Below are 55516 nucleotides of genomic sequence, written 5' to 3' on the forward strand. Positions count from 1 at the left end.
TCGACGCCATGCTGCGGGAACCGGGGCGGATGAAAGCACTGCGGGGCATGATGCAGTCGACACCGGCCGACGCCGGAGCACAACTGGGCAATGTGCGCTGCCCGGCCCTGATCATCGAAGGCTCGCTGGACCCGGACTGGGTGGACCCGAAGGCCGAGGGCGAGGCGATCGTGGCCGGGCTGCCGGCCGGTCTGGGCCGACTCGAGACGATCGCCGGCGCGGGCCACTACCCGCACGCGCAGTACCCCGACGAGGTGGTGAGGCTGATGCTGGCCTTCCTGCAAGCGCATGCCCGTGCCTAGGGTCGGCCTCGCCCCTGCCACGGTCGTCTCGGCCGGCGCGGCGCTCGCCGACGAGGTCGGCTACGACAGCCTGACCATGGGCCTGCTGGCCGGGCGGGTCGGTGTGAAGACACCGTCGCTCTACAAACACGTCGCCTCCCTGGAAGCCCTCCAGCAGGGCATCGCCAACCAGGCCAAACGCGAACTCGCCGACGCCATCGCCCGGTCGGCCGTCGGCAAGTCCGGCCCGGACGCAGTGCGGGCATGCGCCGACACCTGGCGCCGCTGGGTCCTCGACCACCCCGGCCGATACGCCGCCACCGCGCGGGCACCCACGGCCGACGACGACGAAGAGGACCGCCGCGTGGCCAATGACGGGTTGCAGGTCCTGTACGACGTCCTCGCCGGCTTCGACCTCGGCCACGCGCGCAAAGTCGACGCCGCCCGCGTCCTGCGATCGGCCCTGCACGGTTTCGCCACCCTCGAAAGCGCCGGCGGCTTCGGGCTGCCCCGTGACGTGGACCGCAGCTTCACCTTCCTCGTCGACACCCTGATCGCCGGCCTGCAGGCCAACCTTCCCACCACCGCGGAGGACCATCAGGAAGACCAGCCGGTCAGGCACGAAGTCTGACGCGCGATCTCATGGGAATCACATGCGCACCAGAAGGACTTCAGATGGCGTGCTGGAAGCCTGACCAGCATGAATACACGTTCTCAGCTCGCCGCCCGGCAGACGCTCTCCAAGGTTCCGGAGGCCACCGCGCTGTTCTGGGTCACCAAGTTGATCACCACCGGCTTCGGTGAGGCGGGCGGCGACTGGCTCTCCGGCGCCTTCCGCAGCAGCAGTGGCGGCCCCCCGGGCCCCGGTCGGGGCCCGGGGCAGATGTCCTTCTCCGCTGACCAGTTGATCCCGCTCGGCGTGTCCGCGGGGATCCTCGCGGTCATCCTCGTCGTCCAGTTCTCCCTCCGCCGGTACCTTCCGTGGGCCTACTGGCTCACCGTCGTCGCGGTCAGCGTCTTCGGCACCGTCGGGGCGGACGTACTGCATCAGGCCACCGGCTTGTCCACGGCAACGACCACGGCGCTGTTCACGGCGGTGCTCCTGGTCATTTTCGCGGCCTGGTACGGCATCGAGGGGACCCTGTCCATCCACAGCATCACCACCCGTCGCCGCGAAACTCTCTACTGGCTCGCCGTCATCTGCACCTTCACCCTCGGTACCGCCGCCGGTGACTGGGCGACCGACTCGCTCGGCATCGACAACCTCCAGGCCGGTTTCGCCTTCGCCGGCGTCATCCTGCTCTCCGGAGCGGTCTTCTGGGCGTTCCGCAGGCCGACGGTCGCGGTCGGCACGTTCTGGCTCGCCTACATCTTCACCCGCCCGGTCGGCGCGTCCTTCGCGGACTGGGCCCAGTACCGGGGGCTCGGATGGGGGAACGCGAACACCGCGCTTGTCTCCGGGGCGGCGATCGCGCTGCTCGTCACCTGGCAGGCCGTGCGGCACAGCCGGGCGTCCTACGGACCGTCCCGGGTGGCCGTCGCCCGACCCGGGGTACCGAGTCCGAGCGAGGAAGCCCCCAGTCACCCAGGTGACCCGGTAGGCCGGACAGTGACGGCCGGACGGCTGCTCGCGGACCTGTGGCGTCCCAAGGCTGATCCGCTCGGACCGGGCGGACTCCGGCCCGAGCACCTTACGGCGGAGCCTCTTCCCCCTCCGTGTCAGCGCCCCGGACCGCCGCGCCACCGACACCCGGCACCACCGCCGCACCGGCTGACCTCCGCCGACGGCACGTGCCGTCGGGACGTGCGTGACGCGCCCCTCGACTCCCAGTGGGAGGAGGAGTCGAGGAGACCGTCAGTGTGCCGGCCCGCCCAGCAGGGCCAGGGTCTCCCGCAGCCGCTCGCAGGCCCAGTCGTACTGCTCGGTGCCGGTGTGAGCCCTGAAGTCCGTCTCGATGACCTGGACCAGGGCGAGGTGCAGGTTGTACAGCCGCCGGCGGATCCGCTCGGCGCTGGTGCACGGCCGGTGGCCGTAACCGCGGGTGAAAGCCGTGGCGTCCCCGTAAGCGCTCGACTCCGTCCCGGCGAAGCCGAACTCCATCAGCGGATCACCGTAGAACGCCCGCTCGTGATCGATTATTGCCACGATCCGGCCGTCGCGCACCATGCAGTTGCCGGGCCACAGGTCCCACTCGACGAACCGGGGCTCGGTCACCTCGTCGAGCGAATCGGCATGGGCGGCCACGACGTCGCGGATCACGTCGTAGCCGTGCGGGACGACGACGCCGCAGCGCTCGCCGTCTCCCAGCAGTTCCCCGACCATCCGGAGGAAGGCCGCGCGCCACGTGCTGTCGCCCTGCCCGGACAGCGGGCCGAAGGCGGGGCCGGGGATGGTGTTGAGTTCGCGGGTGACCGCACCGAGCGCTTCGGCGTACGCGTCGCTCTCCGCCGTGGCCAGGCTGTCGCTGACGCTGTTGAGGTTGTCCGCGTCCACGTACGTCATGAAGAAGTAGTCGGCGTCGCACACCTCATGGGTCCGATCGGCGAAGTCGACCTCCGGAACGGGCACCTTCGTGTGCTCCCGGATCAGCCGCAACGCCTCCAGTTCGGTGGCCATGGCTCCTCGCTCGTAGGTCATGACCTCGACATCCGGCGGCGGCGCGATCTTGAGGGCGACCCGCGCGCCGGAGCGCAGCCGAATCCGGTAGACCACGTTGAACCAGCCGTCGCTCAGTTCGCTGACCCAGTCCTCGCCCGCCTCGCACACCTCGTCCGGGCCGTACGCGCGCGTGACCATGGTGCGAACCGCCTCGACGGACTGCCGGTTCTTGGTGATGCTCTCCACCGATCAACCCTCCGCCCAGTCCCTCGCCTTCTTCATCGAGGGAGGTCGATCCTGACGCAGTGGTCGTGCCGCCGGCGCCGCCGACCGGCGGAGGGCAAGGCCTGGGACCCGTCGTGGCCGGCGACTGGATCCGTGAGGAGCTCGGCATCCTCAACACGTGACCAGTTGCGACGCCGGCCGAAGGAACCCCCCTGCGCCCCGCCCTCCTGCCGCCCTGCGGCGGCGTCGCGTCAGCTCTGGGCGGTGTCGTCGCCCGCCTGCCCGGCGCCCTCAGCCGCACCCGTCTTCTCACGCATCTTGCGTACCAGCTCCGCCTTCTGGTCGGCGGCGCCCTGGCGGTCGAGGTTGCGGTGCGGGCCGTTGTTCTGCCGTTCGGCGCGGGACAGCTTCTTGCGCTTGCCGCCGCCCATGCCGATGGGGTTGTTGATGTTCTTGCTCACGGTCACGGGTTCTCCCGGTAATGGTGTGAAGTGATCTACGGATTATCGGTGGGGGACGGGCGGCGACGTCGAAGGACGACAGCAGGGGCCCATCACGCTCTCACTCGTAAATCGGCGCCCGGAAGAACATGACAAAGACGTTACCCGGTTCCGTACGCCCCGCACACCAACCTTTTCGGTTCCCCGGCGTCGGCCGGGCCTCCGGTGAGCGCCCGGCTTCGGTCAGCCGTTGCATGGACACGCCCGCCCGGGTGGGGTGTGACCACCGCATGCGCCTGGGGCTGCGCCGGGAACTGCGCTGGAACATCCCGCCCGGAAGGGGGGTCTGTGGAGCGTCAGGGGTTACGGGCGCTGTCCCGCAGGAAGTGGCCAGTCATGGTCAAGAAACTCGCTCTCGCGCTCACCCTGGCGCTGGCTGCCTGCATGCCGCTGGCCCCTTCGTCATCCGCCGCGGTACCTGCCGCCGCGGCCAACGCCCCCGCGTCGACCGGCAGTCGGGCGGTCTTCAGCTGCAACCCTGGATACTTCTGCATCTACAGCGACTGGAACGGCAGTGGGATCCGCTGCCAGTGGTCGCAGCGCAGCAAGGCGAACACCGTCGACGACTGTTCCTTCATCCAGCGGGGGCAGAACGTGCGCTCGGTCTGGAACGCGACCGGGCACCGCGTGCAGTACTACACCCAGACCAACTATCACGCGCGCGTGGGATCCACCCCCGCCCACGCGGGCGGCAACCTCCAGGGCAACTACCAGATCCGTTCCTTCAAGCCCCAGTAGAGCCCCAGTGGAGCCCCTGTAGGGGCGGCAGCCGGGGGGCCGGGGCCGGGCCTGACAGTCCCTCAAGAGACGTCCGGGCGATGTCCACGAACGACGTCGGGCAGCGCCCCTCTCCCCCGCGGCCGGCCGCTGATGTGTACCGGCGGGGGCGCGCTATGCCGCGCTGTACGGCGGCAGTCGTCGTGTGATCCGGTCGAACAGGTCCGTCAGCGGCTCGCCGATGTCCCGGCCGAACTCGGTCAGCCCGTAGGTGACCTGGGGCGGTGTCGTGGGCTCGACCTCCCGCCAGAGCAGGCCGTCCCGCACCAGCGTGCGCAGGGTCTGGGCGAGCATCTTCTCGCTGATGCCCTGGATGCTCTCGCGCAGCTCGTAGAAGCGAAGGGGGTTGCTCCGCAGGGAGATCAGTACCCAGATGCCCCACCTGCTGGTCACGTGGTCGACCATGTCGCGGGCGGGGCAGTCGGTGTGAAACACGTCATACCGCTTCTCCGCCTCGGCCTGTCCGGGCTGCGCGCTTCCTGCCATGTCATGAGCTTACCTGAGGGTATGTCCTTACCGAAAGTTAGCCCGGACTCCTAGCGTGAGGGCCACAGAGGACATCCGACAAGGAGCTGTTCATGATCGTGGTGACCGGGGCTACCGGAAATATCGGCCGACCGTTGACGCAGGCACTGGCCGAGGCGGGCCGGAAAGTGACGGCTGTGTCGCGGCACCCGGCGGCGGTGCCCGACGGCGTCCGCCACGTGGTGGCCGACCTGGCCGAGCCGGCCGGCCTCAAGCCCGTGCTGGCCGGGGCGGAGGCGCTGTTCCTGCTGCTCTCCGGCGACCTGCACGCCGCCGGCGCCAACCCTGCCGACATCATCGGCGAAGCCGCGGCCGGCGGGGTCCGCCGGGTCGTCCTGCTCTCCACGCTGGGCGTGGTGACCAGGCCCTCCGGTCGGACGCGGATCGCGATGCGCGCGCTGGAGGACGTGCTGCGGGGGTCCGGCCTGGAGTGGGCCGTCCTGCGGCCGGGCGGCTTCGCCTCCAACGCCCTGTGGTGGGCCGATTCCGTCCGCACGCGACGGGTCGTCGCCGCGCCCTTCGGCGACGTCGGGGTGCCGATCGTCGACCCGGCGGACATCGCCGAGGTCGCGGCAGCCTGCCTGCTGGAGGACCGGCACACCGGCGGCTGCTACGAGCTGACCGGCCCGGAGGTGATCACTCCGCGCCGGCAGGCGGAGGCCGTCGCCGCCGCGCTGGGCTCGCCGGTGAGGTTCCACGAGCTCACCCGCGAAGAGGCCAGGGCCGCCATGGCGCGGAGCATGCCGGCGGAGCTTGCCGACGACACGCTGGACATCCTCGGTTCCCCGAGCCCGGCCGAGCTGCGCGTCAGCCCGGACGTCCAGCGGGTCCTCGGCCGGGCGCCGCGCCCCTTCGCCGACTGGGCCGCCCGCAATGTCGCCGCGTTCCGCTGAGACCGGTCGACGCCGCCGGAACTGGCCGATGACCGACGCCGGGTGACGGCGCATCGGGTGCTGGACCGGGACCGTCGACGTTCCGGTCCGGCGCCGCCGCGACGACAGCCGTCAGCCGTCAGCCGTCAGCCGTCAGCCGTCAGCCGTCAGCCGTCAGCCGTCAGCCGTCAGCCGTCAGCGTGAACATGCCGGAGTTGCCGACCTGCTTCGCGACAGATCCGAGCGTCCCCCGGATACCTTCCCCCGGTACACCGATCGGTCAGGGCGAGCTACGACCCGGGGGACCCCATGGCAGTCCTGTTCAGCATCGTCCCCCTCCTCCTGATCGGCCTCGCGGTGTGCGGTGCCGTCGTCGTGCTGCGCCGTGCCCGCCAGGTCAGCAGCGCCTGGTCCAGCGGGATCACGGCCGAGGCACGGTGCATCAGGTCGTACACGACGACCAGCAGCAGCAGCAGCGGGGACAGCTCGGTGAGGACGACGCTGCACACCGTCTACGAGTTCACGACCCGGGACGGGCGCGTCATCCGGTTCGATGAGACGGACGGACCGTCGACCAGGGTCGAGGGCGACATCGTGACCGTGCACTACCTGCCGGAGCACCCCGAACGCGCCACCGCCAAGCTCCCGGCGCCAGGGAAGCTCGCCGCGAGCACGGGCTGCGCCCTGCTCTTCATCGGCGTGTTCATCGCCTTCGCCGTCTTCCTCATCGTCGTGGCGAACTCGGCCGGCTCGATGCACTGACACCCGCCCTCCACGCCTTCCGACGACCGGGCGCCCCTCGCACGTCCAAGGCTGCGGCCGGCCGGCGAGCACCCCGGCGAGCACCCCGGCGGGCGCACTTCACGGGCTCGTTAGGGTCGCAGGCATGACACCCCTTGCCGGCAGTGCCTTCGACTCGCTCCGTCTCGACGCCGTGTCCGACCAGGAGGCGTTGCGCCGGGCCTACGAACTCCCCGGCGTCGCGGCCGTACGCAAGCAGACGGCCGAACTCACCGAGCACACAAGGCGGTTGATCGGCTGCGCAGCGCTGGTCCTAGTCGCCAGCGCGGACGCCGAGGGCAACTGCGACGTCTCCCCGCGCGGCGGCCCCGCCGGGTTCGTCGCCGTCCTGGACGCACGGACGGTGGCGATACCGGACGCGACCGGCAACAAGCGGCTGGACACCCTGCAGAACGTCATCGCCACCGGACGGGCCGGGCTGCTGTTCATCGTCCCCGGGCGGACCACCACCCTGCGGGTGAACGGCCGGGCCGTCGTCTCCACCCGCCCGGAGCTGCTGTCGCAGCTGACCGCCGTGGGAAAGCCGCCGGCCAGTGCGCTGGTGGTGGGGATCGAGGAGGTCTACCCGCACTGCCCCAAGTCGCTGCTGCGCAGCGGGGCCTGGAAGCCGGAGCAGTGGCTGCCGGCGGACGCCCAGCCGACCTCGGCCGAGGTGACCCTGGCCCAACTGCGGATGCCGGAGCTGACGATCGCCGACATCGAGCAGGTGGAGGCGGACTCGCTGAAGTACCGCTACGAGTAAGGCACTTGACCTTGCATGCGGAGGCCCCTGGCGGCAGCCGGGGTTCTCCGCGGGGCCGGGCCGTCGTTCGGGCGTGGGCGCGGTGGTGGGCCGGGGCCGCGTGCGGGCCGGTGTCGTCGTGGCCGGTGTCCGGGCCGGCGTACCGGTCCCCTGTGCGGGAGCCCGGAACGGGGTCGTCTACCGGGGGGCGGCGGCCGGTGCCGCTTCGGCCGCGGAGGCGTCGCGCAGGCCGAGCCGCAGGTGCTCGACATGGAAGAGGGCCTGTTCCAACAGCTCGGCGACGTGGCTGTCGTAGAGGGCGTAGACGATGGAACGGCCCCGGCGTTCTCCGGTGACGAGTCCGAGGTTGCGCAGCAGGCGCAGCTGGTGGGAGCAGGCGGAGGCTTCCATGCCGACGGCTTCGGCGAGGTCACCGACCGCGCAGGGGCCTTCCTGGAGGCGGGCCAGGATGTACAGCCGCGAGGGGGTGGCCAGGGCCTGGAGGGTGGCGGCGACGTCGGTGGCCCCCGCCGCGTCCAGGCGCTCGCGGGGGGTGGCGTGGTGGTTGCCGTCGGCTCCGTGACCCATGGCGCTCATCCTACCGACCACACATGAAGACCTGTTCAGATGTTCCTGTATGGTGGACGGGTCGCCGCCTTCCGCCCCTGAAGGGTTGTTCCGTCATGCCTTCCGACCTGCTCCAGCGGCCCGAAGGGGCGGCTCCGGCCACCTCGGGTACGGCGCCGAAGCGGCGTACGCGGGTGTTCGCCCTGGCCGAAGCCCGCTGGGCCGCCACGGCGCTGGCGCTGTTCCTGGCCGCCCTGCCGCTCCAGCTGACCGGCGCGCCCGCCTGGTCGTGGGGGCCGCTGTACGCCGCCGCCTACGTCGCGGGCGGCTGGGAGCCGGCCCGGGCGGGGCTGAGAGCGCTGCGGGAGAAGATCCTGGATGTCGATCTGCTGATGATCGTGGCGGCGATCGGAGCGGCCTCGATCGGGCAGGTGATGGACGGCGCGCTGCTGATCGTCATCTTCGCCACCTCCGGCGCCCTGGAAGCCCTGGCGACCGCCCGCACCCAGGACGCGGTCCGCGGTCTGCTCGACCTCGCGCCGGCCACCGCGACCCGGGTGGCCGACGACGGAAGCGAGTCGACGGTCCCGACGCAGAGCCTGGCGGTCGGGGACACCATCCTGGTCCGCCCCGGTGAGCGGGTCGGCGCGGACGGCCGGGTGCTGGACGGGGCCGGCGAGGTGGACCAGGCCACCATCACCGGGGAGCCGCTGCCGGTCGCGAAGGGGACCGGGGACGAGGTGTTCGCCGGCACCCTCAACGGGACCGGTGCGCTGCGGGTCAAGGTCGAGCGGGACGCCTCGGACTCGGTGCTCGCCCGGATCGTGGCCATGGTCGAGGAGGCCTCCGGGACCAAGGCGCCCGCCCAACTGTTCATCGAGAAGGTCGAGCAGCGCTACAGCGTGGGGATGGTCGTCGCGACCCTGGCGGTCTTCGCAGTCCCCCTCGCGTTCGGCGCGGAGCTGACCGGCTCCCTGCTGCGGGCGATGACCTTCATGATCGTGGCGTCGCCGTGCGCGGTGGTCCTGGCGACGATGCCGCCGCTGCTGTCGGCCATCGCCAACGCCGGACGCCACGGCGTCCTGGTGAAGTCCGCCGTCGTCATGGAACGGCTCGGGCAGGTCGACGCGGTCGCCCTCGACAAGACCGGCACCCTCACCGAGGGCACCCCCCGCGTCACCGACACGCTCTGCCTGGACGGCTCCGCGGTGGACGAGGACGCCCTGCTGGCGCTCGCGGCCGCCGCCGAGCACCCCAGCGAACACCCCCTGGCCCGCGCCGTCGTCGACGCCGCCCGCACCCGGGGCCTGGCCATCGCCGGGACGCGGGACTTCACCTCCGCTCCCGGGGTCGGCGTCACGGCCGTCGTCGGCGGTCACCTGGTCGCGGTCGGCGCGCCCGGCCGCCTCCTCGACAGCTGCGACGGTGCCGGCCGCGCCCGCGCCGCCGAGGCAGCGGCCGGCCTGGAGGACGGCGGCCGTACGGCCGTCCTGGTCCTGCGGGACGGGTCCCCGGTCGGCGTGCTGGGCATCGCCGACCGGCTGCGCCCCGACGCCGCCGCGACCGTCGCCGCCCTGACCGCGCTGACCGGCAGCACGCCGATGCTGGTGACGGGCGACAACCCGCGCTCCGCCGCCCGCCTGGCCGCCGAGGCCGGCATCGCCGGCGACGAGGTCCACGCCGGCCTCCTGCCCCAGGACAAGGTCGACGCCGTACGGCGCCTGGCGGCCCGCGGGCGCAAGGTGCTGGTCATCGGCGACGGCGTCAACGACGCCCCCGCGCTGGCCGCCGCCCACACCGGCATCGCCATGGGCCGCGCGGGCTCCGACCTCGCCCTGGAGACCGCCGACGCCGTCATCGTCCGCGACGAACTCGCCACCGTCCCCGCGGTCGTGAGCCTGTCGCGGGCGGCCTGCCGCCTGGTGGTGCAGAACCTGGTGATCGCCGCGGCGTTCATCTCCGGCCTGGTCCTCTGGGACCTGGTGGGCCACCTGCCGCTGCCCCTCGGGGTGCTGGGTCACGAGGGATCGACCGTCATCGTCGGCCTCAACGGCCTCCGTCTGCTGCGCGACGCCGCCTGGGACCGCGCGGTGAAGGACGTGCGGTGAGCCGCCGCACCAGGGAGGCCGCCGGCCCGGCCGCGGACACGGGCGTGCCCCGGGCCCCGGTGGCGGCGCCGACGACGTCGTAGGGAATCCCGCCCGCTTGCGGAACGCCGACCGCTGATCCGTCTGGCGCTGGTGTTCTTCGGGCTGGATCACCGGCATTCCGATGCCTCCCGGATGCCGGGAAATTCCCGCCCGTGCCGCGCTGCGGGCGCCCGGGCGCGGCGCTGTCCGGTTCGGCCGCTTCTCCACGCTGCGGATGACTGCCCCTGCCGGTCCGATACCGACTGCACCAGCAACTTTTTCATCGTTTACGCCTGCAGTATTCCATTCGAGTTCAGCTCCGGATGGCCGATAGTTACCCTCTGGGCGATATGTTTTCCGGATATCTGAAAGAGCGTGACCAGGTGGAACAACAGGAGGCGTGAATGCCCAAGAAGGCCGCATCATCGTGTGCAGAACAAACCGGCAGCGATCGTCTGACTCGTAATAATGGTCCGCTGGGGACGGCGGTACCTCCCAAGCGGATCAAGCCTGCGGAATTGGATGACAATGGTGATATCCGGGTCAATCCTTTCTTTGTCCCCCTGGGGGATATTCCCAGGGAAGTCATCCTCGATGGAAAGCCTGGCGCGGTCTGGCATTTCTCAGCCGTCCTGCGTGAGGACGTGAATGAACCGGGCGTCTTGCGGTGGGGTGTCACGCTGGGCAGCGAGGAGCTTCTGACGGCCATGGGCCGGATGGATTTCCTCAAGGTACTGGGCGGGCTGCGGAAAGGCGCACTCAAGCAGCAGGAGGAGAACCCGGGTGAAGAAATAAAATATCCGACCCAGGAGGATCTGAAGAGGAATATAGACGGGCTGGGGCATCCGACGATCGCCGTGGATTTCAAAATCAACGGAACGACGAAATCAGGGGATGCCGCAGTAAGTGGCGAATTCCGCTACGATCGGAATCGGAACCTGGGGACAGCGAACGACAAGTCGGGCCGCTACATGAGCGAGAAGGCCAGGCCCGAAAAGAAGGACAGGGACCCCGAGAAGATTGCGGACTGGGGCAGGATGGTCGCGGAGAAGTTCGGCGAGCATCTGAGAGTCCCCGTTGTTTTCGAACAGATAAAGACGGTCGCGAATCCTATCGCAGGTCAGGCCATGCTTCTTCAGCCCCCACGGGCCGATCCCGCTCCCCCGGCGGCTCCCCGAGCCCAACCTGCTCAGGCGAGCTCGAGTAATAACGTGACGAGACGATCCCGTTGACCTTGACCTTGACCTGAATGGGTCAATTGAGGGATGCCGCGCTTTCTCGCGTCAAGCCCGCATCAGCCGCCAGGCCGGCCGGTGCAGGATGCCGCCGGCCGGGGCGGGGCGGCGGCCGGCGGGACGGAAGATTCGTTTCTGCTGTGCCTGTGTCGAGTTCACGCATCCAGGAGGGTCTCGGTGGGGCCGCAGGCGATGCCGTAGGAGATCTCCCCGGGCCGGCTGACGCTGCGGCGCCGCGAGGACCCGGCGCCGGCCGTCCTGGCCGTGCCACGGCCTCTCCGCCAGCGACGACGGACGACGGTGCCGTGCCGGGTGGTGGTCATGGCATCGGGGGCATCGGCCCGTTCCGGCTCGGAGCGCCGGCCCGTGCTGAAGCCGCGAACGGCATCCGCCGGCACCCGTCCGGACGGGATCCTGCCGGCGATGGCGGGCGGACCATCGCCTTCGCCCTGGCCGCCTTCGCGGCGAAGGCGACCGTGCCGTCGATGGCCGCCCGCGGGCGGCGTTCCCGGCCGTCCGTCCATGACGGGCCTCCCGCTCTCCGAGGTGTGCGACGACGTGGTGCGAGACCGTGGATCCGTGCCACCCGCTTCGGGGTGCCTGCGATGTGCGACGTGCGGATGTCGTCGGCGTACCGGTCGAGGGGCGGGGCGGGCACCCGGCCGCCGTGTTCCGCCCACTCAGCGCGGCCGCTCGTCAGGTCCTGGGTTGCCGAGCCGGTTCTCGCCGGCCGCGACGGGGGGGACCTGGCTCTGCGGTGCGGTGAGCAGGCCGTACACCACCAGCCGCAGGGCGGCCTGCAGTTCCTCGGTGACGTAGCCGGGCGCGGCGGAGGTCTGCTGGCACCAGCGGTAGAGGGTGCCGAGGTAGATGTCGCGCAGGATGTGACCCACCCGCTGCGCGTTGACGTCACCGGCCAGTTCCCCGCTGTCGTAGCCCTGGGAGACGATGCGGGTGAAGATGTCGGCGACGTAGGGTTCCTCGACCAGCGGCCGGCCGGCCTTGACCCAGGCCGTGAGCATGGGCGCCGTGAGGTCGCGTTCGTCTTCGTTGATCTCGCTCAGGACGTTCATACAGCGCCAGAGTTCGTCGAGGGAGGTGCCGGGTCGGACTGGGGTGCTGTTGCTCATGGACGACATGAGTTTCTCCCGGCGTCGTTCGCCCCACGCGCTGATGATGTCCTCTTTGCGCTGGAAGTAGTTGAAGAACGTACCGCGGGCGACGTCCGCCCGTTCCGCGATCTGGTCGATCGAGGTCCCGTCGTAGCCCTGTTCCCGGAACAGGGTGAGCGCCGAGGAGTAGAGGCGTTCTTTTACCTTCTGCTTGTTCCTCTCCCTACGGCCGAGCGAGCCGACCGCTTCTGCTGTCTGGGTGCTCATCGAAAGTCTCCTAGCTCTGTGGGCCGGCCGCACTCGATCACGCGCCGGCGGGGCGGCGCCGAGTGGCGGCGCCGGGAGTGGCGGCGCCGCGTCACATGGTGAACCACACCCGAAATTTTTATACCACAGTGCAAGAATGTGTTGAAGTCTCGTTCTCGCAGACAGGGGTGCGGACGGAGCCCCGACCGGGTGCCCCGTCCGCACAGGTTGCGTTCACCGCGCAGGCGCCTCGGGTCAGGTGTACTGCTCTCGCTGCATGAGCAGTTCGATCTTCTCTATGCTTTCGTCGCCGAGCAAGCGTCCCGCCGTGATGTCCCAGCCGCACTCGGTGCGCAGCTGCTGCCTGAGCTGGGCGGCCATCAGCGAGTCGAGCCCCAGGTCCCGCAGGGAGCGGCGCCGGTCGAGGTCGCCGACCGCCATGCCGAGCAGTGCGGCGGCCCGGGTGCTCAGTTCCTCGCCGGCGCGCGGGGACCGGCTCGCGGCCATCCCGGCGGTCACCTCACGGGGAGTGGGGATGACCGTGCGGGATGCGCGCGGGCGGAGCGGCTGGCGCTGAGGTGTGCGGATGGCTCCCGGCAGGCCGCGTACCGCGGAGGACAGCATCCAGCCCAGTCCCGTCAGGCGGGAGGTGAGGGCGGACGTTGCGGGGTCGGTCTGGGCGGGGGGGCCGGAAAGGCGGCGCAGGCGGATGCCGGTGAAGCGGGCGAGCTCCCGCCCGTCGGGGGCGAGCAGCAGGACGTGGGCGCGGGCGGTGCGGTTGTTGTGCGCCTGGAAGGAGCACACGGACCAGAACTCGTCGCTGGGCTCGTCCAGGAGGCGGACCCGGTCGAATCCGGTCGGCACGTAGGGGGCCGAGTGATCGCCGGCCGGCCATGCGGCGATGAGGGGCAGCAGCCCCGCCTCCCACGCGGCGGGCAGGGGTGCCTTGGGCAGCCGCAGGCGTGCCACCGCCCGGCCGTCCTCACGCCACAGCTGTTCCACCGCGCGGAAGGGTTCGCCTATCTCGATGCCCCGCCGCCTCGCGAGGTCCTCGAAGTCGGCCGCCGGGAGATACCGGCGGCACCGGGCCAGGGCGGCGTCGATGCTGCCCGCGCTCCGGGCGGCGGGATCGTCCTGCACCTGTGCGAGGTGTCCGGACGCGAACAGGACGCGGTCCGCCGGGCCGGGGCCGGTCATCTCCGCCCGCACCGGGCGGGTGCCGTCGGCGCGCGGCCGGGCGACCGTGACCTGGAGGTCGCTGTCGACCGCGCTCTCGGCGTCGACGGGTTCGTCGCCGAGCCGGACGTTCTCCAGGGCGAGGGCGCTGCCGGGGACCGCCTGCCGGCCGGCCTCCAGCATCAGGGCGAGGGGGACGACGGGCGGCACGGCGGCGAATCCGGCCACGCGTACGCCGCCGGCCCAGTCGGCGGCGCCCAGCTGGCCCAGGCTCGCGCCGAGTACGCGGGTGGCGGGGACCGCGGCGGGCAGGGGGGCCGTGTCCGTCCGGTACTGGGAGGTGTCCCAGGAGTAGGGGGGCAGGGCCACGGGCGGGGTCCGTGTGCCGTACCAGCGGGTGAAGTCGATCCGGCCGCCGGCGGCGAAGAAGCGGCCCGCGGAGCGGATCAGTTCGGTGTGCTCGTCCTGGCCGCGCCGTACGGACGCCACCACGGATCCCTCCAGTCCGTGGGTGAGCAGCGTCTCCTCGACGGCTGCGGACAGCACCGGGTGGGGGCTGATCTCGACGAAGACGCTCGGTTCGCGCTCGGCCACCGTACGGACGGTGTCGGCGAAGCGGACGGGCCGGCGGAGGTTGTCCATCCAGTAGGAGGCGGTGAGTTCGGGCCCGGCGAGGGGCCGGCCGGTGACCGTGGAGACCATGGCGCAGCTGGTGTCGGCCGGGGTGAGGCCGCTCAGGAGGTCGCCCAGGTCGGCGCGTAAGGGCTCCATGTCCGGGGAGTGGGAGGCGACGTCGACCTTGACCCGCCGGCACAGGACGTTCTGTGCGCGCAGCCGTTCCTCGAGGGCGGTCAGGGCGGTGCGGTCGCCGGCGACGACCGTGGTGGTCGGGGAGTTCTCGGCGGCGACGCAGATCTGGTCGGCGTAGGGGGCGATGGCCTGGCGGGTCGCGTCGGGGCCGAGTTCGACGACGAGCATGGCGCCGTGTCCTTCGCGGCGCCGCATGAGCCGGCTGCGGCGGCAGATGACGGCCGCGGCGTCGGCGGGGGACATGGCGTCGCTGATGCGGGCGGCGGCCACCTCCCCCATGCTGTGGCCGATCACGGCGTCGGGCCGCACTCCCTTCTCCTGCCAGGCGGCGGCCAGGGCGACCTGTATCGCCCACAACGCGGGCTGTACGACGTCCACTTCGGTGGGCAGCGCGTCGGCGTCCCGGGTGAGCAGGTCCAGTACGGACCATCCCGCCTCGCGGCGCACGGCCCGGTCGCAGATCTCCAGGGCCTCCTTGAAGGCGGGGGAAGAGGCGAGCAGGCCGCGGCCCATGCCGAGCCACTGCGAGCCCTGTCCGGGCAGGACGAAGACGGTCCGCCGGGGGGTGGCGGTGCCCGCGTCGCAGGTGCCTCCGTCGGGGTGGCTGCCGCCCTCGGCGAGGGTGCGCAGCACCGCGGCCAGCTCGTCGTGGGTGCTGCCGACGGCCCACAGGCGGTGCGGATGCGCGTCCCTGCGCAGGGCGGCCGTCGCGCAGGCATCGTCCAGGGGTATGTCCCGGCCGGCTCCGGCGGGCTCCAGCCAGGAGGCGAAGGAGGCGGCCCGGCGCAGCAGGGAGGCGCGGCTGCGGGCGCTCAGGACGAGGAGCCGCGGTCCGGGGAGGCCGGGCTCGGGGCGGGCGGGCCGCTCGGGCGCCGGGAGGTGTTCGGCGAGCACGACGTGGGCGTTGGTGCCGGTCAGTCCGAAGCTGCTCACGCCCACCAGTGCCCGGGGGCCCGCCTTCTTGAGCGGTGTGTTGGCGCGTACCACCTCGACGGGTATCCGCTTCTCCGCGAGCAGGGGGTGGGGTTCTTCGAGGTGGAGGGAGGCGGGGATGACGCCGTGCCGGGCGATGAGCGCCGCCTTGATCAGTCCGGCGAGTCCGGCGGCGGCCTCGGTGTGGCCGATGTTCGTCTTCACCGAGCCCGTCCGCAGGGGGGTGCCGGCGTCGCGTCCGGGGCCGGTGGCCTGGGCGAGTGCCTGGAGTTCGACGGCGTCTCCGACGGGGGTTCCGGTGCCGTGCGCTTCGACGTAGTCGAGGTGGGCGGGGTCGACGTTCGCGCTGCGGCACGCCTCCCGCAGCATCTGGGCCTGCCCGTCGACGGAGGGGTGCAGCAGGAGTCCGCTGGCCTTGCCGTCGTTGGTGACGGCGCTGCCCAGGAGGAGGGCCACCACGTCGTCGCCGTCGCGCAGTGCGTCGGGGAGGCGTTTGAGGACCACCGCCGCCACTCCCTCGCTGCGTACGAAGCCGTCGGCGTGGGCGTCGCCGAAGCGGCAGCGGCCCCGGGCGGAGAGCATGCCGCCCTGGGAGTAGGCGATGGAGTCGGCCGGGGAGAGGATGACGCTGACGGCGCCCGCGATGGCCAGGTCGCTCTCGCCGGTCAGCAGGCTCTGCCGGGCGGCGTGCACCGCCACCAGTGACGAGGAGCATGCCGTGTCCAGGACGACGCTGGGGCCGCGCAGGTCCAGCGCGTAGGAGACCCGTCCGGCCGTCGCGGCCCTCAGCCGGCTGCCGACCATCTCGCGTACGCCGCGCTCCAGCGGGCCGGGGCCGACCTCGGCGTAGTCGGTGGTCGCCTGTCCGACGAAGACGCCGCCGCGGGTGCCGGCCAGGCTGGAGGGCCGGACTCCGGCGCCTTCCAGTGCCTCCCACACGACCTGGAGCAGGATGCGCTGCTGCGGGTCCATGCCGCGGGCTTCCACCGGGGAGATCCCGAAGAACGCGGCGTCGAAGCCGAAGACGTCGTCCAGGAAGCCGCCGTGGCGCGAGACGGTCTTGCCCGCAGTGCCCGGCTCCGGGGCGTAGTGGTCCGTGATGTCGAAGCGGTCCGGCGGGACGGGACCGACCGCGTCGGTCCGGGCGATGAGTCCCTCCCAGAACTCCTCCACCCCGCCGGCTCGCGGAAACCGGCATCCCATGCCGACGATCGCGACAGCGTTGTCCAGCTCTTCCGAGTGCTCCATGTCCGTTGACCACCTTTGGGTGCGGAGGAAGGCAAGGGCGACGACGCGTCGAACGACGGTCGCCGTCACACACGGCTGCAAGTGCCGTACAGATATACACCAGAGGCCAACTTTGTACCTAGGAGTTGATGGAGATCCGCAAAAACAGGTCTGAAGAGGGTCGTTTTGTCCGCATATGCACAACAAAACGAATCCCTGATGCCGAGAAATGTGACGTGGGCCACAGTCATTATTTTGGACTTGCGTCCATCTATCTATCGGCATCTATTCTTACGTTGCGATCGAAACTTGCATGGCGGTAACTCAAGCGGTCCGGCGCGGCGCTACGCCGCCCCCGCTTGGCGGCACCCGGCTCCGGGTGAACCAGCGACTTGGTTCGCGACCCGGCCCCGGCTCCTCGATACGTCGGCTGATCACGAATACGGAGACGAACCGATGCCCGACCGGACACTCCACGTCGCAATCATCGGGATGGGCCCGCGTGGCCTGTCCGTCCTGGAACGCCTTGTCGCACGCCTGACGGCCACCCGCCCTCCGCGGCCGGTACGCATCCACACGATCGACCCCGGCGAGACGGGTGCCGGCCGCATCTGGCGCACCGACCAGCCGGACACCCTGCTGATGAACACCGCCGCCGGCGAGGTGAGCCTCTACTCGGGCGAACCCGACGACGGGCCCTGGCGCGCCGGTGCGGGACCCTCCCTCCACCAGTGGCTGGAAGCGGTGCCCCAGCCGGAGGTGGAGAACCCGACCCCCAACACCTACGCGCCACGCCGGGTCTACGGCCGCTACCTGCACGACGCGTTCGACCGGATCGCCGCCGCCCTCCCCCCGGACGTGACCGTCTCCCCGGTGACGGCGCGGGCCAGAAGCCTGCGCCGGGACGGCGACGGCCGCTACACGATCACCACCAGCGAGGGCCGGACCATCAGCGTCGACAAGGCCGTCATCACCACCGGGCACCCCCACCACATCGCCGGGACCACCGACCGCGACCTGCTGGACTTCGCCTCCCGCCACCGCGGCACCCGCTACCTGCGCGGCACCTCCGCCGCCGACATGGAGCTCGACGACCTGACCGCCGGAACCACGGTGGGCATCCTCGGACTCGGGCTGACCTTCTACGACGTCGCGGCGGAGCTGACCGTCGGCCGTGGCGGCCGCTTCGTGCAGCGGTCCGACGGCAGCCTGGAGTACGCGCCTTCCGGCCACGAGCCGCACATCCTCGCCGGCTCGCGCAGCGGACTGCCCATGCTGGCCCGCGGGCACAACCAGAAGGGCCCCCACTACCGCTACCAGCCGGTGTTCTTCACCCCCCAGGCCCTCGCCGACCTGCGCCGGGAGAACCGCTCGGCGACGGGTGACGGCCAGTTACGTTTCCGCTCGCAGGTCCTGCCGCTGATGCTCCGCGAGGTCGAGCACGTCTACTACACGACCCACGTACGGCGCCGGGACGGCGAACGCGCGGCGGAGGTCTTCGGCAACTGGCACCGCTCCGTGGCCGGCGACGCCGAGGCCACCGCGACCCTGCTGAAGGAGGCCGGCCTCGACGACCTGCCCCCGATCGACCTGGAGACCATGGCCCGTCCCTTCACGGGCGAGACCTTCACCAGCCCGGGCGCCTTCCACGAACGGCTGATCGCACTGCTGCGCAAGGACGCCCGCGAGGCCGAGGAGGGCAACCTCGACAACCCGCTCAAGGCGGCCCTGGACATCCTGCGCGACATCCGCGGAGTGGTGCGCGACGCGGTGGAGTTCTCCAGCCTCCACCCCGACTCCCACCGCGACGAGTTCCTCGGCTGGTTCAACCCGATCAACACCATGGTGTCCGCGGGCCCCCCGGCCGTGCGCGTCTCCCAGGCGATCGCCCTCATCGAGGCCGGCGTCCTGACCGTGGTCGGCCCCAGCCTGCGCATCGGGACGGACGAGGACACCGGCCGCTTCACCCTGGAGTCACCGCAGGTCGGCACCTCCCGCCAAGAGACCAAGATCCTCATCGACGCCCGCATTCCGCGCGCCGACGCACGCGTCGACTCCTCCCCCCTGATGCGCCAGCTCATCGACGACGGCCTGGCGTCCGTGCACGTCAACATCAACGCGCGGGACGGAGCCCGGTTCGCCACCGGCGCGCTGGCGGTGACCGAGAAGCCCTACCGCCTGGTCGACGCGACCGGCCGGCCCTCGCGGGGCCTGTACGCGCTGGGCATCCCGACCGAGGACCTGCGCTGGTTCACCCAGATCGGCAACGGCCGGCCCGGCCCCATGGTCGGCTTCCACACCGACGCCGACGCCATCGCCGCCGACGTCCTCGGCGTGAAACCGCCCATCGGCGCGCACCCCGTGCGGCACTCGCTGCCCACCACCACGCTGTCCCGGCCCATCGGCGCCGACCACTGACCCGGCGTCCCCCCCTTCGAAGGAGCACCGCAGTGACAGGGCACAACCCCGCCGCCACCGAGGAGTTCCGCACGGCCCGCGACCTCCTCCTCTCCCTCCGCACCGACCACGACACCGCCGCCGCCCGATTCACCTGGCCACGCCCCACGCACTTCAACTGGGCCTTCGACTGGTTCGACCACATCGCCCGCGGCAACGACCGCATCGCCGTGAAGATCATCAGCCCCGGCCGCCCGTCCGAGTCCGTGACCTACGCGGAGCTCTCCGAGCGCTCCGCCCGCGTCGCCAACTGGCTGCGCCGCCTCGGGGTACGGCCCGGCGAACGCCTCCTGCTCATGCTCGACAACCAGGTCGCCGTCTGGGAGGCGCTGCTCGCGGCGATGAAGGTCGGCGCCGTCGTCATCCCGACCTACACCACCGTCTCGCAGGCCGACCTCCACGACCGCCTCACCCGCGGCGACGTGGCGCACATCATCACCGCCGACCACCTCACCGGCGCCTTCGCCGAAGCACCGGAGCACCTCACCCGCATCGCCGTGGGCGCCGCCACCCCCGGATGGACGCCCTACCACGAGGCCTACGCCGAGTCCCCCGAGTTCCGCCCCGACCGGCTCACCCACGCCGACGACCCGCTGTTCGTCTACTTCACCTCCGGTACCACCTCCCGGCCCAAGATGGTCTCCCACACCCACAGCAGCTACCCCATCGGCCATCTGACCGGCATGTACTGGAACGGCCTCGTCCCCGGCGACATCCACGTCAACATCTCCGCACCGGGCTGGGCCAAGCACGCCTGGTCGAGCTTCTTCGGCCCCTTCAACGCCGAGGCGAGCGTCCTGTCGGTCAACCTCCCCGCCGGCGGCGACCCGAGGGTCCTCCTGGACATCCTCCGCGAGGAACACGCCACCAGCCTCTGCGCCCCGCCCACCGCATGGCGCACCCTCCTCCAGCACGACCTGGGCGAACGCCCGCCCACGCTGCGCGAGGCGTCGTCGGTCGGCGAACCGCTCAACCCCGAGGTCATCGACCGTGTCCGCGGCGCCTGGGGACTGACCGTGCGCGACGGGTACGGGCAGACCGAGACCACCGCGCAGATAGGCAACACCACCGCCCTCCCCGTCCGCCCGGGCTCGATGGGCAAGCCCCTGCCGGGCTACCCCATCGTCCTGGTCGACCCCCGCACCAAGGAGCGGGGCGACGAGGGAGAGATCTGCATCGACCTGGCCGAACGTCCTGTCGGCATCATGAGCGGATACCTGGGCGACGCCGAGAAGACCGCCCGCACCCTCGCCGACGGCCTCTACCACACCGGTGACATCGCCCGGCGCGACAGCGACGGCTACCTCACCTACATCGGCCGCACCGACGACGTCTTCAAGTCCTACGACCACCGGATCTCCCCGTTCGAGCTGGAGAGCGTCCTGCTGCGCCACCCCGCGGTCGCCGAGGCCGCGGTGGTCCCGGTGCCCCACCCGGTCGGATACCAGGTCCCCAAGGCGCACGTGTCGCTCGCCGCCGGCCACCTGCCCACGACCGACACCGCCCGGTCCGTGCTGGCCTTCGCGGCCGAGAACCTCGCCCCCCACCAGCAGATCTCCTGCCTGGAGTTCGGCGGACTGCCCAAGACCACGTCGGGCAAGATCCGCCGGGCCGAACTGCGCGCCGCCCAGGAGTCCACCGCCGCCGCGTCCGCGCGGGAGTACCACGCCCACGACCTGCTCGAAAGCTCGGTCGTGCACGGCGCGCCGGGTCTGTGACCCGCTCCTTCCGGCCACGCCCGCCACCCGGTGTCCCCCTGCCCCAGCGCCCCCCTCCTTCCACGAACGACGCCCCCCACCACCACCTCCCCCACCCGCAGATCCCCGGCGGCCCAGCCCGCCCCTCACCCCAAGGACATCCCATGACGGACATCGCGTACGCACCGCAGCAGCGCCACATCGAGGTCATCAGCAACCTCTTCGGCACCGGACTGACCGACGGCAGCATCCTGTGGCGGCCCTACGTCCAGCCCGGCCGGGAGGCCGTCGACGTGCACTGGCTCTACACCGGCGAGGAGACCGGTCCCGACGGCGCGGAGGCGTACATCGCCCACTTCCGGCCCGGCGCGCACGGCGACCTCCACCGCCACCTGGGATTCGAGCTCCTGCTGATCCTGGAGGGGGAGCTCGTCAACGACAACGGTGACGTCTACCCCGCCGGCACCCTCGTCGTGGAACGCCCCGACAGCATTCACCGCGTCTCCAGCCCCGCCGGCTGCAAGATGCTCGTCATCCGTGAGAAGCGCACCCTGCCCCTGCGGCCGGACGAACTGCCCGACACCGGTCTCGCCCTCGACGGCGCCCCGCTGACCTCGGGCTGACGCCCCGGGGCCGCCGCGCGCCGCGGCCGGCCACCGTCACACGCCTCCCCGGCGACAGGCCGCCGGGTGCCGGCCGGCCAGCGCCCGCCGGCACCCGGCCACCGCGCTGTCGCCCGTGCCGTCGTCCCGTACACACCACACCAGGAGCCCCTCGGTGCCCGACCAACTGCAGAAGACAGCCCCCCTCACCTCCCCCGCCGCCCCTCTGCCCGCGGCCGCCCCGTCGGACGACATCCAGGTGGGCAGGTCCGGCAAGCTCCACTCCTCCCGCTACAAGTGGGGAATCCTCGGCGTAGGCATCGGCGCACAGGCCGCGTTCAGCGCCGCGTTCCAGGGAATCCCCACCTCCGGCTCCATCATGCAGAGCGCCTACCGCCTCTCCACCGCCCAGCTCGGACTCGTCATGGCGGCCGTGACCTGCGGCATCGCGGTCACCGACGTGTTCTGGGGCATCCTGTCCGACCGGATCGGCGAACGAAAGGTCCTGATCACCGGACTCTCCGGGACCACGCTCTCACTGGCCGCCGTGACCACGTTCCTCGTGCCGTCCGGGGGGAGCATCCCCGCCTACTGGGCCCTCGCCGTCGTCCTGTTCATGGCCGGCGCCCTGGGCGGCTGCGTCAACGGCGCCTCGGGCCGCGCCGTGATGGGCTGGTTCCCGCCCGCCAAGCGCGGCTTCGCGATCAGCCTGCGCGTCGCCGCCGTTCCCCTGGGCGGCGCGATCGGCGCGGCGGTGCTCCCGCCGCTGGCGCTCGGCGCGGGGTTCCGCTGGGTCTTCGCCTTCCTCACCGCCATCACCCTCCTCGCCACCGTCGCGGTCGTGGTCTGGCTGGACGAACCGCCGCTGGCCAAGACCAAGAAGGACGGGGACCTGGCCGCCACGACCGTGCCCAACCCCCTCACCCGCTGGGACATCTGGCGGGTCGCCATCACCGCGTTCCTGCTGGACCTGCCGCAGTTCACGGTGCTCACCTTCGGCTCCGTCTTCCTGCACACCGTCAAGCACATGTCCATCCCGCGCATCGCCGTACTGCTGGTCATCGTCCAGGTCCTCGGCGCCGTCTCCCGTGTCTGGGGCGGGCGGTGGACCGACAACCACGGCGGCCGGTACCGCAGGAGCCTGGTGACCGTCTACAGCTGGATCATCGCCGCCGCCTTCACCGCGATCGCCGTCTTCGAGTCCGCCCCCGTCTGGACGGTGGCCGCCCTGCTCGTGATCGCCGGCTTCCTCTCCTGCGGCTGGCACGGCGTCCACTACGCGGAGATCGCCACCATGGCCGGCGCCGAACGCTCGGGCACCGCGCTCGGCCTGGAGAACACGATGGTCTTCGGCGGCGCGTTCGTCACCCCCCTGCTGATCCCGCCGCTGCTGTCGTTCTCGAACTGGCCGACCGTCATGCTCCTGGTCGGCGCTCTCCCCGCCGTCTTCTCCGCGCTCCTGATGCCCGCCGAGAACGCCCCCTGACCGGCGTACGACACGGCGTACGACACCAGCCGGACCCGGCCACCCCGGAGCTGCTCAAGCGGGTCGAGCAGCCCCGGGGTGGCTCCGCCACGTCCGGCCGGCCGGTCCGCCCGGGGTGCCGGCGCTCGCGCCGGGAGCGACGTCCCTCTTGCCGGCGGAACCGAACGGAAGGGGACCAGGGACCAGTACGGAACCGTACGGAGCCGGGATCCGTTGCGGGGACCTGAGAGCGAGTGGAAGGGTGCGGTGTGACACCGGGGCGTCCTTCCGGGCTCGCGCCGGGATCCCCGAACTCCCAGGAAGCGGAGCACAGATGACGGTCCATGGCACCGCGTACCGCATGATCCCGACAGGCGGCTGCCCGCACGCCGACAATGCGCGCCTCCTCGCCGCGAGCACCGTCACACCGGTCGTGCTGCCCGGAGAAGTACGGGGAACGGCGATCCTGGGACACGACGCGCTGCGGGAGTTCCTCACCCACCCCGACGTCGCCAAGGACGCCCGGTACTTCACCGCCCTGCACGACGGGCAGATCGCCGAGGGCTGGCCCCTGCTGACCTTCGCCACCGTACCGGGCATGACCACCGCCGACGGTGACGACCACCGCCGGCTGCGGTCCTTGGTGAGCAGGGCGTTCACCGCGGGCCGAGTGGAGCAACTGCGGCCGCGCGTCGAGGAGTTGACAGACCGGCTGCTGGACGACGTGGAGGACGCGGCGCGCGCCGGCGGCGGAGTCGCCGACCTGTACCGCCACTTCGCCATGCCGCTGCCGTTGGGGGTCATCAGCGAACTCCTCGGCGTCGACGCCGAACACCGGGAGACCCTGCACGAACTGAGCAACCAGGTGGGGGCCACCGACATCAGCCCGGAGAAGGCGATAGCCGCCAACCGCGACCTGGTGGCCCTGCTGGCCGGCATCGCCGCCGCCCGCGCCGAACGGCCGGGCGACGACCTCACCAGCGCGCTCATCGCGGCTCGCGAGGAGGACGGCGACCGGCTCAGTCAGGAAGAACTCATCGGCACCATGCTGCTGATGATCCACGCCGGGCACGCGACCACCCTGCGCCTGATCGGTAACGCCGTCCGCGCGCTGTGCGCCCACCGGGCGCAGCTCGACCTGGTGGGCGAGGGCGGGGCGACCTGGTCGGACGTGGTCGAGGAGACCCTGCGCTGGGATGCCCCGGTCAGTTACTTCCCCTTCCGCTATCCGGTCCGCGACCTCACGGTCGACGGCACGACGATCCCCGCCGGCACCCCGGTCCTGGCCGCCTACTCGGCCGCGGGCCGCGACCCGGCCGCCCACGGCCCGGACGCGGACCGTTTCGACGTCACCCGCCCCCGCCGCCCGGAGGCCACCCGCCACCTCTCCCTCGGCCACGGCGTCCACTTCTGTCTCGGCGCCCCCCTGGCCCGCCTGGAGGCCACCATCGCCCTGGAGCGGCTCTTCGCCCGCTTCCCGGACCTGGACGTCACGGTGGCGGACGCCGAACTCCCGCGCGTGCCCAGCTTCGTGGGCAACGGGGTGACCCGCCTTCCGGTACGGCTGAAGGCAGCGGCGGCCTGAAGACGACGCCCGCAGGTGTCAGTGAACTTCCTCCGTGGTCGTTCCTGGACGCTGTCCGGAGTCGATCTCGTCCCGCTTCACCCAACAAGATCTCCGGCTGCGGTACGTGGGCCTCGGCTGACGTAGGCGGCGGTTCCGGCGGCGGTGAGTACCGCCGCGACCACGGCCGCGGGCCGGCTGTCGGATGCCTGTGTCTGCCAGGTCAGCGCCTCCCCCGCGGTACCCATGCCCGGGAACACCGCCGCGCCGAGCGTCCACCCGAGAGGCAGGAACCACGACCGAGCGGTGCCGACCGTGGCCGTTCCCAGGGCGGTCAGGCCCAGCAGACCGGCCGCGTCGCGGACGACACATCCGAACGGCCCGAACCGTGTGCCGGTGAGCAGTGTGGCCAGCAGCAGCATGAGTACGCATCCCAGGGCCGTGGCCAGGTGGGACATCCGCAGCCATCCCCACGGTCTGGCCGCCGTGCGGTCCAGGGTGTCGTCGGGGCCTTTGAGCGTGGTGGTGGCGACGGCTACCAGGAGCAGGACCGTCAGAGCGAGTACGGTGCCGCTCACCTCGCCCTTGACGCCGAAGGCCGTCGCCGGCAGCCACGCGAGGGCGGTGCCCCCGACGGCCGCGCCGAGCGCCGCCGGCACCTGGCGCGAGCGGACGTAGAGCGTCAGTCCTGTCATCGGGCGTCTCGGCTCAGGAGGTCGGTGGTGTCCTGGCACTTCTGGGCGGCCCGGTAGACGGCGACAACCCGGGCTCCGGCCTCGGCTCGGGGCAGTGCCCGCAGTCCCTTCCAGAGTCTGACGGCGTCCGGGTCATCGAATTCGAGGCCATCGGGACCGGCGGCCGGCTCCCGGTCGAGCAGCCAGTAGGCCGCGGCGGTGGCGACTGTGAAGTTCCGGTTGTCTCCGCAGCTGAGAGGGCCGGTGAACGCTCCGGTGAGCATCGTCGGTTCGAGCCGTCCCGGGTGGGCGAGGTGACCGTGCTGGTCGACCCTGATCCCCATCAGCGCGGTGTCGGCCCGCGGCCTCGGTGACGTAGGAGGGGAGAATGTGGAGGTGTCCTCATGTGCCTCGACGATCGATGTCTTCGTCAGGAGTCCCAATGCGTGCCGGGCCTTGGGGGTCACCTCGGGCAGCAACCCTTCGTGCGCCCGGCTGACGCAGACCCGCGGGGTGTCGTCGGTGCACACCGGTTGCTGGGCGACCGGGTCGAGCGTCCCTCGGTCGTAGGCATCGCCGGTCGGCACCACCAGGGCCGTGGCCGTGGCCCCGATGGCCAGCGGCAGCAGCGCGGCGAACGCGACCTTACGGTTCTGGACGGCGAAGAGCACGACGCCGGCCACCGCGACCGCGGCCATCCAGAGTGCCTGGGCGGTGCTGACTCCGCCGTCGACGGTGTCGTAGTCGCTGAACATGCTCATCCCCATGGCCGGGGAGAACGCCGCCGCGAAGCCGTCGTCCGGAAGGGCTTGGGGCGCGAGGATCAGCAGCGCGAAGCCGATCACGGCCAGTGCGGGGGCGGTGGCGAGCGCCGGCACCAGGCGTCCGACGGCCAACCCGAGCCAGACCGAGGCGACCATCGCGACCAGCCCGACGGCCACGACGGCGAACGCGGCCGGCGGCAGGTAGCGCGCCGTGTCGGCGATCCGTGGTGCCGCCGCGAGGAGCGTGAGCAGGTAGGCGGCGAGTACCGCCAGGGCCGTCGTGGCCAGGATCGGCACCATGCGCTGCGGTCTCGGGCGGGGCACGGCGGCGAGCAGTTCGGCGACGTTCGCCCGGTGCTCGCGATAGGACTGCCAGGCGCCCGCGGCCATCGCAAGGGGTGAGAGAACCGCGAGGTATTCGCGCTGCGTCATGGCCAGCGCCATCCACCCCGTGGACCATCGGCCCGCGGTGGCGTGGAGGACGATCGTGCCGGCGACGGCGATCAGGAGCGCGGCGCCGAGGGCGGCCGAGCGCCGGAGCTCGATGCCGAGGATGCGGTTCATACGGTGCTCCGGTGCCGGCGCAGGAGTGCGGAGTAGCCGCGCTCCGCCGGACTGTCGCCCGCGTCGTCCTGCCCACCGCGGGCGATCAGGTCGTCGGGGGTGCCCTGGAAGAGGAGTCGGCCTTCGTTCATGAGGATGACGTCGGTGCAGGCAGCGACGACGTCCTCGACGAGGTGGGTGGAGACCAGCACGCAGCTGTCTGCGCCGAGGTCACGCAGCAGGGCGCGGAAGTCGAGACGCTGTTCGGGGTCGAGTCCGACGGTGGGCTCGTCGAGCAGCAGCAGGTCGGGGTCGTTCACGATGGCCTGGGCGATGCCGGCCCGGCGCAGCATGCCGCCGGACAGCGTCTTCATCCTGGCGTCGGCCTTGGCGGTGAGACCCACCCGATCGATCGCGCGTTGTACGGCGTCGGGTATCGCGGTTTTGGACATTTCCTTGAGCCAGGCCATGTACGCGACGAACTCACGGACGGTGAACCGCGGGTAGAAGCCGAACTGCTGCGGCAGATACCCGAGTTTGCGACGCACCTCGCGCAGGTCGGCCCGGCTGTCCACCTGCTCGCCGAGCAGCGTCAATGAGCCGCCGGCGGGCTTGACGACGGTGGACAGCGCGCGTATCAGCGTGGTCTTGCCGGCGCCGTTGGGGCCGAGCAGACCGTGCACGCCAGTAGTCAGCGTCAAGTCGAGTCCGTCGACGGCCAGGTGCCGGCCGGCCCGGACACGCAGTCCTTCCGCGTGGACGAGCCAGGGATGAAGGGTGGGAGCCGTTTCGGCAGCACGCACCGCTCGCATGGGTCTCTCCTGTTGATCATGTTGATGGGGGGGGTCAGTTGCCACTGGTCAGGCGACGGAAGTGTGTGGCGGCGAGCGGTGTGATCGCGGCAAGGGCCACGGTGGCCACCACCCAGTCGGCGGTGCTGCCCGGCTGCAGTACCGGGGACAGGGACTCGGCCGCCACACTCGGCAGCAGGACTGCCGCGGACCAGACCACCGCGAGTCCGATCGCCGCGCGCCGTACGCCGATGAGGGCGCCGAGCACGAGGGTGGCCCCCGTGAACGCCAGGCACGGCAGCAGGGTGAGAGCCAGCGAGGTTCCGGTGCTCACACCCGCCACCAGCAATGCCGGGAGCACCACGACGAGCACCGCGAGCGTCCGCCGCAGCACCATGGCCAGGCCGGCTGCCGGTGTGGTGGCGATCAGTTCCCAGGCGGGGTCGATCCGCCGGCTCCAGGCCACCGCGACGCCGGGCAGCGGAGCCACCGGGGCCAGCAGCAGCACGAGCGACGGCAGGCTCGGCTCGGCGGAGTCCAGGAGGACGCCACAGCCCAGCACCGCGACGGTCACCGCGAGCCAGGGCAGCAGCGTCCACGCGAGCCAGCGCCGGTGCACGGCCGCTGCCGGTGTGCGTTGCCGGGTCGGCGACGGGCTCGCTTCGATCGCCTGGCCGAGCGAGACGGCGACACGGTCGAGCAGATCCGTCGTGGCGGGGGTGGCCTTGGCGGCCAGTGACTCACGGCAGGTGGCGCAAGCGTCGAGATGGACCTCGATCGACCAGAGCGCGGCGTCGTCGAGTCCCTGCCCGCCGTCCGCGTAGCGGGTCAGGACCGTGGTGGTGGGATGAGTCATGAGAGCGCCTTCCGCAACGCGATCCGGGCCCGCCGCGCGCGGGTTTTCACCGTGCCCTCCGGCATACCGAGCAGCACCGCCGTCTGACGGACCGACAGATCGTCGAGCACCATCGCCTGCAACACCTGCCGCAACTCCGGTGGCAGCAGCAGCAGCGCCTGTTCGAAGTTCTGGTCGACGCGGTTCGCCATCACCTCGTCCTCGGCGGCCGGCGCGGTCGTATCGAGCAGGGCAACGGTCGGCACCCGCTCCTGCCGGGCGCGTCGGCGGAACGCGTCGACGAGACGGTTCGCGGCGATCGCCCAGAGCCAGCCGACCGCACTGCCCTCGGTCACGGAGCCCGCATAGCTGCCGGCCGCACGCCAGACCGCCAGGTAGGTCTCCTGGAGCACGTCGGCGACGACGTCGTCGTCGGCACAGCGGCGCCGGAGCCGCACCGCCAACCAGGGCGAAGTACGCCGGTACAACTCGTCGAACGCTGCCCGGTCACCACCGGCGACGCGACGCACGAGTTCTGCCTCGTCGGGATCTGCCATGCCTTTCACGATCAGGGAGACGAAACGACCGTCCATTCAGGTTCTCGGACGCTTCGGCGGCTGCCGAAAGCGACAGCGCCGCACGCCGAGCCCGAGGGCGTCCACATCGCCGACCGGCCCGGATCGCACCGTGGGCAGCTGCCCTGGATCGCCTCGCGTACGCGGGCCCCGGGCTCGCCGGCGCCGTTACCGGGCGCCAAGTCGACCCCCACTGCGAGACGTGGCCAACCCTCCGGCACGCGTCAGCTGATACGCGAGCACGTGCCGACCATGGCCCTGCGCGTCCCGTCCCACCCATCCGCCCCGCAGCAGGCCGGGGCCGAGTGCGGCATGAGGCGTGCCGCCCGGGGACGGACGTCGACCGGCCGGCCGGCCCCGTTCAGCACTCCCGGCCCAGCCACGGACAACTTGTCCCCTGATGAAGTGGGCCTTCATCCGCTCTCCCGTCCGCGCCAGGATCGGTGTGTCGAACAAGGGAGGTCGGACGATGGACCGGGCGTTGCTGGCAGATTTTCTCCGCGCGCGTCGTGAGGTGTTGCAGCCGGAGGACGTCGGGCTTCCTCACGGACAGCGGCGCCGCACCGGTGGGTTGCGGCGCGAGGAGGTAGCAGCGCTGGCCGGTATGTCAGCCGACTACTACAGCCGGATCGAACAGCGGCGCGGTCCGGCGCCCTCAGAGCGGATGCTCGTCGCGCTGGCCCGAGCGTTGCGTCTCAGCCTGAGCGAGCGTGACCACCTCTTCGTCCTCGGCGGGATCCCGGCGCTCCGGCGGATCGTACGTGATGATCATGTCGGTCCCACGATGATGCGGATCGTCACCGGCCTCTCGAACGTACCCGCCATCGTGCTGTCACGGTTCGGCGAGGCGTTGCTGCAGACGCGTCCGGCGGTCGCGCTGCTGGGCGACTTCACCCGGCACTCGGGTCCGTCCCGGTATCCGGTCTACCGTTGGTTCACCGGCGATCCGCAGGTCCGCGGTCTCTACCCGGTGGAGGACCATTCACTGCGGGGCAGGGTGTTCGCCGCGGAGATCCGGGACGCGTACACGGCGGACCCCACGGGGAAGGCCGGTGAGATCGTCGCGGCCCTGCTCGAGGCCAGTTCCGAGTTCGCGGAGATCTGGCGGCTGCGCGAAGTGGGAGTGACCCGTCACCAGGACCTCAAGCGCTACCTGCACCCCGAGTTGGGAGAACTGGAGCTCTGCTCCGAGATGCTGGTGGATCCCGAGCAGCGCCAGACGCTCCTGGTCCTCACCGCCGCACCCGGTTCCCCCAGCCAGGGCAAGCTGCAGTTCCTGGCCGCTGTCGGCCCCTGACGCCCAGTCGCCGTCTTCCCACCCTGAAATGCCGCTTCGACCCCCATCCGGCCGACCGTCCCGGTCGGCACCACGGCACTGGCCGACCCCGGCCTGCCCCACCCTCCCCACCACGGAGAGCTGAACCATGACCACACTCCTCATCGGCCCGGCCGACAAGACCGTCACCATCACCGTCCAGCAGCGGACCCGCACGGCACCCCAGGACGCCTTCCGCATCCTGGCACCCATCGACCTCCCCACCGTCTTCCGCCCGGTGGCCCCCTTCCCCGGCATCAGCGGCGTGAAGAACCAGACCGAGGCCTGGGACCACGCGGGCCCGCGAAGAAACCCACAGTTCGACGACGGCTCCCAGGCCGACGAAGAACTCACCGAGTACGTACCGGGCTCCAGCTTCGCCTACCAGCTGACCGGCTTCACCAACGTCCTCTCCCGCCTCGCGGCCGGCATCCGGGGCGAGTTCAACGTCAACCCCGACGGTGACGGCACACTCATCCGCTGGACCTACGAGTTCAAGCCGCTGCCCGGCCGCCGCTGGATCCTCGCCGGCCCCTTCACCCCGCTCTGGCGCCGCTACATGGTGGCCGCCCTCGACCGGTGCGTCCACGTCATCGAAACAAAGGACGACAACAGCGCGCAGGTGCAGCTCCGGGCCGGGTGACGGCCCGGAGTTCGGCGGCTCCGGCCCGCGGACGAGCCCGTCCAACCATCACTTGGCCGACCACGTAACTGGTTTGCCGGATCAACTCATCGAAGGAGACAGCAGTCATGAAGGCCATCGTTTTCGACACGTTCGGCGGCGTCGAGGTCCTGCACGAGACGGAGACCGAGACCCCCGAACCCGGCCCCGGCCAGGTCCGCGTCCGCGTCCGGGCGGTGGGCGTCAACCCGGTGGACGGCAAGATCCGCTCCGGCACCATGGAGGCCATCTTTCCCACCACCCTCCCCGCCATCCCCGGCGGGGAGATCGCCGGCATCGTCGACGCCCTCGGTGAAGGCGTCGACACCCTGAAGGTGGGCGACGAGGTCCTCGGCTGGTCCGACACCGGCTCCTACGCCCAGTACGCACTCGCCACCGCCACCGTCCTCGCCCCCAAGCCGGCCGGCCTGGACTGGACGCACGCGGCCGCCCTGCCGGTAGCCAGTGACGGCGCCGACCGGGTCCTGGACCTGCTCGACGTCAAAGCCGGCGAAACCCTGCTCATCCACGGCGCGTCCGGCGCACTGGGCACCGTCGCCGTCCAGCTCGCCACCGCCCGCGGCGCCCACGTCATCGGCACCGCCGGCCCGGCCAACCAGGAATACCTCACCTCACTCGGCGCCACCGCGCTCATCTACGGACCGGACCTGATCGAGCGCGTCCGCGCGGTCGCCCCCCAAGGCGTGGACGCCGTGTTCGACGCGGCGGGCAAGGGCGCCCTGGAAGACTCCATCACCCTGCGCGGCACCACCGACCGGATCGTCACCACCGCCGACTTCCGCGCCCGCGAACTCGGCATCGTCTTCGCCGAAGGCCCACAACGCCGCTCGGCCGCCCGACTGGCCGAACTCGCCCAACAGGCCGCCCACGGCACACTCACGATCACGGTCGGCGCCACCTACCCCCTCACCCACGCGGCCAAGGCCCAGCAGACCAGCGACACCGGACACAGCCGCGGCAAACTCGTCCTCACCATCGACTGACCCCCGCATATCGCGTGGATACGGATCGACCGGAAACGGGCCGGCTGGTTGCAGGCGGCCGTGCGGGGGCCGGCCCCCGCAGGTACGGGCCGGCCTCCTGCGGGAGGAGCACCCGCCGGTCCAACCCGAGCACCGACGCCACCGCACACCCCTCGGCGACCAGGCGGAACAGAACGTCGAAACTCGCCCTCACCCCGACCGGAACCATGCCTGACCAGCAGAAATAAAACCTTCACAGGTGGTCGGCTTACGGCTCCCAAAGCCCCTTCCGATACGATGGCCTGCCCCGGCCTGCCGGTTCTTGGCATGTGTCTTGTTCGCGGAGGTTGAGATGGACAGGGTGCTGCTGGCCGACTTCCTCCGGGCGCGCCGGGAGGTGCTACAGCCGGAGGACGTAGGGCTTCCCCGAGGTTCTCGGCGCCGTACCGGTGGGCTGCGGCGCGAGGAGGTGGCCGCGCTGGCCGGTATGTCGGTCGACTACTACAGCCGGATCGAGCAGCAGCGTGGTCCGGTGCCGTCCGAGCAGGTGCTCGCCGGGCTCGCCCGGGGGCTGCACCTCAGTCTGAGCGAGCGGGACTACCTCTTCGACCTCGCCGGGCACCCTGCGCCACGGCGGGTCCTGCGTGATGATCACGTCAGTCCCACCATGATGCGCATCATCGAACGGCTCTCGGACACGCCCGCGTTGGTGATGTCCCGGTTCAATGAGACGTTGTTGCAGACCCGTCCGGCGGTTGCTCTGCTGGGCGATTACACCCGGTTCAGCGGAATGTCACGCTACTTGGTCTACCGCTGGTTCACCGACCCCGCGCAGCGCGACCTCTATCCCGTCGAGGACCACGCCCTGCGGGGCAGGGTTTTCACCGTGGATCTCCGGGCGGCGTACACGGCGGACCCGCAGGGGAGGGCCGGCGAGATTGTCGCGGCACTGCTGGAGGTCAGTGCGGAATTCGCGGAGGTCTGGCAGTTGCACGAGGTGGACGTCACCCACCACAACGAACTCAAACGCTACCGGCATCCCGAGCTGGGTGATTTGGAGTTGTACTGCCAGCGCCTGGTGGACCCCGACCAGGCGCAGGAACTGCTGGTCTTCTCCGCCACGCCCGGCTCGCCGAGCCACGGAAAGCTCCAACTCCTGTGCGCCGCGGGCGTTTAGCACTCCCGTTGCAGTTCGCTATCTTTGCTGGTCAGAGGCGCCTTCTTGAGTCTGTTGGGCTGCTGTGCCGGAGTCGGCGTACCGGACGGTACAGGTCAAGCCCGTCGCGACCTGGCCGTGGGGCATCACTCCCTTGGCGATGCCGGGTGGGCGAACACCGCTTGGGCATGCGCTGTTGCCGCGCGCTCGAATCCCAGCGTTGCGTGCCCGGCTGCCGCGGTGATGTCGCGCCAGTGGCGTTGCACGGGATCGTCATCTGCCTGGGCCCGTACTCCCTGCACTCGGAAGAGCCTGTCGACAGCTACGGCACACCACTCTGCCGCCATGGCTGTGTTTCGTTGGTTCTCCGCGATGTTCAGGGCCGTGGGCGCCCTGTCGTCGGCGTAGTGCGCCACCTGCTCCAGGAGCAGGTGCGCCGCTTGGATCTCGCCGGAGCTACGGGCCAGGGCCTGCTGAAGCTTTGCCGGTACCTCCCGCCCGCCCGACCCCTGACGCTCCCTCGTACCGCGGACCCAGTCCTGCAGAGCCCCCCGGGCCGCACCCAGTATTGGGGCTGCGAACTGGAGCCCGGCGACCATGGAGAACGGCACCATGTGGCAGGAGGCGCCTCCGGTCTGCGGAGGGATGAGGTCCGTCAGGAGCATGGAACGGTGGGCCGGTACGTGGACCTCGTCCGCCTGAACGGAGTTGCTGCCGGTGCCACGCAACCCGAGCGTGTGCCAGGTGTCCATGCTGGTGAGGTGCGCACGCGGTACAGCGAAGATCCGCTGTACCCGTGGTTCATCCGGTTGTTCGCCATGTGTGGCAATCGGCGTCCAACTCGCGAGGAGCACCCAGTCCGCGTGAGCAACCCCGCTCACGAAAGACCATGTGCCCGAGAGCGTCCAGCCGTTCTGGTCGATGCTCGCGCTGCCTTGCGGCGGCACGATCGATGCCGCGATCCGCACGTCGGGGGTCTCGGCCCAGAGGTCGTGTTGTGCTTGTTCCGGCAGATAGGCGGCCAGGCGTGCGTGGGCGGCGTACAGGGTGGCGCACCAGGCGGTTGAGGCGCAGGCTTCGGCGACGCTTGCCGAGGAGTGGAGGAGCGAGATGAAGTCACCTGCGGCGCCGCCCCATCGACGGGGTACGAAGTGGCGGGCAAAGCCCGCTTCTGTAATCGCTGCGGCGAGGTCGTCGGTAAGCCTGCGGCGGTCCTCGACGAGCGCCGCGTCGCGCCGCGCCCGCCGGATGAGCGCTGCCGGTACCTCGGTCAGGCCCGGGGAGGTGTAGGGGGTGGTGGTCAGCATGCTGCACCATGACCCGCACTGCACATCTGGGCGGTGAAAGTACCGCGTACCACGGTCGATGCCAGAATTCTTCCTTCCTGAAGTGCCGTGACATTGATTCCGGGATATTCGTCGGCGGCATCCTTGTTCGCCTGCCGTGCGTGAAGAGTCACGGGGCGGCTCAGCTCACCGAACGATGTGAAGGTCGCGCTGAGTTTCCTGAGGGGATCGGTCGTCCCGGGGGTGCCGACGAGCGCGGCCTGGCGGCAGGCCTCGAGGAGCAGCATGCCGGGTATGTGGTCTGAGGTGTGGTCGAACAGGACGGGGTGGTCACGGTTGATCCGCAAGCGCCATGACTGGTCGGATCCTTGGACGCCGTCCGGCTCCCAGCCGAGCAGCACGTCGCGGTCGTGACAGTGTCCTACTGCCCGCGGAGGAAGCGGCGTAGCTTGCGCCTCTTCGCCCCTGGCGCCCTCGGTTTCTGCCGGGGCACCGCGGAAGCGGACCCGTTGGTAGGCCTTCGGCGCCATCGCCAGCCAGTGCAGAGAGGCTCGGCCGATACGCAGGCCGTCGATGTAGGCCGTCGTTTCCAAACGCATTCCGAAGCGACGCGGATTGTCGGTGGTCGGGACGCAGACGGCGTCAAGCACGACGGGGAGGGGAGAGTCCCTCTGGGGCGGCAGGGGGTACTCGAGGACGAAGTCGAGGTCGCACAGGACGAAGGGATGGTCCTGGGGGATGCCGTAGAAACGATGCGAGAGGAGAATTGATGACTGGCGGACGGATTCGACCAGAAGGAACGGGTCGCTGGGTGCATCCGCACCACGGTGACGCAGGAAGTGGTCACGCGGCCACAGGGCTGCGACAGTGAACCGATCCTTCCCGGTGCATCGCGCATCCGTTAAGAGGACTTCGCTGTCGGCTGCCTTGTGTACAGCAGTTCGTGGCAGAGGGTCGGTGAAAGAGAGACGGGTCTCTGGCGCTGTCCGTGAGGTGTTGCCCCCTTGGCCGGCACCAGTCGCAGGGGTGGCCGCGTCGTGCATGTGTGTCCCTCCCCAGGGCAGGGCCAAGCGCCTGGGCGCATCGACCTCCCTTGTTCAATGGTCTACCTCGTGGACGAAAATATACCCGCCGGAAGGTATATTGCAACGATCGCCGGAGCCGCTCCGCGCGTACGCCGCGAACTGCGAACAGAAGATCCAGAGAGGGTAGAACCCGATGCCTAACAGTCCGTCCGCACCCCCAGATGGCACCCCTCTTTTCACGGTGAAGCAGGCTGGACGTCGGGGACCGACGCCTCAACAGGACCGTGCCGCCCGCACCAAGTCACAGGTCCTGACTGCCGCCGCCGAACTCTTCGCAACCAACGGCTTCCGCCACACCTCGGTAAAAGATGTGGCGGAACGGGTCGAGATGACCAAGGGAGCCGTTTACTTCCACTACCCCAACAAGGAAGCACTCGCCGTTGCCGTCGTCGAACACCTCTACGCGAAGTGGCCGCTTCTCCTGGAGGAGATCAGGGAGGAGGGCCTGACCTCGCTGGAGACCGCCGCAGTCATGCTTGACCGCGCCGCCCTCGCCTTCCGCGACGACGTCGTCGTGCAGGCAGGTGCCCGGCTCCAGCTGGAACGGCCCCACATTGAGGCAGAACTCCCCACCCCCTACGTCGACTGGACCTCGCTGCTCACTGAGCTCCTGAGCGCCGCACGGGCCGAGGGGCAGATCAAGGCAGACACCGATCCGGCGGCTGCGGCCCGCGCCCTGGTGGCCGGGTTCTTCGGCATGCAGCACATCTCCGACGTACTCCAGCACCGAGCCGACATCGTCGACCGGTGGCGGGAGGTCCGTGATCTGCTCATCGCAGCGATCCGCGCCTGACCGGCCGTTTCAGAATGAGGTTCGAAGTCGTCTCCAGCAGATCATGCCGCACGCGAGGTGGAGCAGCGCGAGGTGGAGGTCGGCGCGTATCTCGTAGCGGATCCGGAGTCGCTTGAACTGATGGAGCCAGGCGAAGGGCCGCTCGACGACCCAGCGGGTCTTCCCCGGTCCGCAGCCGTGCGCGGTGCCTTTTCGGACGGACATCGGCGTGCTGCCGCGGACCCGGAGAAGCGGGCGGTACTTGGCGTAGTCGTAGCCGCGGTCGGCGAACAGCCGGCCGAGTCGGCGACGGGGCCGACCTCGAACCCCGCGGATGCGGGGTCTCGCGTCCCGCATGGGCATCAGCTGAGTGACATCATGCGATTCCGCTGGTCAGTGAGACGACCAGCGGGAGTGCCATGCCGGTCGGCCTTCAAGTGGTGCTTGCTGCCGGGCCCAGCCCGGTCGACCGGTGAAGGCCCGATGTGAGCCTCCCTTTGAGGGCCCGGACCTGCGAGCCGGCGATCGCAGCATCGTCCATGTCCAGCGGACCCGCGGCCCGCAGCTTCGCCAGCAGCACCTCATGCAGTCGCGGCCAGACGCCGGCCTCGGTCCAGTCCCGCAGGCGCCGCCAGGCCGTCACCTCGCTGCAGCCTTGGCGGCTGCGCTGGTGGTCTCGGTCGACACTTGTGGTCCCGCCGTCGTCATGCGGGCCCGTACGAGATCCGGTGCTCCAGCGGGGCGTACGGGATGCGGCACACTGAGCAAGTAGGTGCACAACCGCTACGCACGGCGCCTCGCCGAGGTCGCGCTTGGAGGCAGGCCGGTGCGCACTCGACTTGAGCGTGCGCCGTCTGTACTGCGAGAACTCGGCCTGCCCGGAGGTACGTTCGCTGAGCAGGTGTGGGGACTGGTCGTGCGCGCAGCCGGAGTGTCGGCCCTGGCACTGCCGCCACTGTTCAGGGACAACGGGCCAACTACCTCGCCGCCGGAGGGAGTTCAGCCGTCATCCGCAAGGTACGGATGCCCCCACCGAGCGGAGGCTTTGGAGCTGCGGTGTCTGCTCCCGTCCACCACCCGGCCCTTCACTGCTGATCGCGTCATGGCCTGTCGGCCAGACTGGCGTAACGGCCTTGGAAGAAGAGCAGGGGGTTACGGTCATTGGCGACGGCGAGGTCGCCCACGCGTCCGAGAACGAACCAGTGGTCGCCCGCTTCAGTGACCGTGCTGATGTCGCATTCGATCCAGGCGTTGGCGTCGTGGAGCACCGGGGCCCCGTTGGCGGCCTGATACCACGACAGTGTGCGGAACTTGTCGCCTCCACTGGTGGCGAAGGCCTGGCAGATCTCGCGCTGGTGGTCTCCGAGGACGTTGACCACGAAGGCGCCGGCGCGCTGGATGCGCGGCCACGTAGTGGAGTTCTTGTCCGGGAAGAAGCCCACCATGGGGGGATTCAGCGACACCGATGTAAATGACCCGACCGCGAAGCCGACGGGGGCGTCGTCATCCATGGCCGTGATGACTACGATCCCCGTGGGAAAATGGCCCAGTACGCGCCGGAAGATGGAGGAAGCGGCCCGCGGTTGGGGTTTTGGCGTTGGAGTGTGGCTGCCTCCGGCTTCCTGCGCGGTCCCACCGGCCGTCAGGTTGGCCATCACGGACTCCCTTCGCTGCTATCGGTAGTCGGCAGTCAGTCCGCTTGGACGGCCAGGTCCCTGATGTTGCGGTTTCCTTCGGCCCAGATGATGGACATGGTCAGACCCTTGATGCGCCAGCCATCGGCCGTGCGCAGAAGGGCGTAGCGGTACTCGCCGGCGAGTGTCCACAGCGGGCCGCCGAACTCGTTGGGCAGCAGGTGGGTCGCCTGGAACATGGCGGTGGCTTCTGCTGAGTCGCCGTCGACATCGACCAGCTGGTTGGAGACGAGGTGCTGAGTGGCAGCAAGTCCTTCTCGGTTGCTGCGCCACTTTTCGATGACGTCCTTGCGTGGGAGGGTGACCGGCTCGCCGCCGTTCAGGCTCGTGTAGTCGAGGCGAATCTCGTCGGTGAACAGGTCCACCAGCTCATCCCACTGGCAGTGGTCCAGATGCCACCCCATGCGGGTGCACAGCTCGACGATTTCGTAACGGTCGAGCAGGTGTTGATCGGTCACAGCAGGATTCCGTTCTTCGGGGGCAGTTGCGCTTGGAGTATCTGCAGACCTTCACAGCTCCCGCCAGGGCGAACTTCTCAGGGGGGCAGCGGGGATGGTGGTGGCAGCACCAGGTTTGGTCGACAGCGCGCCTCTGGAGCGCGTAACTCTGCGTCACGGAACATAAAAAACCTTCCCAAAGGTTTGACACTGGGATGCAGCCTGTCTAGCGTCACTGGGGTGGTGAGAGATTCAGTGGTTGACGGTTCCGGAAGGCAGCGCGAGGCGCTTCGGCACTTCCTGCGGTCCCGCAGGGCACGGCTTTCACCCGACGATGTCGGGTTGCTGGCCACGGGCCGGCGGCACACCCCAGGACTGCGTCGCGAAGAGGTCGCAGTCCTCGCCGGCGTAAGCGCCTCTTGGTACACGTGGCTTGAACAGGGGAGGGATATAAAAGTCTCGGACGGTGTGCTGGATGCGATCAGTCATGCCCTTCGGCTGGACGACACCGAACGAGTGCACCTGTACCGACTGGCAGGCACCAATCCGCCGCAACTCACCTCGCGGGGCGCCGCACCGAGAGAGGCGGCGCGCCTGCAGCCGGTTGTCGACGGCTGGCTCCCTGCGCCGGCCTTCGTCGTCGACCGCTACTGGAACGTCCTGGCCGCCAACAGCAACGCGCAGTCGCTACTGGGTGTTCCAAGCCACGGCCAGAACTACCTCACGTCCTTCTTCACGGACCCCTCGGCACGCGCCCGCTTTCCTGACTGGGATGACATGGCGACCCGCCTTGTGGGCCAGTTCAGAGTCCAGGGGGCGCGCTTCCCCGGGGATGGCTACTTCGACATGTTGGCGGAGGAGCTCTGCTGTGTCGACGAGGCGTTCGCCGATCTCTGGGCACGTCACGAAACGTGCAACGCGGCCAGGACGCGCGTGCGGGTACGCGTGACGGACCAAAAGGGAGCCCGCTACGAGCACTTGATCCTGTCGCTGCTCGAGAACTCGGACCTCCGTCTGATGCTTTACATGCCCATGCTGCATATCCAAGAGGCTGGCCTTGACCTGGTAGCCAGCTGAGGTCCGGTCAGGCAGTCGAGCACCTCGGTCCGGGTTCCCTGCCACTTCACCACTCAGAACTCGGCCCAGTTGCTGAGCTATGAGCATCGCCGTATTGGCGGCAGCTACTACTGAAGGAGCACGCAGAATGTCTACGTCCAGCACCGCCCTGCGAGTCGGCATCCTCGGAGCGGGCAACATCGGCCGCCCCATCGGCCGTCACTGGTCAGCGGCGGGCCACCAAGTGACCTTCGGCTCCCGCAGCCCCGAGCGTCTTTCGAAGTTCATCAGCACCGCGTGCCCGAATGCCCGTGTGGCCGGCCTTGCCGAGACCGCGGAGACGAACGACATCCTGCTGCTGTCCGTGCCCTATCCGGCGTGGGAAGAACTCTTGCAGAGCGTGGGGAACACCTTGGCCGGCAAGCTCGTCATCGATGCCACGAACCCCATGGGCCTCTCCGCCGACGGACGCATCATCTCCACTCTGGGCTCGGATCTCACGCAGGGCAGGCACGCGTCTAAGACACTTCCCGACTCAACCGTGGTGCGGGCTTTCACACACGTCATGGATGAGCTGCTCTGGTCCCGCGGCACACAGCAGAGGCACTTCTGGGGCGTGGGCTATGCGGGTGACGACGCCGCCGCCAAGGAGACTGTGCGCGGCCTGATACTCGACGCCGGCTTCTCCCCTGTCGATCTCGGAGGTCTTGACGATTCCGCTTCGCTCGACCCGGGTGGCGCGCTCTTTCCTCACATGTTCACCCCCGCGGACCTGCGTGCGGCGGCCGGCCTCAGCGCATGAGCACGGGCGAGAGCAACGCACCGGGCGGCTCAGTCGATATCATCGCGGCCAACAGCGATGTCCGCCAGGACGAGGCTGTCCCGCTGCCCGAGCCTTCTGTCCACGCCGTGCCCGAAGCACTCTTCGAGCCGTTCACTGTGGGCTCTCTGGCCTTGGACAACCGCATCGTCATGGCACCCATGACGCGCGAACTGTCCTCGGGTGGCGTCCCAGGACCAGAGGTGGCGGCGTACTACGCGCGCCGGGCACACAACGGAGTGGGGTTGATCATCACCGAGGGTGCCGCCATCGGGCATGCCGCGGCCGAGCGGCGCACCTCAGTCCCCCGGCTTCATGGCCCGGACGCACTGGCTGGCTGGTCTGCCGTGGTGGAGGCTGTTCACGCGGAGGGCGGCAGGATCGCGGCGCAACTCATGCACGCCGGGCTCGACCCTTTACTGTGGGGCATGGGCGCTGAGCAGGTCAGTGCGATCCTCCCGGAGGGATTCGAGCTGGAGAGCCCCTCTGGTGTGGATCCCTCCCTACCGGAGGAGCCGCCGATGGGCCGGGTCATGAGCCGACGCGACATCGATAGGACAGTCGCTGCGTACGCCCGGTCGGCCATCGACGCTCAGAGAGCCGGGTTCGACGGCATCGAACTGCACGCCGCACACGGATACCTCATCGATCAGTTTCTGTGGCCGGTGACCAACCGCCGCAACGACGCCTACGGGGGCAGCGCTCAAGCTCGCACCCGGTTCGGTGTGGAAGTCGTACGGGCCTGTCGGGAAGCGGTGGGACCGTCGTTCCCGATCATCCTGCGTTTCTCTCAGTGGAAGGTCGGACACTATGCTGCGCGGCTCGCCGACACACCGGCGGAGCTCGCGGCGCTGCTTCTGCCATTCGTCGACGCGGGGGTGGACATGTTCCACGCCTCCACCCGCCGGTTCTGGGAGCCCGCGTTCGAGGGAAGCGAGGTGAACCTGGCCGGGTGGTCCAAGAAGGTCACCGGCAAGCCGGCCATTACGGTGGGTTCAGTGGGCCTGGAGGACAGTGACTTTCTCACCTACCTGGACGGCAAGGGCGCTGGGGTCGGTGACGTCACCGCAGTGACTACGCGGTTGGCGCAGGGCGAGTTCGACCTGGTCGCGTTGGGCAGAGCACTGATCGCGGACCCTGCCTGGCCGAACAAGATGCGGGCGGGTCAGGCGCGTGACCTGGTTCCTTTCGCGGCGGACATGCTCGCCACCCTGTACTGACGACGCAGGTCTGGGATAGGTCCCGCGGGGAGTGACCCAGCCTCTTCGTATTCGCAGCCCGCGGGGGCGCCTGCACTGTCTGGGCCAGGGGGAACGCCGCCGCCACGGCGGGCATCAGCTGTCCGCGGTCAGTGAGCGCCAGGAGACCGGTCCTGTCCGGCTCGACGAGCATGACAACAGGCGTTCTCCGGCTTCCTCTGCCGGCCGGAGCACGGCTTCGCAGAGTGGGCCGGGGGGTGCTCGCAACGCAACCGCTCGTGGTGGGCCGTGCGGAGACGTGGCCCTCACCTTGGCTCCCCGCGCCGCAGTGATCTGGACGGCGAAATGGCCAACCCCGCCAGCCGACCGCGCCGGGTATGAGTGCGTGCCGGCCTTCAAGAGGCCGGCCAGTGACAGTGCCTCGGCCTCGATGTAGCTGAGCCGTTCGGGAGCCTGCAAGAAGTGCCGGGCCAGCCCTGTGACGAACTCTGCGCAGACCCCGGCTTCGAGGGAAGCGGGCATCCCCATCACCCGGGTCGCCCTGGGCGGCCGAGCGTGCCCGGTCCCCCGTCCAAGCGGGTTCACCAGTCAACCGCATTGGCCCCGGCTGCCCCGACCCGCGCCAGGATCTCGCCGAGGCCGGTACCACCGTCTCACTTCCTGAGCGGCCGATCACATCCGGTCAGAAGCGGTCACTGCCTCGGAGGCGTGATGCGGAACGACGACCTGCGGAGAATGCCTGACGCTGCCTGTAAACACGAAACGATCAGGTTCTGTCACCAACTCGAAGATCTGGCACTCCTATTTTTCCCACCACCAGCATGCGTGGTGACATCAGAAATACGCACTGGACATCCCTCTACGCCTCCCGAATAGTAGTTTCAAACACCAGCTACACCCGGCGGGAAATCTACTGGAGGGTGCATGCCGGATAGCACATCTGCACCACCGAAAATATTCCATCGGTCCGTCGACGATGCTCTCGGGCCACGGAACAAACGATTCTTCGGCGATGGCTACAAGCGTGCCGAGCACAACCTTCGAGATATCACCGTTACGGAAGGCCCGGGGCAGTCCCCTCGCATCGATGCGTCCGCGCGAGTGCGCTACCCATCCGATTGGTCACGTAAAGGCGACAAGGATCAGCGGCCCCACCTCTCCACCGTGGACGTGCTGGTCATCGGTGCACAACTGTGCGAAGTCCTGCTGGTGGATGCTGTGGGGCTCACTGCGCAGGAGTTGTCGAAGGCGGTCCTCAGCCGTGCCCGGATCAAGGCTGGCACCACTCCTGTGGAGGACGACTTGGAGTGCTTTGCCGCGAGCGCCCGTCTGGTCAGCACCTCCCCGACGCCTGGCGAACCCGGCCGGTTCGTCAGCACGATGGACTGCCGCGTGGGAACCCTCCGGATGACATGCACCGTTCGTCACGGACGTGCCGCGAGGACTCCCTCGCTCCCTGTGCGCCACGCATCGGGGCATAGGGCGTTCGGTGACCCGCACATCCGTCTGTTCGGTACGGGTTTCACCACGCGTCAGCAGTTCATCGAGAACGTGGAACTCGACTCGGCCTCGAACAGGGCAACCGCCGCGGTCCGCATCAACGAGGCGGTTCAAGCCCCCGCCGCGGGGCTCGAAGCGGGGCTGCGCGATTGCGCTTCGCCCATTGATGCTTTTGTCATCGGGCTGCAGTTGGGGCAGATCCTGCTCTACGCCCTGGACAAGGTGCCCCGTTCCCACTCGAACACCCTCTGGATGCGCGAGACGGTTCTGGATCTAAATCCCGCGCGTGCCGCGCTGCCGGCCCTCGAAGGCGCCACCGCCCGGCTGGAACGCAGCAGGCAACTGACCAACAGCCGGGGAGAGGTCTGGCGCTCCGCGGACATCGTCGGCGAATTTCACGGCATCAGACTGCGCTGCTCCGTCGCGCACCGCCTTCCGTAACCCATCACCAGAAGAGGAAAAGCAATATGAACCTGGCTATTTCCGGTACCTATTCGGTCGGCAAAACCCTGACGACCATGGCCGTGTCCCACCTGACCGGCCTGACGCGCAGTTCAGCCAAGACCATGCGCGAGCTACTGCCGATTTCCGTGCCGGGCAAGACACTCGAGGAGTGCACCGCCTCGGAGATCATCATGCTGATCATGCGCCGTAATCAGGAACGCGCTGTCAACGAGAGCCACCTGCCCAATGGATTCGTCTCGGACGGCTCCTCTCTGCATGAGTGGTCCTACGGAACCGTGCGCGTGCTGGTGGGGATCAACCCCAACGAGTCGGTCAACCTGGACAACGTCGAGATGACCGACGAAATCCGGTTCTACGCGCAGGTCATGGAGCAGATGGGTGTGCCGGCCAGGCAGCACGCCAAGGCTTCGTACCACTCGTTCGTCCACCTGCCTGTCGAGTTCCCCATCGTCGAGGACGGGCACCGGCCCGTCAGCGAGCGGTTCCGCTCGCTGGCCGACGAGATGCTCCTGAAGAACATCAACGAACTCGAGATACCGGTCCACATCGTCGGGGGCACGGTCCCCGAGCGCCTGGAGAAGATAGTCGACATCTACGGATTCACTCCGCGGATGTCGATCGAGGAGGCCATCGCGCTCGCCAAGACGGACTACGCCAAGATCGACACCACCAGCGAGACCGACCGTGCACCGGTAGCGGTGGCATGAACGCGACCGCGGCACTGACCGGTCTGGGCACAGCGCTCCCCTCGCGCCGGGTGACCAACGAAGAGCTGTCTCGTGTGCTGGACACCGACGACCAGTGGATCCAGTCACGCACGGGCATCAAGCAGCGCTTTTGGAGTGCAGGGTCCGCCACCAGTGATCTCGCTGTCGAGGCGGGGCGCAACGCCCTGAGGTCGGCCGGCACGGACACGGTCGACATGGTGATCGTGGCGACGACCACGCCCGATCATCCGTGTCCGGCCACTGCTCCGGATGTGGCCAGCCGGCTGGGGCTCGGCGTTGTCCCGGCCTTCGACATCGCGGCCGTGTGCAGCGGCTTCGTGTATGGGCTGGCCTGCGCCGCTGCCCACATTGCCGCCGGATTGGCAGGCAGTGTCCTGGTGATCGGTGCCGAGACCTACTCGACGATCCTCGACCCCGATGACCGGACGACCTCCGTCATCTTCGGTGACGGTGCCGGTGCCGCGGTACTCCGGGCCACAGCACCCGATGGGCCGGGCAGCTTCCTCGGGTTCGATCTGGGCAGTGACGGATCGCTGAAGGACCTCATCACCATCCCTGACGGCGGCTCACGCCAGCGGACCTCGGGAAGTGGCCCGGCTGGTTCCTATTTCACGATGCAGGGCAAGCCCGTTTTCCGGCACGCAGTCGACCGCATGACCGAGTCAGCACGGGCGCTGCTGGAGACAACCGGCTGGGCTGCGGGATCCATCGACCGCTTCGTGGGCCATCAAGCCAATGCGCGGATTCTGCGAGCAGTGGCGGACGGGCTCGGGGTGAAAGGCGATCGAGTGATCATGGACATGGACCGTGTCGGCAACACTTCGGCCGCGTCCATACCTCTTGCCCTGGCCCGTGCCGTCGCAGACGGAAACCTGGCCCCTGGGGACCGTGTCCTGCTGAGTGCCTTCGGAGGTGGCATCACCTGGGGATCGTCCGTTTTGGTGTGGCCCGACATCGTGGCCCTGTAGGTCTCAGGACGAAGCACCCGTAAAAGTTACATCGATGTGTGAGGGCGAGATGGCTACTACCCAGCAGATCAGCGCACTGATCGAAAAAACCTTCGACGTAGGAGACGCGGAGCTCTCCGGAGCAACTGACTTTGAATCGCTGGAATTCGACTCGCTCGTCCTCGTCGAGCTGGCAGTGATCCTCACGCGCGATTACGGCGTCGAGATCACCGATGAGGAGCTGGCCGAGGCCGAAACCATCGAGGCGACCGCCGCTCTGGTGAACAGCAAGAGCCGCACGCTCACGGCCTGACGGGTACACAGATGACACCTATCTGGGCGGGGTGGGCAGCATGTCCTCCCGCTCAGATGCAATCGGAAGTATTCGCTATGAACCTCACGAGGTACGCCACTCGTGCCGCAGCCTTCTTCGACGTTGACGGCACCCTGCTCAATGCCACCACTATGTTCGAGTTGCTCACTCACCATCTAACTGCCCGTGGGCGCCCCGGGGAGTATTCGCTCTTCAGGAAACGGCTCGACGACATGGCGCGTGCCGGCGCGGACAGGACCCAACGATGCCGTGCCTACTATGAAATGTACGAGGGCGTACCGGTCTCTTCGGTCGCCGAAGAGGGAGCCCAGTGGTTCGCTGGCAGGGCCGGTCGTCCGCGATTCTTCATCGAGTCAGCCCTCGCCGAGTTCCGTTCTCACGCTGCCGCTGGGCATCTGATGGTGCTCGTTTCGGGTTCGTTCGCAGCATGCTTGAACCCCATCGCAGAGCATCTCGGGGCTGACGTTCTGCTCTGCTCCCGCCCCGAGGTAAGGGCTGGAGTGTTCACTGGCGCGATCGACACTCCGATGATCGGCGCGGCCAAAGCGGACGCGGTACGCCGCCTGGCTGACGAGCATCGTCTGGACCTGGAGCAGAGCTTCGCCTACGGCGACCACATCTCAGACGTTCCCTACATGGAGATGGTCGGGCATCCCGTCGTCGTGGGCAGCGACGCCGAGATGATCGGCCACGCGGCTGAGTGCGGGTGGTCCCGCCTAGCGGCCGGCGGGGAACAGATGTGCTCCACAGAAAGGGCGCGGCAGTGACAACGGTGCAGCACAGGGCTCTGCGGGTCGCCCTCGTCGGCGCCTACGGCAACGGCAAGACCACCCTGACGACGCAACTCGCGCAGACCACACATCTACCGCGGACGCACGGCATGGCCATGCGCGATCCCCTGGGAGGAGCGGGAAAGTCTCTGGAAGACTGCACCGAAGCGGAGTTGCTGCAGCTGACTGTGCGCCGGTTCACCGAGCGGCGGGTAGGCGAGGCTCTCCTCCCCCAGGGTTTCATCTCGGACGGATCTGTTCTCCACGAGTGGGTGTATGCGAAGGTACGCTTGGCGCTCGGGCGGTTTCCCGCTGAAAATGCGCGCCTTCCATCCGTCCGGAGGTCCGGGGCGCTGGCAGCTTTCGAGGAGGTTGCCGACCAGATCGGGCACTTGGCGACAGCTCATGCCCAGGAGAGCTACGACCTGGTGGTGCACGTCCCGGCAGAAGGGCCGCTGGCCGACTTGCCTCGGCCCATCAGTGAAGCCTTCCGGGCGATCTCAGATCAGCTGCTCCTGGAGGCTCTGGGCCAGGCGGATGTGCCGGTCCACATCGTCACGGGAACTCTTCAGGAGCGTCTTGAGGAGTGCCACCGTCTAGTGGCCGCCTGCCCGTCATCGTACCGTTCGGCCCCCTGACCTTCCGGGACACTCCGATCGGTGCACAGCGCCACAGGCGCAGTCTGCGCACTGCGCGGCGGCCGGGCGGGCCGTCGCGCAGTTGGCCTGCCTGAGCCGTCGGACCTGTGACGGGCCGGCCCCCGGCGGGTGGCTCGGCCCGTCCTGCAGGGTGGCGGTGTGCTCGGCTAGAAGACGGGTCAGGCTGCCGCCGCTGAGGCAAGGCGCTGTTCCGGGTGCGCGATGAGCCGCCAGGCGCCGAGGGCGCCCAGCAGGTAGGCGATGGCGACGGCGAGGAAGCACCGGGCGGCAGCGTGGTTCCAGTCCGCGATGGAGTTCAGGATGACACCCATGACCGCGATGCCGACGAGCGAGCCGATCTGACGGTTGGCGTTGAGCACGGAGCCGGCCACGTTGGCGTGCTCAGGGCCGGCGGCATCGACGAGCGCCGCTGTCATGCCCGGCGAGATGATGCCCGCCCCGATGTTCGCCACGCCCACGGCGACGGCCAGTACCCAGTAGGGCGTGCCGGAGGAGATGGTGACCATCGTCAGGGAGGCGACTCCAGCGAGCAGCAGGAACGTCGTCAGCAGCATGCCGTTGGAGAACCGGGCAGAGATGCGTGAGTAGACGATGTTCGCCACGGGGAAAAAGATGGTCATCGGGAGCAGTTCCAGGCCTGCCTCGAATGGTGATGCCCCGCGGGCGTGCTGAAGGTAGAGCCCGAGCATGAACGTCGAGCCGAAGAGGGCGAAGTTGAAGAGGAAGCCGACGATGTTGGCGCCGGCAAAGCCTGAATGGCGAAAGAGCAGCCACGGCATCACGAGATTGGTCGCGCGCCGCTCGCGGATGACGAGGGCGGCCGCGGCCACGACGGCGACCGCGTAGGCGGCGGTCACCGGCCCGGCTGCCCAACCCAGTTGGGGGCCTTCGATCAGGGCGAAGCTGATGGCGGCGAGGAGCAGGATCCAGGTGATGTGGCCGGGAACGGCAAGGCGCGTGGCGCGGGTCTCGACGGGTGCAATGTAACGGTTGGTCATATACATGCCGAGTACGCCGATCGGCAGGTTCAACAGGAAGATGGACTCCCAGCCGAAGGCACTCACCATCAGGCCGCCGATCGTGGGGCCCAGCCCGGAGGAGGTGGCCACGATCGCCGACCACAGGCCCAGCATCTTCGTGCGCTGGCGCTTCTCCGGGAAAGATAAGACCAGCAGGGACAGGGAGCTGGGCATGAACAGGGCTGCACCGGCGCCCTGGACGAAGCGGGCGGCGATCAACGTTTCGGGGTTGGGCGCCAGGGCGCACGCGAGGGAGGCGACGAAGAAGACACCCATCCCCCACAGGTAGATCTTTTTCGCACCGATCCTGTTGGCCAGTCCGCCGGCGAGCATCAGGAGCGAGGCGAAGGTCAGTACGTAGCCGTCGACGATCCACGTGAGCTGCGTCAGGGTGGTCTGCAGTTTTTCCTGGATGGTGGCGCCGGCGACGTTGACCACGGTGACATCCAGGGTCGCCATGACGAAGCCGGTGGCCAGTGCTGTGATCTTCAAGCCGCTTGACACCTCACGCTTCCCTGGCGCAGGCGCGGGTGTCACTCCGGTCTGGACTGAAGTCATCTTTACTACTCCTGCAGAGGTCGGGGGATGTGCCCGCGGAGGGGCCGGGGGGGGCGACCGCCCAACTGCAGTCCCCATGGGCTGGCTTGGGCCTTGCCGAACACCTACGTGACCACTGAACTCCATACGTTGACGACTGTCAACGTATGACGCTCATCAACGTATTACAGATGTCGTAGTATGGTGGAGAAATCCGAGGAGGTGGGCAACCGTGACCGTACGGACCGCCACAGAACGCATCACGGATCATCCCGACGCGAGCGCCATGACCCTGCAGGGCGTTCTGGAAGCGCTCGTGGACCCGGTCCGCCGCAGCATCGTGCGCCAACTCGCGCAGGCTTCAAGTGATATGGCCTGCGGCACCTTCGACATCTCGGTGTCTCGCTCCACCGGCACCCATCACTTCAAGGTCTTGCGTCACGCCGGCGTCATCCGCCAGTACTACGTCGGTACCTCACGCATGAACGAGCTTCGTGCCGACGACCTCGCGCGGCGTTTTCCCGGGCTGCTCGCCGCCGTCGTCAGCGCGTCGGCGGCCACGGAGCACTGAACAGGGCCTGCGGCCCCGCCAGCCGGTCGGATCCTGCGTCCCATGCGGGCAGAACGCCACAGCGCATTCAGCAGCTGGCGCATGGCCGGCTCGTCGGCGAAGCTCGCCGACGGGCTCCCGCCGTCGCGGATGTCCTCCCCAAGCGCCGCATTCTGGGCCGCTGTTTCGCAGAAGACGTGTTTGCCTGCCTCAAGAGCCGTGGCCACCAGCTCCCCATGGCGGGGAACCTTGACGACGACCGCCACGGCCTCGACGTCGGGATGCGGGCGGTTTCTCGCACGCCGCCCTGGCGCGTGATGCCGACGGCGACGACCTCGCACTGAGGAAGCGTCAGTAAGGCGGCCAGGTGAGCTGCCGCCGCGCAGCGACCGTTGGTCTGGGAGGCAGGGGCCCGCCCCAGAGTAGGTCGTGTCCCCCGACTCCGGTGGGCATGAAGGACGTCGTCGATGTTCGTGGACTCATGACGCGGCATTCATGAGCACCCCGCACTGCTGCTTCCTGACCTGGTTACGGGGTGGAGAGAGCACGGTCCTGGTGGACGCCGGGCCGTCCACCAGAGCGGGCTGACCGGTCTACGGAATGAGCTGCGGGAAGAGGTCGCGGTTGCCGCGGTACCAGTCGACTGCTTCGTAGAGGCGCTTGGTGGAGCCGTTGAAGCGGGGGGCCACGTAGCGGACCAGGAGGTCGTAGCTCCGCTTGGTCTTCTCCCAGTCGGCCCAATCCTGTGCGTAGACGAGCAGGGTGCCGAAACCCCCGACTTCCTCGCGCAGCCGCTGGATCCCGCCGACCACATCGTCCACGGAGCCCACCAGCACGCTGCCGGCCTCGATGGCAGCCTCCAGGGCCTGTGCCCGGTCGACTCCCGGCACGCTCACGTCCAGGCCGCGGATATCGCCCCAGTATCCGTAGGCCCAGCGGTCGTAGCCCTCGCGGACGTCGCGCAGCGCCTGTTCGCGAGTCTCGGCCACATAGACGGGCAGGGTGATACGCCAGTTCTTGCGGTCGACGGTCTTCCCGTGTTCGGCCGCAGACTCCTCCGCGTAGGCCCACTGGGTGCGCATGTCAGGGCGGGGGTGCCCCGGCCGTGGCGCGCCGAACGAAACCGTACTGATGCCGTGGCGCCCGGCCAGTCGCATGCTGTTGCCGGAGGCCACGCTGGCGGCGGCGATCTCCAGCCCCTCCGGACGATAGGGCGACAGCTGGAGTTTGGCGTCCTGCAAGGTGAACCATGAGGTCTTCTTCGTCACTCGCTCCTCGCCATTGACGAGTTCGACGACCGCTTCCAGTGCCTCCCCGAAGGAGCCGCGCAGTTCGCTCATCTCACGGCCGATCATGCGGGCATCCGTGGGGATGCCTCCGGCGCCCACGCCCAGGACGAAGCGGCCCCGGGTCAGATGGTCGAGATGCACGGCGCGGCTGGCCACCATGAAGGGATGGTGGTAGGGAAGCGTGGTCACCCCGGTTGCCAGGGTGATGCGGCTGGTGCGGCTCGCCGCTGCCGCAACGATCAGTTCGGGGCTGCCGATCGTGTTCCAGCCCATCGAGTGATGCTCGCCGACCCAGAATTCTTTGTATCCCAGCCGATCGAGATGCTCAGCCAGTTCGAGGTCACGCTCAAACTGCAGAGTGGGGTCTTCGCCCATGGGGTGCATGGGCGACAGAAAGGCGCCGAATTCAAGGTGTTCGGGGTACACGAATCCCTCCAAGGAAAGATATCGGTCAGGACGCTATGCGGTGCTGTCGGTCGGGAGCACCGTCAGATTCCACGGATGCACACTCCGCGAGTATGGTCACGAGACACGCGAAGAACGCATTCTTCGATTCCACGGAGTCGCGCGTGAAGAAGTGGCCACCTGGCATATGGTGAACGCGGCAGCCGACTTGGGTGTGCAGTTCCCAGGCGGCAGCCTCGGCCGCCGTCACCATCTCGTCGCCCTTCCCTGCGAAGACCTCGATGGGACAGGACAGTGGACGGCTTTCGGCCGTTGGGGAGCCGACGTCCTCACTGGCCGGTAGGGGCACGGCGGCGTCGCAGATTCCCAGATGTGTTCGGAGCCGTGTCACCGCGGTTCGTTCCAGCACCTCGCGCACCGCGCGGGAGCGGTACGCGGGGTCGGCCGGCAGGAGTGCGCGCAACTCCTCGTCCGCGAGGCGAGTTGCCCCTGCCAGCCGGTGAGGCAGATGTGGCCCCGGATAGGCGCCGACGAGCAGCCGCTCAGGCAGTGGCAGAGCGAGCTTCTGCCGCAGGCGCGTCACCTGGTAGGCGACCAACGCCCCCATGCTGTGTCCGTAGAAGACATGAGGCGTGCCGGTCCACGGATTTATTTCGTCGTTGACGCTCTGGATCAGTCGCGTCACGTCCGGGGACCCGGCTCCTCGCTTCGCATGTGGCACAACTTCATCATGTGGCAGCCTGACGGGAACTACTTCGGCCAGGTCCCCCAGCTTTCGCTGCCATCCCAGGAAAGCCGACTTCTCATGGCCGCCCGCATGATGGAAACAGAAAAGGCGCAGTGGTTCAACAGAGCTCTTCGCGGCCTTCGCGATGGCCTCCGTGAGGCTGGTCGATACCATGCAACGAACATATTCTTATGGCGCGCACGGTAAAAGAGTCAGCTTCTCCTAGCAGTGGCACCACTAGGTTTGAGGAGAGGGGGTGGGACAACACCCCTGGCCGGAAACACCTTTGGTCTACAGCCACTCAACATCCGTTGCTGGGGGTTGCCGAGTGACGGGGGTGCTCCACGCCCGCTCCCCCGGCAGATGCTCCCCAACTCGCCAGGGGAGGCGCATGTTCACCGTATGCCCTTGACCGCACGAGTGTCTGAGCCTGCCGACATCCCAAGAGACCTTCCCGCAGGTATATTTTCCCAGTCGGCCCGCCCGCAGGTCTGAGGGGCGAGGCACATCCCCTGGCAAACGTGCCGTTCGAAGTCCCCTCCCCCCTTATCCGGGGCGGCCAACCCACGCTCGAGAGGTCCGATGCACCACAAGCTGCTGTCGCCATCCCCGACCCGCCCGGTTCGCCCGAGTCGGCTGGCCTTCTTCGACCTGGACGAGACCCTCCTCTCGGGCAAAAGCATGATCGACTTTCTCTGCAACGCCCCGGAGAGTTTATGGACACCTGGTAAAGAGGGTGCTCCTGGGCCAGGACGGACGCGCGGACAGGCCGGCCTCGAGAAGCTGGCGGACCTGAGCAGACGGGGAGCCGATAGGGCCGAGATGAACCGCGCGTACTACCAGCTCTATGCGGGCGTCGCTCTCTCCAGCCTCCGGGCAGCTGGGCAGGCTTGGTACACGGACTTCACATCCCGCCCCGAACCCTACGTCTCGGCCGGCGTCGCAGCATTGGCGGAACACCGCCGTGCTGGGCACACCGTGGTGCTGGTCTCCGGTTCCGCTCACCCGTTCGTCGATCCCGCAGCGGAGGCCTTGCACGCCGAGTTGGCGCTGTGCACGGAACTGGAGGTCGACGACAAAGGCCTCCTCACCGGCCGCGTGACACGTACGATGATCGGCGCCGACAAAGCCCGGGCGGTCACCGAGCTGAGAGAGCGCCATGGTCTGGCAGCCGAGGACTGCTTCGCCTACGGGGACCACGCAAGCGATCTCGCCATGCTGCGAGCGGTGGGCACCGCAATCGTCGTGGGCGAGGATCCCGTACTGCTCCGACACGCCCGACAGGAGGGCTGGTCGGTACTCCCCGGCACAGCCGGCCACGGTCGCGGGGACGTCGGCCCCGCCGCAGACGTCGAAAGTGATCACTGCCTCCACGAGTAAGACGACGTTTCCTTTGGCGGGTGATGTCGTTGTGTTGGTATGACGAGTCTTGCTGAGCATCTGGTCTCGGATGAGTTGTGGGAGTTGTTTCGGCGGGTGGTGCCGGAGACTGTGGTGGTGCGTCCGCAGGGCGGAGGCCGTCGGCGGGCCGGGGACCGCGAGTGCCTGACCGCGATCGTGTTCGTGGCCACGTCTGGGTGCTCCTGGCGGCAGTTGCCGCCGGTGTTCGGTCCGGCCTGGCCCACCGTCTACCGACGTTTTGCGCGGTGGAGTCAGCAGCGTGTCTGGGCCCGACTGCACCGCGTCATCCTTGACGAACTCGGTGCTCAGGGAGGATTGGACTGGTCACGATTCGCTGTTGACTCCGTCAGTGTCCGCGCCCTCAAAGGGGGCAGTTGACCGGACCGAATCCGACCGACCGCGGCAAGTTGGGATCGAAAATCCATCTCGTCGTCGATCGTGCCGGCCTGCCCGTCTCTGTCGCCAACACCCACGACAGCGTGGCCCTGCAGCCCCTGGTCATGGGGATCCCGCCCGTCCGCAGCCCCCGCGGACCGCGGCGTCGCCGCCCGGCAAAGCTCCACGGCGACAAGGGCTACGACTATCCCTACCTGCGGCGATGGCTCCGCGAGCGGAACATCGTTCCTCGCATCGCCCGCCACGGCGTCGAGAACTCACAACGACTGGGCCAACACCGCTGGGTGGTCGAGCGCACCATGTCCTGACTCGGCGGATGCCGCCGCCTCCACCGACGCTACGAACGCAAGGCCGAACACTTCCTGGCCTTCACCGCCCTCGCCACCAGCCTCATCAACCACCGCAGACTCACCAAGTGAAACGACGTCTAAAGGCATTTCCGTGGCGCGGCATCAAGGAGCGCTCCGCCAGCTTGAGCGTTCAAAGCCGGACCAGGCAAAGACTTTCTCCCCGGCCCCGGGGGCTGAAGGGTGGCGCTGGCGCCTCCGCGCCACGGCTCAGCGTTGCGCATCGAAGCCTGAGCACGCCGCCAAGCCGAGCGGGCCGCACCCGCAATGCAGTCGGCCCGCAGTCCCTGCCCGCATCCCCGGGGCGGTATCCCGCACTGCGGACAGCGCGGTTTTCGCCCAGAACCCCACCAGGTAACATTCTCTGAGGTATGTTACGCGGGGGAGCCGCTTGCATCACCGAGAGGAACTCGACGTTGATCAAACAAGCGAGAGCCATCCGGACCCGAGACCAGATCATGGACGCCGCTGCCGAAGAGTTCGCCCTACATGGCTACGCCGCAACCAACCTCGCAATCGTCGCCACCCGCTCGGGTATGACCAAGGGGGCGCTTTACGGTCACTTCGCTTCGAAGAGAGCGCTCGCTGATGCGCTGGTCAGTGAGTCGGCGCAGACGTGGGCCACCCTGGATCGCTCCGGAGCCGCGAACGAGCTGTCCCTGAAGGAACTCGCCCTGGCCGTCGGTCGTCAGATGAAGAGCGACACCCGTTTCCGCGCCACGGTCCGGCTGGCCGCCGACTGCACCCGGACCACAGGAGGCGCTCCCGAACTGCTCGCTCACATCCGCCGCGAGATCACAGCCGCGGCGGACCGAGCGCGCCAGGAGGCTCCCCAGTCGTCACCGTTGGCCGCCCAGTCACCGCAGATCGTTGCCCATCTGCTTCTGACGGTCGCATACGGGCTGACCTTCGTGTCGGAGCAAGGTTTTGACGGCCGGCAGCATGATGCAGGTGACGAGGTCTGGCAGCTGGTACTCGGCTCGCTGGGGCTCTGTGAGACCGCTCAGGTGGCTTTGTAGGTCACTTTCAGCTTCTCGCCCGTGCGCTACGCCGCTGTGGCGTTGTCCCGCTCCAGTGCCGCGCGCAGCCATTCGTCCGCAGCGCCGGGGGTCGGCTCCGGCCGGCCGCCCGGCGGTGTGAGCACCACGGCCGTCAGCTCCCAGTACCGGTCCAGACGCGGGCCGGCCGCGAGCCGCGCGGCCAGCAGGCGGCGGAACGGCCGGGTGTCCCGGCTGCCGTACGCGCTCCCGTACGCCGCCACGTAGGCGTCCAGTGCCTCGCCCGGGTGCGGATCCCGTGCCTGGCGCAGTCGCGGGCCCGCGAGCTCGAACGCCTCGTTGAGGCCCGCGTACAGCGCGGCCGCCCCGGGGGCGCCGGCCACCCGGTGCACCTCCGGCTGAGGCCGCCGGCCACCCGGGCAGGGTGCCGTGGTCATCGCGTGCAGCCGGGCGAAGGCGAGCACCTGCGCCGGGTCCGGCTCGTCGGGGGGCTGGGGAACGGCCACTTCCAGAAACGCCGACGTCGCCCGGGCCGGCATCCGAGGCGGCAGCCAGGCACGCCAGAACCGGGCCAGCGGCGCCGTGCTCGGCGGGACGTTCACCGCGCCGATCAGTCGCAGCCGGTCCGCCTGCTCCGCGGGCGGACACTCCCGCACCAGCCGCAGCGCCGCCTCCCGCCAGCGCAACGCCTTCAGTTCACCGCCCAGCTCGCGCAGGCGGACCGCGACGGCGTCCTCCAGCACACCGCCCGCCGCGCCCTCGTCCTCAAGGACCCGGCGCACTTCGGGCAGCGGCAGACCCAGGGCGCGCAGGGAACGGATCAGTCGCAGCCGCTCCAACGCCTGATGGCCGTAGCGGCGGTGCCCGCCGCCGCTGCGGGAGGTCTCGGGCAGCAGACCGCGGTCGGAGTAGAAGCGGACCGTTTTCACGGTGGCACCCGCGCGCGCGGCGAGCTCACCGATGCTCAAGGAAACCTCGTGCGACGACAGTTGAACCTCCCTCTGGGGGAGTTCCTACGGTATCCGCGCACGCGGTCCCTCCTGCTTCCGGGTCCGCGGGCCTGGACGTACGCGACCGGCGTGACGTCAGGTGCGACCCGAGGAGACAGTCATGACCGTGTTCATTCTGGTGGCGGGCGTGTTCACCGGCGCTGGTGTGTGGCAGGAGACAGCCGCGCGGTTGGCCGCTGCGGGCGGCGAGGCGTACGCGGTCCCGCTCACCGGGGTCGATGCGGGCCGCCCCGCCGCCTCGGCCGGTGTGGGGCTGGAGACGCACAT

General features: G+C 69.3%; 51 protein-coding genes and 4 pseudogenes (2 of these 55 only partly in view). 33 read left to right on the plus strand and 22 right to left on the minus strand.

Annotated features, from left to right (window positions below):
* Window positions 1-302, plus strand: the end of a protein-coding gene (locus ABZT12_RS24545) for an alpha/beta hydrolase (protein WP_356388313.1). Its footprint begins 529 nt before the window's first position; only the last 302 of its 831 coding nucleotides appear in the window; the start codon falls outside the window, past its left edge; it ends in the stop codon at window positions 300-302.
* The gene (locus tag ABZT12_RS24550) at window positions 289-912 is read left to right on the plus strand and encodes a WHG domain-containing protein (protein WP_356388315.1); all 624 of its coding nucleotides are present in this window, start codon (window positions 289-291) and stop codon (window positions 910-912) included. The genes ABZT12_RS24545 and ABZT12_RS24550 overlap by 14 nt, the downstream gene beginning before the upstream one ends.
* Before the next feature lie 83 nt (window positions 913-995).
* On the opposite strand, the gene ABZT12_RS24555 is transcribed toward ABZT12_RS24550, so the two are convergent.
* Window positions 996-1226, minus strand: a complete 231-nt coding sequence (locus tag ABZT12_RS24555; protein ID WP_356388317.1) for a hypothetical protein — start codon at window positions 1224-1226, stop codon at window positions 996-998.
* On the opposite strand from ABZT12_RS24555, the pseudogene ABZT12_RS24560 reads away from it, so the two are divergent.
* Window positions 1165-1719 (plus strand): annotated as a pseudogene (locus ABZT12_RS24560) (hypothetical protein); the annotation flags it as partial. The gene ABZT12_RS24555 and the pseudogene ABZT12_RS24560 overlap by 62 nt on opposite strands.
* 417 nt (window positions 1720-2136) lie before the next feature.
* On the opposite strand, the gene ABZT12_RS24565 reads toward ABZT12_RS24560, so the two are convergent.
* Both ABZT12_RS24565 and ABZT12_RS24570 read right to left on the minus strand, forming a co-directional pair.
* Window positions 2137-3126 (minus strand): aminoglycoside phosphotransferase family protein, encoded by a 990-nt coding sequence (locus tag ABZT12_RS24565; RefSeq protein ID WP_356388319.1) that lies wholly within the window; start codon window positions 3124-3126, stop codon window positions 2137-2139.
* A 230-nt stretch (window positions 3127-3356) separates the two neighbouring features.
* On the minus strand, window positions 3357-3572 hold the full coding sequence (locus tag ABZT12_RS24570; protein ID WP_356388321.1) for a DUF6243 family protein: 216 nt from the start codon (window positions 3570-3572) through the stop codon (window positions 3357-3359).
* A 369-nt stretch (window positions 3573-3941) separates the two neighbouring features.
* On the opposite strand from ABZT12_RS24570, the gene ABZT12_RS24575 reads away from it, so the two are divergent.
* A complete protein-coding gene (locus tag ABZT12_RS24575; protein ID WP_356388323.1) occupies window positions 3942-4343 on the plus strand; it encodes a peptidase inhibitor family I36 protein in 402 nt (133 codons plus the stop codon).
* A 153-nt stretch (window positions 4344-4496) separates the two neighbouring features.
* Here ABZT12_RS24575 and ABZT12_RS24580 read toward each other — a convergent pair whose 3' ends face one another.
* Window positions 4497-4868, minus strand: coding sequence for a helix-turn-helix domain-containing protein (locus tag ABZT12_RS24580; RefSeq protein ID WP_356388325.1), 372 nt, complete (start codon window positions 4866-4868; stop codon window positions 4497-4499).
* A 92-nt stretch (window positions 4869-4960) separates the two neighbouring features.
* Between ABZT12_RS24580 and ABZT12_RS24585 the strand changes: the two genes are divergently transcribed.
* The 3 genes from ABZT12_RS24585 to ABZT12_RS24595 all read left to right on the plus strand — a co-directional run bounded on the left by ABZT12_RS24585 (window position 4961) and on the right by ABZT12_RS24595 (window position 7322).
* Entirely contained in the window at window positions 4961-5800 is an 840-nt protein-coding gene (locus ABZT12_RS24585) for an NAD(P)H-binding protein (RefSeq protein WP_356388327.1), read from the plus strand.
* 288 nt (window positions 5801-6088) lie between these two features.
* Window positions 6089-6541: a DUF3592 domain-containing protein gene (locus ABZT12_RS24590; protein WP_356388329.1), complete on the plus strand. Its 453-nt coding sequence runs from the start codon at window positions 6089-6091 to the stop codon at window positions 6539-6541.
* A 124-nt stretch (window positions 6542-6665) separates the two neighbouring features.
* Window positions 6666-7322 (plus strand): MSMEG_1061 family FMN-dependent PPOX-type flavoprotein, encoded by a 657-nt coding sequence (locus ABZT12_RS24595; protein WP_356388331.1) that lies wholly within the window; start codon window positions 6666-6668, stop codon window positions 7320-7322.
* A gap of 177 nt (window positions 7323-7499) precedes the next feature.
* Here ABZT12_RS24595 and ABZT12_RS24600 read toward each other — a convergent pair whose 3' ends face one another.
* On the minus strand, window positions 7500-7889 hold the full coding sequence (locus ABZT12_RS24600) for a metalloregulator ArsR/SmtB family transcription factor (protein WP_356388333.1): 390 nt from the start codon (window positions 7887-7889) through the stop codon (window positions 7500-7502).
* A 95-nt stretch (window positions 7890-7984) separates the two neighbouring features.
* On the opposite strand from ABZT12_RS24600, the gene ABZT12_RS24605 reads away from it, so the two are divergent.
* Entirely contained in the window at window positions 7985-9976 is a 1992-nt protein-coding gene (locus tag ABZT12_RS24605) for a heavy metal translocating P-type ATPase (protein WP_356388335.1), read from the plus strand.
* Between the two features lie 425 nt (window positions 9977-10401).
* On the plus strand, window positions 10402-11229 hold the full coding sequence (locus tag ABZT12_RS24610) for a hypothetical protein (RefSeq protein WP_356388337.1): 828 nt from the start codon (window positions 10402-10404) through the stop codon (window positions 11227-11229).
* Between the two features lie 191 nt (window positions 11230-11420).
* On the opposite strand, the pseudogene ABZT12_RS24615 reads toward ABZT12_RS24610, so the two are convergent.
* The 3 genes and pseudogenes from ABZT12_RS24615 to ABZT12_RS24625 form a co-directional block, all read right to left on the minus strand.
* A pseudogene (locus ABZT12_RS24615) lies at window positions 11421-11761 on the minus strand (IS701 family transposase); the annotation flags it as partial.
* Between the two features lie 151 nt (window positions 11762-11912).
* On the minus strand, window positions 11913-12611 hold the full coding sequence (locus ABZT12_RS24620; RefSeq protein ID WP_356388339.1) for a TetR/AcrR family transcriptional regulator: 699 nt from the start codon (window positions 12609-12611) through the stop codon (window positions 11913-11915).
* A 234-nt stretch (window positions 12612-12845) separates the two neighbouring features.
* Window positions 12846-16757, minus strand: a complete 3912-nt coding sequence (locus tag ABZT12_RS24625) for an acyltransferase domain-containing protein (protein WP_356388341.1) — start codon at window positions 16755-16757, stop codon at window positions 12846-12848.
* Between the two features lie 435 nt (window positions 16758-17192).
* Between ABZT12_RS24625 and ABZT12_RS24630 the strand changes: the two genes are divergently transcribed.
* The 5 genes from ABZT12_RS24630 to ABZT12_RS24650 all read left to right on the plus strand — a co-directional run bounded on the left by ABZT12_RS24630 (window position 17193) and on the right by ABZT12_RS24650 (window position 24542).
* The gene (locus tag ABZT12_RS24630) at window positions 17193-19154 is read left to right on the plus strand and encodes an FAD/NAD(P)-binding protein (RefSeq protein ID WP_356388344.1); all 1962 of its coding nucleotides are present in this window, start codon (window positions 17193-17195) and stop codon (window positions 19152-19154) included.
* A 32-nt stretch (window positions 19155-19186) separates the two neighbouring features.
* The gene (locus ABZT12_RS24635) at window positions 19187-20911 is read left to right on the plus strand and encodes an AMP-binding protein (RefSeq protein ID WP_356388346.1); all 1725 of its coding nucleotides are present in this window, start codon (window positions 19187-19189) and stop codon (window positions 20909-20911) included.
* Window positions 20912-21054: 143 nt separating this feature from the next.
* Window positions 21055-21513, plus strand: a complete 459-nt coding sequence (locus ABZT12_RS24640; protein ID WP_356388348.1) for a cupin domain-containing protein — start codon at window positions 21055-21057, stop codon at window positions 21511-21513.
* 154 nt (window positions 21514-21667) lie between these two features.
* Window positions 21668-22978 carry an MFS transporter gene (locus ABZT12_RS24645; protein ID WP_356388350.1) on the plus strand — a complete coding sequence of 437 codons (1311 nt, stop codon included), beginning with the start codon at window positions 21668-21670 and terminating at the stop codon, window positions 22976-22978.
* A gap of 313 nt (window positions 22979-23291) precedes the next feature.
* The gene (locus tag ABZT12_RS24650; protein ID WP_356388352.1) at window positions 23292-24542 is read left to right on the plus strand and encodes a cytochrome P450; all 1251 of its coding nucleotides are present in this window, start codon (window positions 23292-23294) and stop codon (window positions 24540-24542) included.
* Window positions 24543-24619: 77 nt separating this feature from the next.
* Here the strand turns inward: ABZT12_RS24650 and ABZT12_RS24655 are convergent, their stop codons facing one another.
* The 5 genes from ABZT12_RS24655 to ABZT12_RS24675 are packed head-to-tail and all read right to left on the minus strand — an operon-like array spanning window position 24620 to window position 28721.
* Window positions 24620-25216, minus strand: a complete 597-nt coding sequence (locus ABZT12_RS24655) for a hypothetical protein (RefSeq protein ID WP_356388354.1) — start codon at window positions 25214-25216, stop codon at window positions 24620-24622.
* Window positions 25213-26523 (minus strand): hypothetical protein, encoded by a 1311-nt coding sequence (locus tag ABZT12_RS24660; protein WP_356388356.1) that lies wholly within the window; start codon window positions 26521-26523, stop codon window positions 25213-25215. The genes ABZT12_RS24655 and ABZT12_RS24660 overlap by 4 nt, the downstream gene beginning before the upstream one ends.
* On the minus strand, window positions 26520-27314 hold the full coding sequence (locus ABZT12_RS24665; RefSeq protein ID WP_356388358.1) for an ABC transporter ATP-binding protein: 795 nt from the start codon (window positions 27312-27314) through the stop codon (window positions 26520-26522). Before ABZT12_RS24665 ends, ABZT12_RS24660 begins: the two co-directional genes overlap by 4 nt.
* Before the next feature lie 34 nt (window positions 27315-27348).
* Window positions 27349-28149: a hypothetical protein gene (locus ABZT12_RS24670; protein ID WP_356388360.1), complete on the minus strand. Its 801-nt coding sequence runs from the start codon at window positions 28147-28149 to the stop codon at window positions 27349-27351.
* A complete protein-coding gene (locus tag ABZT12_RS24675; RefSeq protein WP_356388362.1) occupies window positions 28146-28721 on the minus strand; it encodes an RNA polymerase sigma factor in 576 nt (191 codons plus the stop codon). The genes ABZT12_RS24670 and ABZT12_RS24675 overlap by 4 nt, the downstream gene beginning before the upstream one ends.
* A 451-nt stretch (window positions 28722-29172) precedes the next feature.
* Here ABZT12_RS24675 and ABZT12_RS24680 point away from each other — a divergent pair, with 451 nt between their 5' ends.
* The 4 genes from ABZT12_RS24680 to ABZT12_RS24695 all read left to right on the plus strand — a co-directional run bounded on the left by ABZT12_RS24680 (window position 29173) and on the right by ABZT12_RS24695 (window position 32839).
* A complete protein-coding gene (locus tag ABZT12_RS24680; protein WP_356388364.1) occupies window positions 29173-30000 on the plus strand; it encodes a helix-turn-helix transcriptional regulator in 828 nt (275 codons plus the stop codon).
* Window positions 30001-30127: 127 nt separating this feature from the next.
* Complete coding sequence (locus ABZT12_RS24685; protein WP_356388366.1) at window positions 30128-30661, plus strand: SRPBCC family protein; 534 nt, start codon at window positions 30128-30130, stop codon at window positions 30659-30661.
* 107 nt (window positions 30662-30768) lie between these two features.
* On the plus strand, window positions 30769-31683 hold the full coding sequence (locus ABZT12_RS24690; RefSeq protein WP_356388369.1) for an NADP-dependent oxidoreductase: 915 nt from the start codon (window positions 30769-30771) through the stop codon (window positions 31681-31683).
* A 331-nt stretch (window positions 31684-32014) separates the two neighbouring features.
* Window positions 32015-32839: a helix-turn-helix transcriptional regulator gene (locus ABZT12_RS24695; protein WP_356388371.1), complete on the plus strand. Its 825-nt coding sequence runs from the start codon at window positions 32015-32017 to the stop codon at window positions 32837-32839.
* 125 nt (window positions 32840-32964) lie between these two features.
* On the opposite strand, the gene ABZT12_RS24700 is transcribed toward ABZT12_RS24695, so the two are convergent.
* Window positions 32965-34125, minus strand: a complete 1161-nt coding sequence (locus ABZT12_RS24700; RefSeq protein WP_356388373.1) for an acyl-CoA dehydrogenase family protein — start codon at window positions 34123-34125, stop codon at window positions 32965-32967.
* Complete coding sequence (locus ABZT12_RS24705; RefSeq protein WP_356388375.1) at window positions 34119-35147, minus strand: ScbA/BarX family gamma-butyrolactone biosynthesis protein; 1029 nt, start codon at window positions 35145-35147, stop codon at window positions 34119-34121. The genes ABZT12_RS24700 and ABZT12_RS24705 overlap by 7 nt, the downstream gene beginning before the upstream one ends.
* 175 nt (window positions 35148-35322) lie before the next feature.
* On the opposite strand from ABZT12_RS24705, the gene ABZT12_RS24710 reads away from it, so the two are divergent.
* Complete coding sequence (locus ABZT12_RS24710; protein ID WP_356388377.1) at window positions 35323-35982, plus strand: ScbR family autoregulator-binding transcription factor; 660 nt, start codon at window positions 35323-35325, stop codon at window positions 35980-35982.
* Between the two features lie 9 nt (window positions 35983-35991).
* On the opposite strand, the pseudogene ABZT12_RS24715 reads toward ABZT12_RS24710, so the two are convergent.
* The 3 genes and pseudogenes from ABZT12_RS24715 to ABZT12_RS24725 form a co-directional block, all read right to left on the minus strand.
* Window positions 35992-36616 (minus strand): annotated as a pseudogene (locus tag ABZT12_RS24715) (IS5 family transposase); the annotation flags it as partial.
* A gap of 445 nt (window positions 36617-37061) precedes the next feature.
* A complete protein-coding gene (locus ABZT12_RS24720; RefSeq protein ID WP_356388379.1) occupies window positions 37062-37616 on the minus strand; it encodes a flavin reductase family protein in 555 nt (184 codons plus the stop codon).
* A 35-nt stretch (window positions 37617-37651) separates the two neighbouring features.
* On the minus strand, window positions 37652-38113 hold the full coding sequence (locus tag ABZT12_RS24725; protein ID WP_356388381.1) for a nuclear transport factor 2 family protein: 462 nt from the start codon (window positions 38111-38113) through the stop codon (window positions 37652-37654).
* Here ABZT12_RS24725 and ABZT12_RS24730 point away from each other — a divergent pair.
* The 9 genes from ABZT12_RS24730 to ABZT12_RS24770 all read left to right on the plus strand — a co-directional run bounded on the left by ABZT12_RS24730 (window position 38048) and on the right by ABZT12_RS24770 (window position 46549).
* Window positions 38048-39169 (plus strand): helix-turn-helix transcriptional regulator, encoded by a 1122-nt coding sequence (locus ABZT12_RS24730; RefSeq protein WP_356388383.1) that lies wholly within the window; start codon window positions 38048-38050, stop codon window positions 39167-39169. The two genes, ABZT12_RS24725 and ABZT12_RS24730, sit on opposite strands and share 66 nt — an antisense overlap.
* Before the next feature lie 127 nt (window positions 39170-39296).
* Window positions 39297-39950, plus strand: a complete 654-nt coding sequence (locus ABZT12_RS24735) for an NAD(P)-binding domain-containing protein (protein WP_356388385.1) — start codon at window positions 39297-39299, stop codon at window positions 39948-39950.
* A complete protein-coding gene (locus ABZT12_RS24740; protein ID WP_356388387.1) occupies window positions 39947-41188 on the plus strand; it encodes an NADH:flavin oxidoreductase in 1242 nt (413 codons plus the stop codon). The genes ABZT12_RS24735 and ABZT12_RS24740 overlap by 4 nt, the downstream gene beginning before the upstream one ends.
* Before the next feature lie 903 nt (window positions 41189-42091).
* A complete protein-coding gene (locus ABZT12_RS24745) occupies window positions 42092-43108 on the plus strand; it encodes an AvrD family protein (protein ID WP_356388389.1) in 1017 nt (338 codons plus the stop codon).
* 26 nt (window positions 43109-43134) lie between these two features.
* A complete protein-coding gene (locus ABZT12_RS24750; protein WP_356388391.1) occupies window positions 43135-43839 on the plus strand; it encodes an AAA family ATPase in 705 nt (234 codons plus the stop codon).
* Window positions 43836-44828, plus strand: coding sequence for a beta-ketoacyl-ACP synthase III (locus ABZT12_RS24755; protein WP_356388394.1), 993 nt, complete (start codon window positions 43836-43838; stop codon window positions 44826-44828). Before ABZT12_RS24750 ends, ABZT12_RS24755 begins: the two co-directional genes overlap by 4 nt.
* Window positions 44829-44862: 34 nt before the next feature.
* Window positions 44863-45120, plus strand: a complete 258-nt coding sequence (locus ABZT12_RS24760) for an acyl carrier protein (protein ID WP_356388396.1) — start codon at window positions 44863-44865, stop codon at window positions 45118-45120.
* Between the two features lie 77 nt (window positions 45121-45197).
* Window positions 45198-45908 carry an HAD-IB family hydrolase gene (locus ABZT12_RS24765; RefSeq protein WP_356388399.1) on the plus strand — a complete coding sequence of 237 codons (711 nt, stop codon included), beginning with the start codon at window positions 45198-45200 and terminating at the stop codon, window positions 45906-45908.
* Window positions 45905-46549 carry an AAA family ATPase gene (locus ABZT12_RS24770; protein WP_356388401.1) on the plus strand — a complete coding sequence of 215 codons (645 nt, stop codon included), beginning with the start codon at window positions 45905-45907 and terminating at the stop codon, window positions 46547-46549. The genes ABZT12_RS24765 and ABZT12_RS24770 overlap by 4 nt, the downstream gene beginning before the upstream one ends.
* Before the next feature lie 179 nt (window positions 46550-46728).
* Here the strand turns inward: ABZT12_RS24770 and ABZT12_RS24775 are convergent, their stop codons facing one another.
* The gene (locus tag ABZT12_RS24775) at window positions 46729-48081 is read right to left on the minus strand and encodes an MFS transporter (RefSeq protein ID WP_356388403.1); all 1353 of its coding nucleotides are present in this window, start codon (window positions 48079-48081) and stop codon (window positions 46729-46731) included.
* A 331-nt stretch (window positions 48082-48412) separates the two neighbouring features.
* Here ABZT12_RS24775 and ABZT12_RS24780 point away from each other — a divergent pair, with 331 nt between their 5' ends.
* Complete coding sequence (locus ABZT12_RS24780) at window positions 48413-48697, plus strand: helix-turn-helix transcriptional regulator (protein ID WP_356388431.1); 285 nt, start codon at window positions 48413-48415, stop codon at window positions 48695-48697.
* Window positions 48698-49269: 572 nt separating this feature from the next.
* On the opposite strand, the gene ABZT12_RS24785 is transcribed toward ABZT12_RS24780, so the two are convergent.
* Together ABZT12_RS24785 and ABZT12_RS24790 are read right to left on the minus strand one after the other, a co-directional pair.
* The gene (locus ABZT12_RS24785; RefSeq protein ID WP_356388405.1) at window positions 49270-50391 is read right to left on the minus strand and encodes an LLM class flavin-dependent oxidoreductase; all 1122 of its coding nucleotides are present in this window, start codon (window positions 50389-50391) and stop codon (window positions 49270-49272) included.
* A gap of 25 nt (window positions 50392-50416) precedes the next feature.
* Window positions 50417-51271, minus strand: coding sequence for an alpha/beta fold hydrolase (locus tag ABZT12_RS24790; RefSeq protein ID WP_356388407.1), 855 nt, complete (start codon window positions 51269-51271; stop codon window positions 50417-50419).
* A gap of 408 nt (window positions 51272-51679) precedes the next feature.
* Between ABZT12_RS24790 and ABZT12_RS24795 the strand changes: the two genes are divergently transcribed.
* The 3 genes and pseudogenes from ABZT12_RS24795 (at window position 51680) to ABZT12_RS24805 (ending at window position 54260) form a co-directional block, all read left to right on the plus strand.
* Window positions 51680-52477 (plus strand): HAD-IB family hydrolase, encoded by a 798-nt coding sequence (locus ABZT12_RS24795; protein ID WP_356388409.1) that lies wholly within the window; start codon window positions 51680-51682, stop codon window positions 52475-52477.
* A gap of 39 nt (window positions 52478-52516) precedes the next feature.
* Window positions 52517-53313 (plus strand): annotated as a pseudogene (locus ABZT12_RS24800) (IS5 family transposase).
* A gap of 344 nt (window positions 53314-53657) precedes the next feature.
* Window positions 53658-54260, plus strand: a complete 603-nt coding sequence (locus ABZT12_RS24805) for a helix-turn-helix domain-containing protein (protein ID WP_356388411.1) — start codon at window positions 53658-53660, stop codon at window positions 54258-54260.
* 26 nt (window positions 54261-54286) lie between these two features.
* On the opposite strand, the gene ABZT12_RS24810 is transcribed toward ABZT12_RS24805, so the two are convergent.
* Window positions 54287-55207 carry a MerR family transcriptional regulator gene (locus tag ABZT12_RS24810; protein ID WP_356388413.1) on the minus strand — a complete coding sequence of 307 codons (921 nt, stop codon included), beginning with the start codon at window positions 55205-55207 and terminating at the stop codon, window positions 54287-54289.
* 142 nt (window positions 55208-55349) lie between these two features.
* On the opposite strand from ABZT12_RS24810, the gene ABZT12_RS24815 reads away from it, so the two are divergent.
* Window positions 55350-55516, plus strand: partial view of an alpha/beta fold hydrolase gene (locus tag ABZT12_RS24815; protein WP_356388415.1) — the 5' portion only. Its footprint extends 1354 nt past the window's final position; 167 of the gene's 1521 nt are visible here — the first part of the coding sequence; the start codon lies at window positions 55350-55352; the stop codon falls past the right edge of the window.

Source organism: Streptomyces sp. NPDC005423 (assembly GCF_040606415.1).
Taxonomy (GTDB): Bacteria; Actinomycetota; Actinomycetes; order Streptomycetales; family Streptomycetaceae; genus Streptomyces.

What these genes read in the sequence shown, in the direction of transcription:
- ABZT12_RS24550 (WP_356388315.1), top strand. Translation starts at nt 289, where the DNA reads ATGCCCGTGCCTAGGGTCGGCCTCGCCCCTGCCACGGTCGTCTCGGCC.
- ABZT12_RS24555 (WP_356388317.1), bottom strand. Translation starts at nt 1,226, where the DNA reads ATGACCGCGAGGATCCCCGCGGACACGCCGAGCGGGATCAACTGGTCA.
- ABZT12_RS24575 (WP_356388323.1), top strand. Translation starts at nt 3,942, where the DNA reads ATGGTCAAGAAACTCGCTCTCGCGCTCACCCTGGCGCTGGCTGCCTGC.
- ABZT12_RS24580 (WP_356388325.1), bottom strand. Translation starts at nt 4,868, where the DNA reads ATGGCAGGAAGCGCGCAGCCCGGACAGGCCGAGGCGGAGAAGCGGTAT.
- ABZT12_RS24585 (WP_356388327.1), top strand. Translation starts at nt 4,961, where the DNA reads ATGATCGTGGTGACCGGGGCTACCGGAAATATCGGCCGACCGTTGACG.
- ABZT12_RS24590 (WP_356388329.1), top strand. Translation starts at nt 6,089, where the DNA reads ATGGCAGTCCTGTTCAGCATCGTCCCCCTCCTCCTGATCGGCCTCGCG.
- ABZT12_RS24595 (WP_356388331.1), top strand. Translation starts at nt 6,666, where the DNA reads ATGACACCCCTTGCCGGCAGTGCCTTCGACTCGCTCCGTCTCGACGCC.
- ABZT12_RS24600 (WP_356388333.1), bottom strand. Translation starts at nt 7,889, where the DNA reads ATGGGTCACGGAGCCGACGGCAACCACCACGCCACCCCCCGCGAGCGC.
- ABZT12_RS24605 (WP_356388335.1), top strand. Translation starts at nt 7,985, where the DNA reads ATGCCTTCCGACCTGCTCCAGCGGCCCGAAGGGGCGGCTCCGGCCACC.
- ABZT12_RS24610 (WP_356388337.1), top strand. Translation starts at nt 10,402, where the DNA reads ATGCCCAAGAAGGCCGCATCATCGTGTGCAGAACAAACCGGCAGCGAT.
- ABZT12_RS24620 (WP_356388339.1), bottom strand. Translation starts at nt 12,611, where the DNA reads ATGAGCACCCAGACAGCAGAAGCGGTCGGCTCGCTCGGCCGTAGGGAG.
- ABZT12_RS24625 (WP_356388341.1), bottom strand. Translation starts at nt 16,757, where the DNA reads ATGGAGCACTCGGAAGAGCTGGACAACGCTGTCGCGATCGTCGGCATG.
- ABZT12_RS24630 (WP_356388344.1), top strand. Translation starts at nt 17,193, where the DNA reads ATGCCCGACCGGACACTCCACGTCGCAATCATCGGGATGGGCCCGCGT.
- ABZT12_RS24640 (WP_356388348.1), top strand. Translation starts at nt 21,055, where the DNA reads ATGACGGACATCGCGTACGCACCGCAGCAGCGCCACATCGAGGTCATC.
- ABZT12_RS24650 (WP_356388352.1), top strand. Translation starts at nt 23,292, where the DNA reads ATGACGGTCCATGGCACCGCGTACCGCATGATCCCGACAGGCGGCTGC.
- ABZT12_RS24655 (WP_356388354.1), bottom strand. Translation starts at nt 25,216, where the DNA reads ATGACAGGACTGACGCTCTACGTCCGCTCGCGCCAGGTGCCGGCGGCG.
- ABZT12_RS24660 (WP_356388356.1), bottom strand. Translation starts at nt 26,523, where the DNA reads ATGAACCGCATCCTCGGCATCGAGCTCCGGCGCTCGGCCGCCCTCGGC.
- ABZT12_RS24665 (WP_356388358.1), bottom strand. Translation starts at nt 27,314, where the DNA reads ATGCGAGCGGTGCGTGCTGCCGAAACGGCTCCCACCCTTCATCCCTGG.
- ABZT12_RS24670 (WP_356388360.1), bottom strand. Translation starts at nt 28,149, where the DNA reads ATGACTCATCCCACCACCACGGTCCTGACCCGCTACGCGGACGGCGGG.
- ABZT12_RS24675 (WP_356388362.1), bottom strand. Translation starts at nt 28,721, where the DNA reads ATGGACGGTCGTTTCGTCTCCCTGATCGTGAAAGGCATGGCAGATCCC.
- ABZT12_RS24680 (WP_356388364.1), top strand. Translation starts at nt 29,173, where the DNA reads ATGGACCGGGCGTTGCTGGCAGATTTTCTCCGCGCGCGTCGTGAGGTG.
- ABZT12_RS24685 (WP_356388366.1), top strand. Translation starts at nt 30,128, where the DNA reads ATGACCACACTCCTCATCGGCCCGGCCGACAAGACCGTCACCATCACC.
- ABZT12_RS24690 (WP_356388369.1), top strand. Translation starts at nt 30,769, where the DNA reads ATGAAGGCCATCGTTTTCGACACGTTCGGCGGCGTCGAGGTCCTGCAC.
- ABZT12_RS24695 (WP_356388371.1), top strand. Translation starts at nt 32,015, where the DNA reads ATGGACAGGGTGCTGCTGGCCGACTTCCTCCGGGCGCGCCGGGAGGTG.
- ABZT12_RS24700 (WP_356388373.1), bottom strand. Translation starts at nt 34,125, where the DNA reads ATGCTGACCACCACCCCCTACACCTCCCCGGGCCTGACCGAGGTACCG.
- ABZT12_RS24705 (WP_356388375.1), bottom strand. Translation starts at nt 35,147, where the DNA reads ATGCACGACGCGGCCACCCCTGCGACTGGTGCCGGCCAAGGGGGCAAC.
- ABZT12_RS24710 (WP_356388377.1), top strand. Translation starts at nt 35,323, where the DNA reads ATGCCTAACAGTCCGTCCGCACCCCCAGATGGCACCCCTCTTTTCACG.
- ABZT12_RS24720 (WP_356388379.1), bottom strand. Translation starts at nt 37,616, where the DNA reads ATGGCCAACCTGACGGCCGGTGGGACCGCGCAGGAAGCCGGAGGCAGC.
- ABZT12_RS24730 (WP_356388383.1), top strand. Translation starts at nt 38,048, where the DNA reads ATGCCACCCCATGCGGGTGCACAGCTCGACGATTTCGTAACGGTCGAG.
- ABZT12_RS24735 (WP_356388385.1), top strand. Translation starts at nt 39,297, where the DNA reads ATGTCTACGTCCAGCACCGCCCTGCGAGTCGGCATCCTCGGAGCGGGC.
- ABZT12_RS24740 (WP_356388387.1), top strand. Translation starts at nt 39,947, where the DNA reads ATGAGCACGGGCGAGAGCAACGCACCGGGCGGCTCAGTCGATATCATC.
- ABZT12_RS24745 (WP_356388389.1), top strand. Translation starts at nt 42,092, where the DNA reads ATGCCGGATAGCACATCTGCACCACCGAAAATATTCCATCGGTCCGTC.
- ABZT12_RS24750 (WP_356388391.1), top strand. Translation starts at nt 43,135, where the DNA reads ATGAACCTGGCTATTTCCGGTACCTATTCGGTCGGCAAAACCCTGACG.
- ABZT12_RS24755 (WP_356388394.1), top strand. Translation starts at nt 43,836, where the DNA reads ATGAACGCGACCGCGGCACTGACCGGTCTGGGCACAGCGCTCCCCTCG.
- ABZT12_RS24760 (WP_356388396.1), top strand. Translation starts at nt 44,863, where the DNA reads ATGTGTGAGGGCGAGATGGCTACTACCCAGCAGATCAGCGCACTGATC.
- ABZT12_RS24765 (WP_356388399.1), top strand. Translation starts at nt 45,198, where the DNA reads ATGAACCTCACGAGGTACGCCACTCGTGCCGCAGCCTTCTTCGACGTT.
- ABZT12_RS24780 (WP_356388431.1), top strand. Translation starts at nt 48,413, where the DNA reads ATGACCCTGCAGGGCGTTCTGGAAGCGCTCGTGGACCCGGTCCGCCGC.
- ABZT12_RS24790 (WP_356388407.1), bottom strand. Translation starts at nt 51,271, where the DNA reads ATGGTATCGACCAGCCTCACGGAGGCCATCGCGAAGGCCGCGAAGAGC.
- ABZT12_RS24795 (WP_356388409.1), top strand. Translation starts at nt 51,680, where the DNA reads ATGCACCACAAGCTGCTGTCGCCATCCCCGACCCGCCCGGTTCGCCCG.